This is a genomic window from Streptomyces sp. NPDC053673 (genome assembly GCF_055585225.1).
In genome coordinates this window covers 1-55582 of sequence record NZ_JBVJKN010000013.1, presented here as the reverse complement: position 1 = coordinate 55582, position 55582 = coordinate 1, and the positions used below count along the sequence as shown (strand labels likewise).

Sequence of the window (55582 nt, the reverse complement as noted above, 5' to 3'; positions counted from 1 at the left end):
AGCCCCGTGTGGTGATGGGCCACGGCGGTGGCGGTGCCATGTCCGCCGAACTGGTCGAGCACATCTTCGCCCCGGCCTTCGGCGGGACCGTGCTCGCCGGTCTCGGCGACTCCGCGGCGCTCGAACTCGGCGGCGCGCGGCTGGCGTTCTCGACCGACTCCTTCGTGGTGCGGCCGCTGTTCTTCCCCGGCGGCAGCATCGGCGACCTCGCCGTCAACGGCACGGTCAACGACCTCGCCATGAGCGGTGCCAGGCCCGCGTATCTCTCCTGCGGATTCATCCTCGAAGAAGGCGTCGAGCTCGCGGTCGTCGCCCGCGTGGCCGATGCCCTCGGCGCCGCCGCCCGCGCGGCCGGAGTCGAAGTGGCCACGGGCGACACCAAGGTCGTGGAAGCGGGCCACGGCGACGGCATCTTCATCAACACCTCGGGCATCGGCCTCATCCCGCCCGGTGTCGATCTGCGTCCGCAACGCGTCGCCCCCGGCGATGTCGTGATCGTCAGCGGTGCGATCGGCGTCCACGGTGTGGCCATCATGAGCGTGCGTGAGGGCCTCGAGTTCGGCGTGGAGATCGAGAGCGACTGCGCCGCACTCGGCGGCCTGGTCGAGGCGATGCTCGCGGTCACCCACGACCTGCACGTCCTGCGCGACCCGACGCGCGGCGGACTCGCCGCGGCCCTCAACGAGATCGCGGTGGCCTCCGGCACGGGCGTCGTCGTCCAGGAGCGCGCCGTCCCGGTCCCGCCCGCCGTCGCCAACGCCTGCGCCGTGCTGGGCCTGGACCCGATGTACGTCGCGAACGAGGGCAAGCTGGTGGCGTTCGTCCCGCGCGAGCACGCCGACGCGGTCCTGGCGGCCATGTGCGCGCACCCCCTGGGCAGGGAGGCCGCGGTGATCGGCGAGGTGGTCGAGGCACACCCCGGGATGGTGGTGGCCCGCACCGGACTCGGCGGCACGCGTGTCGTCGACCTTCCGCTCGGCGAGCAGTTGCCGCGCATCTGCTGAACCCTCGGATCGATTCCTTCGCATCGAGACCTTTCGCATCCATGACCTTCTGGATCCAGCCTGAGGTGGGCGAGGCGTCGCCGTTCGAGGTGACCGTGCGCTGAGGCGGCTCCGTACCGCGCTCGCGGGCCGGTGAGGGTTCACGGTCGTCGTTCCTCGCGAGTAACCGCCGCCGCGGCTTGCCCGCCCAGCCGGGACCGGAGTTCTCGGCCGCCCGTCCCGGTGGTGCACGGGAGGCCGTCCTGGCTACGTACGGAACGTCGCTTTTCCGGCCGGGGGTTGTCCACGGCGGAGCAGGACCCGGTACGGCCGCGCCCCTAGCCTCACCGGAACAACGTGATCAGCGCGGTCAGCACGCACCGCGCGAACCGCGGTCAGCACGAACGACGAGGGGCGGCGCCGGTGAACTGGCTCATCCGTGACTACCGCGAGAGCGATCTCGCGGGAGTGGTCCATCTGATCGACACGACGGCCGAGCTCGGGCAGGAGTCGGTCTTCTCGCTCGCCGAATGCATCGGCGCCCTCACCTCCCGGCAGCCCGCCGTCGTCGCCGTCCACCAGGGCGTGCCCATCGGCGCGGCCCTCGCCACCGTGGCGGGGGAGCGCGCCTGGGTGATGCGTATCGCGATCTCCTCGGCCTGGCGTGGCCGGGGTCTGGCCAGCGCCCTGCTCGTGGAGCTGGAGCGGCGGCTCGTCGCCGCACGGGTGGGCCGGATCGCGTACGTCCTGCCCGAGGAGGAGCTGCTGGGCGAGGGGCTGCTCAACGCCGGCTACACACGCCGGCCTGCGGTCGCGTACTTCGAGAAGAGTGAGCCGGTCCACGGCCCCGCGGCCAGTCTGCTGGAGGACCTCGGCGGACGGTTCCTGGCAGGGGACCTGTGGGCCAAGGTGGCCGGCATGGAAGCGGAGAAGGACCTCATCGAGCGGCGGGTGGTCCTGCCGCTCGCGCAGCCTGAACGGGCCGCCCGGCACGGGGTCAGACCGCCGCGGGCCATCGCCCTGTTCGGTCCGCCCGGGACCGGGAAGACCACCTTCGCCCGGGGAATCGCGTCCAGGCTCGGCTGGCCGTTCGTCGAGCTGCTGCCGTCCCGGCTGGCCGACGAGGGCAATCTCGCGGCCGCGCTGCGCAGCGCGTTCGCCCGGATCGCGGAGCTCGAACGCGTTCTGGTCTTCATCGACGAGGTCGAGGAGATCGCCCCGGTCCGTACCGAGCCCGCCCAGCCCGGCGGGATGCACGGCGTCACCAACGAACTGCTCAAGCTCATACCCGGCTTCCGGGAGGGCGACGAGCGTCTGCTCGTGTGCGCCACCAACTCCGTACGGTCGCTCGACCCGGCGTTCCTGCGCCCGGGGCGGTTCGACTATCTGATCCCGATCGGTACGCCGGACAAGGCGGCGCGCACGGCGATCTGGTCCCGGTACACGGACGGCCGGTCCGACGTGGATGTGACGGCGCTGGTCGCAGCCAGCGAGCAGTTCACACCGGCGGACATCGAGCATGCGGCCCGGATCGCCGCCCAGACCGCTTTCGAGCGGGATCTGCACGCGATCGCGGGCGGTGCGGCGGAGCGCCGGGCGCCGGGCGCGAGTACCGAGGACCATCTCGCGGCCATCGCCCAGTGCCGGCCGACGGTGACACCCGCGATGATCGAGCAGTTCGACGAGGACATCACCGCCCACGCGCGCCTCTGAACGCCGGTGCCACTCGGTCGTCGTACCGGCACACAGCGATCGAAATAGTGCTAAAAGTCGGATAATGGCCATTCAGGTAGTGGTCATTCAGGCTGATGCCGGACACGGCGTGCGGCTTCACGGCAGAGGAGAGCGACATGGGCCGGGACGATGTGTTTGAGCTGGTCTTCGCCGGCGCGGGGGCCGAGCGGGCGCGGGGGAGCGAGGACGCGGTGGTGGTGCACCGCACGGATCGCAAGGGGGCCGGCGGCCATCCGATCTACACCGACGACACCGGCATCGTGCAGGCGGAGATCAGTGACCGCGGTGAGGTGCGGATGATCGCGAGCGGCGCTCATCAGCAGCCTCCTTCCGGCGTGGAGGCCCGGCCCGTCGTCCAGCCCTAGGGCTGGCCGGGACCGGCCCGCCCGCCCCCTTCGTACAGTCCCTTCGTGCGGCCCCGGCCCGCTCCGGTCCGTCGGGGTGCAGCCTCACCACGCCAGTTCTTCGTCGAACGCCATCACCGGTTCCTCCGGCAGCGCCCCGCCCGGTGCCAGTTCCGCCCAGATGATCTTGCCGGGGCTCACGTAGCGCGTTCCCCAGCGCTGTGAGAACTGCGCCACCAGGAACAGGCCACGGCCACCCTCGTCCGTCGTGGCGGCGCGGCGCAGATGCGGAGAGGTGTTGCTGCCGTCGGAGACCTCGCAGATGAGCGTGTGGCCGTACAGCAGGCGGGCCGTGACCGGCTCGGTGCCGTAACGGAGGGCGTTGGTGAGCAGCTCGCTGAGGACGAGTTCGGTGGCGAAGGTTGACTCCTCGAGACCCCACTCGGCGAGCTGCCGCCCGGCCTCGGCACGCACCCGGGACACGGCCGACGCGTCGAACGGCACCTCCCAGACGACGGACCTGTCCGAGGCCAGCAGACGCGTGCGGGCGACGAGGAGTGCGATGTCGTCGCTCGGCTGGTCGGGAAGGATCGCGTCCGTCACGGCACGGCAGGTCTCCTCGGGCGTCAGTCCCGGCGGGGCGATCGCGGTGCGCAGCAGCTCCAGTCCCTCGTCGATGTCCCGGCTGCGGTCCTCGACGAGGCCGTCGGTGAAGAGTACGAGCCGGCTGCCTTCCGCCAGGTCCAGCTCGGTCTCCTCGAACGGGTGCCCGCCGATGCCGAGCGGCGGTGACACCTGCAGCTCCGGATACGTCACCCCACTGCGTGGATCGACCAGGGCCGGCCCGGGGTGCCCGGCGTGCGCGAGGGTGCAGCGGCCGCTGACCGGGTCGTAGATCGCGTACAGGCAGGTCGCACCGGTCACCGGAGCCCGGTCCTCCTCGGTCGGCTGGTCCGCGTCGATGCGCATCACCAGATCGTCGAGGTGGGCCAGGAGATCGGCCGGCGGCAGGTCCAGGGACGAGAAGTTGAGTACGGCCGTGCGCAGCCGGCCCATCGTGGCCGCCGCGTGCATGCCGTGCCCGACCACATCGCCGACCACGAGAGCGACCCGCAGACCCGGCAGGGGGATCACGTCGAACCAGTCACCCCCCACCCCGGCCTGGGCCGGCAGATAGCGCCAGGCCACCTCCAGGGCATCCTGCTGCGGCAGATCGCGGGGCAGCAGGCTGCGCTGCAGGGTCACCGCCATCGCGTGCTCACGGGTGAACCGGCGCGCGTTGTCGATCGCCACCGCCGCCCGGGCCGCGAGCTCCTCGGCGAACGAGGTGTCGTCCTCGTCGAACCGCGGCACGTCGCCCGACCGCCAGAAGTTGACCAGGCCGAGCACGACGCCGCGGGCCTGGAGCGGCACCGTGATCAGCGAGCGGATCCCGTACTCCAGCGCCTGCCGTGCCCCCTCCGGGTCCTCGCTCCCCCAGGTCTCGGACGCGCTGAGATCCGGTTCGAGCAGCGCCCGGCCGTTGTCGAGCGCCGTGGTCATCGGGGTCACACTGATCAGGATCAGATCGTCGACCGGCTGGAGCGGATGGTCCTCACGGATGCCGCTGAGAGCCGCCCGCCGCATTTCACCCAGTGCGCCCGTCGGCTCATCGCCGCGCAGGACGGGATCGAGCAGCTCCACCGTGACGAAGTCGGCGAACCGGGGAACGGCCACGTCCGCGAGTTCCCTCGCCGTCCGGCGCACGTCCAGTGTGGTGCCGATCCGTACGCCTGCCTCGTACAGCAACGTCAGACGCTCCCGGGCCACCTCCGCCCGTCCCGACAGAGCCCGCAGTTCGGTGGTGTCACGGAGGCTCGCGACCACTCCCGGCACCCCGCCGTACGGGGCCGTGGGCCGGGTGTTGACGGCCAGCAGCCGGTCTCCGGAGAGGAACACCTCGTCGGAGGCCTCCTCACCCGCCTCCAGCAGCCGGGTCATTCCCGGGCCCAGGTTCAGCTCGGTGACATGCCGACGGTCCGCGTCGGCGGGCAGATCGAGCAGCCGGCGCGCCTCGTCGTTGGCGAGGACGAGCCGCCCGTCGCCACCGATGATCATGACGCCCTCGCGCACCGCGTGGAGAACCGCGTCATGGTGTTCGTACATCCGGGTCATCTCGGCCGGGCCCAGGCCATGGGTCTGGCGCCGCAGCCGCCTGCTGACCAGCGCCGCGCCTCCGGTGGCGAGCGCCAGCGCGCCCGCGGCGGACGCGAGCACGAGCGGCAGCTGCCGGTCCAGCAGATCGCGGACGTTCGCGATCTGGATGCCCGCGCTGACCATGCCGACGACGCGTCTGCTGGGGTCCATGACGGGGACGACGGCCCGTACCGCGTCGTGCGGCCGGCCCTCGAACGACTCGGTGAACGCTTCTCCCGCGGCCGCCCGCGCGAAGTCGCCCTCCGCGCGCTTTCCGATCAGTTGCGGTTCCGAGTCCGTGTAGCGGATCCCGTCCTTGCTCAGCACGCTGATGAAGTCGACCCCCGAGCCCCGCTGGGCTTTGTCGGCGGCGGGCTGCAGGATGGCTGTCGGGTCGGGGGACTGCAGCGCGGCTGCCGTGCCCGGTGCGTGCGCGAAACTCTCCGCCGCGGCCAGCGAACGGTTGTGGGCGTCCTGCTGGCTGTCGTAACGCGCCTGCAGGACCAGGGCGACCGTCGCGCCGACCACGAGCAGGATGATCACGAGCGCCTGCAGCAGAAAGACCTGTGTGGCGAGGCTGTGCATGCTCAGCCCGGTTCGCAGACTCCGCCGCCACCCCGGGCGGGCACGCTGATCACGTGACCGCGGGCGGCTGGACGGCATGACCGCCGTCAGCCAGGACCGGCGGGGACGTCCGATCATGTCCCAGTTCTAACACCGCGCCACCGTCCCGGGCGACCGGTCGTGGCCCGCCCCGCCGTACGAGGACCGGTGCGTTCCGGTACGGGCGGGTTCCGCGCGTGGGTCGAAACGGAAGACACCCGTTCGGGGGTATGCCGGACTGCCCGGGCCACGCTTGCGGGTAGTCGACGGCACATGCCCTTCAGATTCGGTGTGCCGGAAGATGACGAGGCGCACCCCGGTCGCTGGTTCACGCGGCTCCACCAGCGCGTGCAGACCTCGGTGGTCGGGCTCGCCTGGAACCGCGGCCGTGAGATGGAGCTGATGCACCGTGCCATGGGTTTCGCGGCGCTGAGTTTCCTCACTCTCGTGCCGCTGCTGGTCGTCGTCGCGGCGGCCGACCTGGCGAGCGGTCAGGGCTTCGCCAAGTGGCTGGTGCAGGGGCTCGGAGTGTCGCAGGTGTCGCAGGAGGAGGTCGAGCAGCTCTTCGGCAAGCCGGGGCAGGCCCTGCAACGGACCACGGCGCTCGGTCTCGCCGCCCTCGCCGCGTTCGGCGTGACCTTCGGATCCGCCGTGCAGACCGGGTACGAGCGGGCGTGGGACCTGCCGACGGCTCGCTGGCACACCATGTGGCGCCATGTCGTCTGGCTGGCCGTACTGATCTGCGCACTGCTGCTGTTCGTCTCGACATCCACGCGCGAGGCGGCGTCCGCCCCGGAGACCGCCCTGGTCGCCACGGGGGACGTGTTCGGTGCGTTCCTCTTCTTCTGGTGGTCGCAGTGGCTGCTGCTCTGCGGCCGTATCCGCTGGCGGGCGCTGGCGCCCGGAGCCGTGGCGACGGCGCTGGGGCTGCTCGGGCTGCGGGTCTTCTCACAGTTCGTGTTCTCCCCGCTGATCGCGTCGAACGCGGTGACGTACGGCCCGTTCGGAACCGTGCTGGTTCTTCAGTCCTGGCTCGTCGGAGTGGGATTCGTCGTCTACGGAGCGGCGCTGGTGGGGCGGCTCTTCCACGAGCAGCGGGTACGGAGCAGGCTCACGGCGGAAGCACGCACACAGCCACCGGAGTACTGAAACCGAACGGTGATCCCGCCCAGGCCGATACCGGGCCCGTCGTGCCCGGCAGGCCGGTGCCGGTCCCGCCGCCCCCACCGAGGCGTACGTGCCCAGGGGGAGCGGGCGGAACCGGAGGGACGCCGAACACGACGCGCGGTTTCACCCCGTGACGAGACCGTCCGCCACCAGCCCTTCGAGGACCGCCTCGCCCAGCGCGTGCACCGCCGACTGCGGGCGGACCATCACCGTGAACTCCTTGACCTTGCCCGCCTCGTCGAACTGCAGCAGGTCGATGCCATGGATCTCCCGGCCCTTCACCGTCGCCCGGAACACGAGGATCTCCGACGGTGCCTCGGTGCCGTCCGTGCTGGTCCGGGCCGTGCCGGCGAACTGTCCGACGTAGCGGAAGTCTTCGAAGGTCCGCAGCAGCACGCCGAACAGACCGATGACCATCGGCTTGCCCTCGAACGGCGTGAACTTGACGGGGCTGTAGAGGCGGATGTCCTCGGTGAACAGGTCGTCCAGCGCTCCGAGGTCGCGCTGCTCGACGGCGGCACGGAAGCGTTCAGCGGTCTCCATGGTGTGTCCCCTCGTCCCGGCGGCGTGTCGTCGCGCGTTCATCGCCGCACCCGGTTCGGCCCATACCTACTTACTCTTACTCAAGAAACTGACTAGTCAGATCCTTGAGTATGATGGGGCATGCGGACGACGAAAGGGAAGGGGTGGCGACGATGGCCCTGCGACACGCCGTACTGGCGGCGCTGCTCGACGGTGAGTACAGCGGGTACCAGCTGGCCAAGGCATTCGACGTCGGCGTCGCCAATTTCTGGCACGCACTGCCTCAGCAGCTGTACGCCGAGCTCACCCGCCTGGAGAAGGAAGGCCTGGTCGCCGGACGCCAGGTGATCCAGGAGAACCGCCCCAACAAACGTCTGTTCCGGGTCACGGACGCAGGCCACGAGGAGCTGGAGCGGTTCGCCGCCGCCGTGTCGAAGCCGTCCTTCATCCGTGACGACCTGCTCGTCAAGGTCCAGGCCGCCGACCGGATCGACACCGGACCCGTGATCGATCAGCTCGAGGAGCGAGCGACCGCGTCCGAGGCCAGGATCGAGCTGTTCGGCACGATGCTGCGGAAGATGCGCGGAGCTGCCGACGAGGAGGAGTTCCTCGCCCGGGGCGAGCGCGTCGGACCGTATCTGACCTGTCTGCGCGGCCTGGCGTTCGAGCGCGAGAACAGGGACTGGTGCCGTCGCATCGCCGCCGTACTCCGGGCGCGGGAGGCGGCGGGCCGCGCCGCACAGTGAGCGAGTGGCGAGCGCCGCGCCCATGACGTCACCAGGCGGCCGTCGCGCCCCGGAAGTAAAATGAAAGACGGTTTCCGCAGGGCGCTGGAACTGTCGTAAATCCGGAGAGGTCCATGACGCGGCGTCGTCCCCCGCGGTCGGCGAGCGCCGACGACCTGCTGACCGCGCTCGGGTTGCTGACCGCACAGGCGCGGGAGGGCGCAGAGGCGCATCGCGCCCGGGTGGACCTCGCCGAGGCCCTGCAGCGCGACATGCTTCCGCGCACGTTGCCGTCCCTGCCCGGTCTGCGGACGGCCGCCCGGTACGCGCCCGCCCGCGACGGTCTGGACATCGGCGGCGACTGGTACGACGGTTTCCTGATGCCCGACGGGTCGCTCGGGTTCTCCATCGGCGACGTCCAGGGGCACGACGTCGAAGCCGCCGCCTTCATGGGACAGGTCCGTATCGGACTGCGTGCCGTGGCCACGGCGTGCACCGACCCGGGCGAAGTGCTGGGCCGGGCCAATGACCTGCTGGTGTCCGTGGCTCGCGAACTCTTCGCGACCTGCAGCTTTCTCCGCTTCGACCCGAGGACGTGGGTCCTCGAGAGCGCCAGGGCCGGGCATGTACCGGCGGTCTGGGCCACGGCCGACGGCTGCAGCGGCACAGCTTCGGACACCGGTGGGCTGCCGCTCGGTATCGAACCGGGCGAGGTGTACCCGGTGACCCGGCGCCCGCTGACCCAGTCCGGAGCCTTCGTGCTGCTGACCGACGGCGTGATCGAGGGGCCGACCGTGCCGATCGAGACCGGACTGAGCCGGGTGACCCGGCTGGTCGGGGCAGGGGTCGAGGCCGATGTCGATGCCGATCTGCTGGCCGCCGAGGTGATGAAGGCGGCTGAGTTCACCGACCACTGCGACGACGCCGCCGTGCTCGTCCTGCGTCATGACGCGGGACCGCGCCGCCGGTCCGGGTGAGGCGGCGAACCCGCCGACGCGTGTCCCGGATGGCGTCGGACAGGGTGAGGTTGTGTGATGACTGGTGTGGTCCGTACCCAGGAGATCCGTCGTTTCGGCACCGTCGTGCTGCTGATGCTCGCCGTCGCCGCCGCCTACTACGCGGCAGGACGCGTCGGGCTCACGTTGCAGGTGGTAATCGAGGGCGCGATCGTCACGCCGCTGTGGCCACCCACGGGCATCGCGCTGAGCTGTCTGCTCTGGTTCGGGCTCCGGATCTGGCCGGGGATCGCCCTCGGCACTCTCCTCGTCATCCTGGCCATCAGTCCGTTCCGGCCGTTCTCCCTCGGGATCCTCGCCGGTAACAGCCTCGCGCCGGTCTGCGCGTACCTGATGCTGCGGCGGGTCGGCTTCCGTACCGAGCTGGACCGGTTGCGTGACGGGCTGGCGCTCGTCTTCCTGGGGGCCCTGGCCGGGATGCTGATCAGCGCGACCGTCGGGGCCGGCGTGCTGGTGCTCGCCGGCGTGCTGGCGCCCGACAGTTTCTGGCCGATCTGGTCGGCGTGGTGGGCGGGCGACGCCATGGGAGTCCTGGTGGTGACCCCGCTGCTGCTCGTCTGCCGCAGGGCCCGGATGCCCGTGGGCGTCAGCCCCGCCAGGTGGGCCGAGGCAGCGTGTCTCGCCGTCAGCGTCGCCGCCGTCGCCGCCGTCGTCACGCGAAGCTCCGCCCCCCTGCTGTTCCTCGTCTTTCCGCTGCTGATGTGGGCGGCGTTGCGCTTCCAGTTGCCGGGTGCCGCACCGTGCGTCCTGGTCGTGTCCGTCCTGGCGATTTCGGCGGCGACCGATGAGGCGGGGCCGTTCGCCGGCCACAGCCTCTTCGCGACCATGGGCACCCTGCAGGCCCTCAACGGATCGGCGGCACTGACCGGTCTGCTGCTCGCCGCGATCGTCACCGAGCAGATCACCATCCGCCGCAAGATCGAGCAGGCGTGCGGCGAACTGGCCGAAGTGGTCGACCGCCTCGTCCCGGGCAGCGGCGCGGCCCGGCGCTGGCCGCTGTCCGAGGACAAGGACTCCTGACCGGCCGTACGGACAGCCGCCCGCCATGCACGGTCAGGCTTGGTCAGGCCCCGCCGTGCACGGTCAGGCGCGGCTTTCGGGGCCGGGCTCATGCCCAGGGTGTGAAGCCCACCGCCCTGCCGGTCTCGTCGCGCTGGATCTCCAGCATCCCGTCGACCGCCGTCCGGTCGATCGGCCCGTAGACGTGCGGGAAGAGGGTGCCGGGGGCGACACCCGGTGGCGGGGCCGTGCCCGCGGGCTCCAGGCGGACCGGGGCGAGGAGCTTGCGCTCATCGATGAGCAGCGCCATCAACGGGCCGCGGACGTCACGGTAGTAGGCGCTGGCGACCGCGAGCGTCGTGGCCTCGTCGGGGGAGCAGTGGACGAAGCCCTCCACCAGGAGGGACTTGGGCGCGTACGCCCGTTCCGGGATGGCGAGCCAGTCGTCCAGCGCGACCACGTGCATGATCATGGTCCAGTTATAGCTCCTACCGGGGCGGTCACGCCCGGATGACCGTCACGCCCGCCTCCGTGAACCCGGCGGCGGTCTCGTCGGGCACGGCGCCGTCGGTGACCAGCGTGTCCACCTGGTCCGTGGCGCAGATACGGGCGAACGCGCGCGCGGCCAGCTTGCTGGAGTCGGCGGCGACGACGACCCGCTGTGCGCGCTCGCAGAGCAGCCGGTTGATCGCGGCTTCGTCCTCGTCGTGCGCCGAGGCGCCGTTGACCACGTCGAAGGCGTCCACGCCCAGCACCGCGACATCCATGGTGATCTGGCTGAGCACGCCGTCGGCGAGCGGGCCGATGAGCTCGTACGACTGCGGGCGGGCCACGCCGCCGGTCACGACGATCTTGAACTGGGGCCGGATCGCCAGCTCGTTGGCGATGTTGAGGGCGTTGGTGACGATCGTCAGCGCGGGGGAGCCCGAAGCCAGGTCGGGGCGCGCCGCCAGCGCACGGGCGACCTCGGTCGTCGTGGTGCCACCGGTGAAGCCGACCGCCTCGCCGGGCGAGATCAGCCCGGCGACCGCCGCGCTGATGCGCTGCTTCTCCGCCGCGCGCCGGGACGTCTTGTAGCGCAGCGGCAGCTCGTACGAGACGCCGTGCACGACCGCACCGCCGCGGGTGCGTACGAGCATCTGCTGCTCGGCGAGCTGGTCGAAATCGCGCCGGATGGTCGCGGCCGAGACGTCCAGTGCCGCCGCGGCCTCCTCGACGTCCAGCCGGCCCTGCTCGACCAGCAGCTCAAGCAGCGCCTTCCAGCGGGCGTCGCGGGACATCCGCAGCTCCCTTCCTCGAATGTTCGAAGGCGACCTTAGCGCACGCCGCGCCCCCGCGATGCTTGAAGATGATTGAAACCTAGCGCTATCTTGCAGAAACACGCATCAGTCGAAGGGTGAGGACGGACATGAGCCATGTCGCGAACGAGCTGGTGAGCCAGCCGGAGTGTTGGGGAAGGGCCGCGGAACTCGCCACGGACCAGGGCGGAGTGCTTCCGGCGGCGGGCGAGCGGGTGGCGTTCGTCGGCTGCGGGACCTCCTTCTTCATGAGCCAGGCGGCGGCCGCGCTGCGCGAAGGCGCGGGGCAGGGCGAGTCGGACGCGTTCGCGGCCTCCGAGTTCCCGGACGGCCGCCGCTACGACCGGGTCGTCGCGCTCACCCGCTCCGGCACCACCACCGAGGTGCTCGAACTCCTCGCGCGGCTGCGCGGCCGCACCCGTACCACCGCCGTCACCGCCGACCCCGCCACGCCCGTGATGACCGCCGCCGACGAGGTCGTCGTCCTCGACTTCGCCGACGAACGGTCCGTGGTCCAGACGCGGTTCGCCACCTCCGCCCTCACCCTGCTGCGCGCCCACCTCGGACTGCACACCGACGCCGTCGTGGACGACGCCCGCGACGCGCTGGCCGAGCCGCTCCCCGAATGGCTGACGGGCTGCTCGCAGTTCACCTTCCTCGGCCGCGGCTGGACGGTGGGACTCGCCAACGAGGCGGCACTCAAGATGCGGGAGGCGTCCACGTCCTGGACCGAGGCGTACCCCGCGATGGAGTACCGGCACGGACCGATCAGCATCACGACACGGGGCACGGCCACCTGGATGATCGGTGACGCACCGTCGGGCCTGGCCGACGAGGTGCACGCCACCGGCGGGATGTGGGTGGCGGGCGGCCTCGATCCGCTGGCCGAGCTGGTGCGGGCGCAGCGCCTCGCCGTCGCCGTCGCCGAGGCACGCGGCATGGACCCGGACCGCCCGCGTCACCTCGCCCGGTCCGTCATCCTCGCCGGAGCCTGACCGATGCCGCTCACCGACACCGCGACCCTGGTCGCCGAGGCCGCCGCGGAACGCCGCGCCGTGGCCGCGTTCAACATCATCACGCTGGAGCACGCCGAAGCCGTCGTCGCAGGGGCGGAGGCCGCCGGCTCCCCGGTCCTCCTGCAGATCAGTGAGAACGCGGTGAAGTTCCGCTACGGGCGGGTCCGCCCGCTGGCACGGGCCGCCGCCGAGGCGGCCGAAGGGGCCGCCGTACCCGTCGCGCTCCACCTCGACCACGTCAAGAGCGGGCAGCTGCTGCGGCAGGCCGCCGACGCCGGGTTCAGCTCCGTGATGTACGACGCGGCACACCTGCCCTACGAGGAGAATCTCGCCGCGACCCGCACTGCGGCCGACTGGGCACATGCCAACGGCCTCTGGATCGAGGCCGAACTGGGCGAGGTCGGCGGCAAGGACGGCGCACCGCCGCTGGACGCCCACACTCCGGGCGCCCGCACCGACCCGGACGAGGCACGGGAGTTCGTGGCGGCGTCCGGTGTGGACGCCCTCGCCGTCGCGATCGGCAGTTCCCACGCCATGACGTCCCGCACGGCCGCGCTCGACCACGAGCTGCTGGCACGGCTGTCCGGGACCCTGGAAGTACCGCTGGTGCTGCACGGTTCCTCGGGTGTGCCCGACGGAGAGCTGACCGCGGCCGTGACGGGAGGGATCGCGAAGGTCAACATCGGGACGGCACTGAACCTCGCGATGACCGGCGCCATCCGTGAGTACCTGGCCGCCAACGCCGACGCGGTGGACTCCCGCAGCTACCTCTCGGTCGGGCGGCGGGCGATGGCCGAGACGGTCACCCGGATGATCGGCGTCCTGCGGGCGGGAGAGCCGGTGGTCCCGGTGGGATAGCCCGAATTCGGTTGCGTGCGCGGCGGGCTCTCTGCTGGAGTGCCGGGACAACAGCCGATCTGCCGAGGAGCGGGAAATGCGCACTGCGTACATGTCCATCACGAAGGGAATCTCCGCCAATTCAGAGGACATGACACGTAGTGCGCACACTCAACCTGGGAATCCTGGCGCATGTCGACGCCGGTAAGACAAGCCTGACCGAGCGGCTCCTGCACGCCGCCGGTGTCATCGACGAAATCGGCAGCGTCGACGACGGAAGTACTCGCACGGACTCACTGGCGCTGGAACGGCAACGCGGTATCACGATCAAATCCGCCGTCGTCTCCTTCGCCATCGACGACATCACGGTCAACCTGATCGACACGCCCGGTCACCCGGATTTCATCGCCGAGGTGGAACGCGTCCTGAGCGTGCTCGACGGCGCCGTACTGGTCGTCTCCGCCGTGGAAGGCGTGCAGGCGCAGACCCGCGTGCTGATGCGCACGCTCCGGCGTCTGCGCATCCCGACGCTCATCTTCGTGAACAAGATCGACCGCGGTGGCGCGCACGACGCGGACGTACTGCGGAGCATCTCCGCGCGACTGTCCCCGGCGATCGTCCCGATGGGATCGACCGACGGACTCGGCACCGCGCGCGCCCGGTTCACACGGTTCGGCGACGCGGACACCGCGTTCACCTCCCGGCTGATCGACGTGCTGTCCGAGCACGACGACGCGTTCCTGGCCGCGTACGTGGACGACGCATCGGCCGTCTCGTACCGCAGACTCCGCGACGAGCTCGCCGCACAGACCGGACAGGCGCTGGTGCATCCCGTGTTCTTCGGCTCGGCGATGACCGGGGCCGGGGTGGACGCGCTGATCGGCGGAATCAGCGAACTGCTGCCCGCCGCCGAGGGCGAACCCGACGGTCCGGTCTCCGGCACCGCCTTCAAGGTCGAGCGTGGTCCGGCCGGGGAGAAGATCGCCTATGTGCGGATGTTCTCGGGCACCGTACGGACGCGCGACCGGCTGCGGCTCCGCCGGCACGACGAGGGCAAGGTCACCGCGATCAGTGTCTTCGACCGCGGCTCGGACGACCGGCGCGCGTCGGTCACCGCGGGGCAGATCGGGAAGCTCTGGGGCCTCGGCGACATCCGGACCGGCGACCCGATCGGCGTGGCTCGACTCGCGGACACGGAGCGACAGTTCGCCCCGCCGACACTGGAAACGGTCGTGGTGCCGGTCCGCCCGTCCGACAGAGGGGCGCTGCACACCGCGCTCACCCAGCTGGCCGAGCAGGACCCGCTGATCGATCTGCGGCAGGACGACATCCGGCAGGAAGTGTCCGTCTCGCTCTACGGCGAAGTGCAGAAGGAAGTCATCCAGGCAACGCTGTCCGACGACTTCGGTGTCGACGTCACCTTCCGCGAGACGACGACCGTCTGCGTCGAACGCCTGAAGGGCATCGGCTCGGCCGTCGAATTCAAGGAACACAAGGAGACCAATCCCTTTCTCGCGACGGTCGGGCTGCGTGTCGAGCCGGCCCCGGCCGGTGCCGGTGTGGAATTCCGGCTGGAGGTCGAACTCGGCTCGATGCCGTACTCGTTCATCAAGGCCGTCGAGGACTCGGCGAGGGAAACACTGCTGCAGGGAATCCACGGATGGCGCATCCCCGACTGCACGGTCACCATGACGCATTCCGGCTACTGCCCGCGGCAGAGCCACGCGCATGCCGTCTTCGACAAAAGCATGTCCAGCACGGCCGGTGACTTCCGCGGTCTGACACCGCTGGTCCTGATGAGCGCACTGCGGCAGGCCGGCACCAGCGTGCTCGAGCCGCTGCACCGCTTCCACCTCGAGATTCCCACGGACGCGCTCGGACCGGTCCTGTCCGTACTGGCACGCCACCGCGCCGTACCCCGGACCAACGTGACGCGCGGTTCGTCGTGCGCACTGGAAGGTGAGATTCCGGCGGACCGGGTGCACGCCCTGGAACAGCAGCTGCCGGGGCTGACGCGCGGTGAGGGTGTCCTCGACTGCGTGTTCGGGCGGTACGCGCCGGTCAGCGGCACGATCCCGGTCAGACCGCGTACGGACCACAACCCGCTGGACCGCAAGGAGTACCTGCTGCGCGTGGTGAGACGGGTCCGGTGAACCCTGTGCGCCCCCCCGTGCAACCCCCCGGGCAGGCCTGTCCCGACACGGCCGGACCGCGCAGGGCCCTTCCCGGCGACACGCCGTGATCCGCGACACACTTTCCACGCCACCCGTGATCCGCGGGCGGCTGGGTGCGCTTGATGGTACGGACGCCTGTGACACCGGGAGCCGCGAGCCGCCCGCCGCCGTACCGAACCGACAGGATTCCCATGCCACTCATGACTCTTCCGGCCCTCCGGCGCAGCGGCGCGCTCGCGCTCGCCGGCGCCGTGGCCGCCGCATTCCTGACCGGCTGCACCAGTTCTCCCGAGAAACCGGGCTCTCCGGGGCCTTCCGGTGCCTCGGGCCTGCCCGCTCCCGATGGGCACAAGGGCGGCGCCGGCTCGGTCGTCCTGCGGGCCGACGCGCTGCGGACGGCATTGGTCACCCAGGCCGAAGTCCCGTCGTACCAGGCGCAGGAGAACAGCCCGCCGAGCCGGCGTCCCAAGGCCGACCGCGAAGACTGCCGAGCCCTCGCCGACATGACCGCGGCCGGTACCGCCCGTACCCCCGAGGCCGTCGACTGGGCGAACCGTTCCTTCCTGTCGAGCGGCACACCGGGCCTCACCGTGACCGTGAGTCTCTTCTCCTACGAGGGGGACGGCGCCCAGCAGACGCTCGCCGGCGTCCGCAAGGCCCTCGGCGCATGCGGCGGCGGCTTCTCGACGTCGGGGAACGCCGACGGGTCCACCATCAAGTACGTCGACGTGAAGAGCGAGGAGGCACCGGAGGGCGGCGACGAGTCGGTCGCCTGGGCGATGACCGGCACGGCCCAGGGGACGCGGATGCCCGTGCACCTCACGGCGGTGAGGGAGGGCAGGAACGTGGCCGTGTTCTTCACGCTCAATCTGCTCGAGCCGGAGAAGTCGCAGCTGCCGGAGGACCTGCACGGCCGGCAGATGGCCAAACTCGAGCAGGCGATCGCGACGGCCGCGGCGTCCTGACGGCCACCGTTTCAGGACCGCGGACCGGGCCATGGCGCGGCACCGGGCCGATTCCGTACCGCGGGCGCGGAATCGGCCCGGCGGGCAGGCCCCGGGTCAGACCCGCGCCCCGTTGTCCCTCGGGTCCCGGCGCGTCACCGGCCGACGACCTCGCCCGCCTGCCGTCGCCGCCGGGGCGCCCCACCGGCCCTCGAGGACGAGAGCCGCCGGCACGGCCGTGAGGACCGACGAATACGTGCCCACGCAGACCCCGATGAGCAGCGCCAGGGCGAAGTCGGCGAGGGAGTCGCCGCCGAGGACGGCCAGGGCACAGAGGATGAACAGGGCACCCATCCCGGTGTTGACCGTACGTGGCACCGTCTGGAGGACGGCCGTGTCCGCGAGCACCGGCAGCGGAGTGCCGCGGTTCTTCCCCCACAGCTCCCGGACCCGGTCGAACACCACCACCGAGTCGTTGACGGAGTATCCGACGACGGTCAGCAGGGCCGCCAGGAAGATGCCGTCCACGGACCGGCCGAGCCAGGCGAACGCGCCGATCAGGATGGTGACGTCGTGCACCAGGGCGATGACGCACCCCACCGCGAACGTCCAGCGAAAGCGCGACGCCAGATAGACCAGCTGGACGATCACGGCGACGGCCAGGGCGATCACGGCGTCGCGCCGCAGTTCGCCGCCGAGGCTGGGGCCGATCAGTTCGTCGCGCACCTTCGTCGCCGTACCGCCGTGCTGGGCGAGCGCGCCCCTGATGGCCGCCTCGCCGTCATTGCCGATGTCCGCGCCGCGCACGGACAGGTCCCGGCCGTCCGCCGTGGTGACCTCCACATCGGCGAAACCGGCCTTCGCGAGGGCGGAGCGTGCCGTCTCCGCGTCCACCGGCCGGGCCGTCGAGTACTCCACGAGGCGTCCGCCGGTGAACTCCACGCCGAGGTTCACCCCGCGCAGTGCGATGCCCGCCACGGCCACGGCCACCAGCACCGCCGAGACGGTGAGCCAGCGCCGGGGAGCGCGGAACAGCCGGGGACCGCGGCGGGTCAGGAACGTCCGTACCCGGCCGGGCATGCCGATGCCGTTGACCTCCCGGTAGTCACCGACGAAGCGGGAACGCGCGGCGAGTTCGGTGAGCGCCCTGGCGATCACGAGGGCGGAGAACATCGAGGCGAGCACGCCGATCGCCAGGGTGACGCCGAAGCCCTTCACCGGACCCGAGCCGAGGAAGAAGAGCAGCCCGGCCGCGAGCAGAGTGGTCGCGCCGGAATCGGCCACCGCACTCCAGGCGTTGCGGAAGCCGGCCGTCACAGCACGGCGCAGCGAGCGCCGTGAACCGGTCGCGTACTCCTCCCGGGCCCGTTCGAAGACGAGCACATTGGCATCCACGGCCATGCCGATCGCCAGGACGAAACCCGCCAGCCCCGGCAGGGTCAGGGTGACGCCCAGCGCCACGAGCGCGGCGTACGAGATCACCGCGTACGCGACGAGGGCGACGGCGGCCAGGGCTCCGAAGAGCCGGTAGACGGCCGTGACGAAGAGCGCCGTGAGCACCGCTCCGATCACCGCGGCCTGCGCGCTCGCACTGATCGCGGCGGCGCCGAGCGTGGGCCCGACGGTCCGCTGCTCGACGGTCTCGACGGGTACGGGCAGCGCCCCGCCCTTGATCAGCAGGGCGAGTTCCCTGGCCTCGTCGGCGGTGAACGAGCCGGTGATCTGTGTGGAGCCGGAGACGATGCCCGACCCGCAGGTCACCGAGGGATCCACCTGCGGTGAGGAGATCACCTGGTCGTCCAGCACGATCGCCACCCGGCGGCGGTCGTCCTGGACCGGATGGCACGCCGCCTGCCCGGTCAGGCGCGCCCAGTCGCGGGCCTCGCCCGAGCGGAACTCGACGGCGACGTACCAGCCCGCTCCGCGCTGGGCGTCGAACTGCGCCACGGCGTCCTTCACGCCCGCGCCGGACAGCCCCGCCGCGCCGAGATGCACGGGCCGCCCCCGCTCGTCGGGCAGCACCCACTGCCTGTCCGTGCCCTCGGGGGCGGGTTCCTCGACGGCGTGGAAGCTCAACTGGGCGGTGCGGCCCAGGACCTCCGCCGCCTTCCTCGGGTCCTGGACGTCCGGCAGTTCGACGACGATGCGGTTCTCGCCCGACCGGGTCAGTGTCGGTTCGGCGACGCCGAGCGCGTCGATGCGCTGTCTCAGCACCTCCATGGTGCGGTCGGTGGTGTCGCGGTCCGCCTCGGCGGCCTGGGAGTCACGGGCCTGGAGCACCATTCGGGTGCCGCCCTGAAGATCCAGGCCGAGCCTGGGGGACTGGGTGAGTGCGATGAAGACGGATACGAGCAGCACGAGCGCAGCCAGAACTGCCCGCACCGCGGTGGCGCGAGTCATGGGTTTCCTCCGTGAGGGCGCCGGGCGCCCTCAGCGAGGACGTACCGGCGGTGATGCGGGACGGGACCGGTGACCGGCCGTCCCCGGAGGTCCGCGCACTGCCGGAAGCTCCGCACGGGATACCGGCCGTACGAAGTCGCTCGTGGGAACGGCCCGTTCCGCGCTGCGGAGCGGAACGGGCGGCCGGGAACGGTGCGGTGGCAGCGCGCCGGATCCCGGCGGGGGAGAGAACTGACTGCCGGCGTGGACGTGTCCGACCGTCGTACGCCGTGGACCGTCGGGCCGGGTCGGTACGCCGTCGGTGCGCGAGAGACGCTCGGTGTGACGGGACGACGGGGCCCCGGCGGCCGGTGCGGGCAGCGACGCCGAGGGCGCCGGGCCGGTGACGAGCGCGGTCGCGGCGGCAGGCCGGACGCCGAGGAAGGCGAGCACGGCGAGCAGAGCGGCGGCCAGCGCGGCTGACGTACGCTCCGAACGCATGGACCCGCACCCTTGCTTGCCGTGACCCTCGCACCCGCGCAGGGCGAGGCGAGGCCGAACCCACACTATGCAGCATCCCGGCACCGGTAGCCATCGGTCTCTGTGACAGCGTTGGCAGAAGGTGACGGGAGTTGCGCAACTGGCGTTCGATAACGTCTGGTTGATCGTAGGATCTGGATGCTCCCGATCGCCCGGGGAGCCACAGTGTGGTCTGGAAGGGGCACTCTCTCCGTGGTCGCGTTATCCCGAAGCGTCGTGTCATGACCGTACTGCTGAGCGCGGGCGGCGCCGTCGTCGCGTTGTCGCTCCTCGGCTGGGCGCTGTGGCTCCGGCGCGAGCGCAATGCCGAACGCGCAGGACGTGAGCTGCACCAGCGACTGGCAGCCGCCCGCGGTGCCGAGATCGAGCATCTGGCGAACGTCCGGGTCCCCGCCATCGCCGAACGGATACGCACCGGCCGGCGACTGGACGGCGTACCCGGGCCGGTCGGCTCCGAAGCCGACACCGGAAAGGAGTTCGCGCACGCACTGGCCGCCGTGGTCACGGCGCTCGGCTCCGACGAAGCCGTCCGCAGGGAGCGGGCGCTGCGGGACTCCGTGCAGTCCGCCTTCGAATCCGTCGCCCGCACCATGCACGCCATGGCCACGGTGCAGCAGCAGGTGCTGGACCAGGTCGAGCGTTCCATCGACGACGCCGTCCTGATGGCCGAGGTCATGAAGGCCGACCACGCGGCTGCGCAGATGACCCGCAAGGCCCAGACACTGCTCGTGATGTGCGGTATCTGGCCTGCCAGGCGCGAAACCCGGCCGGTGTCGCTCTACGACTGTGTACGCGGCGCCCAGTCACGCATCGTGGAGTTCGGCCGGGTCGAGGTGCACGGCGGGCAGTCGCTCCATGTGGTGCCGCCCGCCGTCGAGGGCCTCATGCATGCGATCGCCGAACTCCTCGAGAACGCGACCGTGTTCTCCCCGTCCAGCACCCACGTCGTCGTCACCATCCGGGAAGTGGGGGCCGGGGCCGTCGTCGAGATCGACGACGCGGGCCTGGGAATGCCGCCCGACGTCCTGCACCAGGCGACGGCTCAGCTCCGCGACGACCTGGACCTGGCCCGGCTCGGCGCGGTGCCGCGCCTCGGCCTTGCCTGTGTCGGCCGCTGGACCCGCGAGCTGGGCTTCAACGTGGAGCTGACGGGAGCGTCGGCGTACGGCGGAACCCGCGCCGTCACGTTCGTTCCGCACCGGTTGCTCACCGAGCCGCTCTCCCACTTCGCGGCGCCGCGCCAGGCCCCGGCCACGGCGGCGCTGCCGAAACCGCTGCACGAGACGCCGCAGCCGGCGCAGGGCGCGACGGAGCGGCCGCAGGAGCCGCCGTACGCCGACGCGCCGCGCGCCGGCGACGGCCCCCAGCCCGTTCCGGGCGGCCTGCCCCGGCGCCGCAGCCGGCGCGGTGCCCGTGAAGCGGCCGTCCAGCAGACTCTGCACACCCCGCAGCCCGAACCGGCCGACAGCACCTGGACCCCGGAGGCCGCGCGTGCGTCGATCGCCAGCGTGCTCTCCGGATCACGGCGGGGTCGCGCCGCCGTGGAGGACACCCCCATGCCAGACGAGACCGATCACGAGGGAGGCCGGCAGTGACCGGAGCGATAACGAGGCTGCCCGACCTGGGGTGGATGCTTCGCCCGCTGACCGAGATCCCGGGGGTCCGGCACGCCGTGGTGGTCTCCGAGGACGGTCTGCGGCTGGGCCATGCCTCGGCGGAGGACCTCACCGGGCCGGTCGCCCGGCTCAGTGTCCCGGAGGCCGAATCGCTCTCCGCGGCGTGCGCGGCGATGACGATGACCGGACGGTCCACCGCCGCGCTGCTGTTCGGCGGCGGCGCCGGAGTGCGCCAGCTGATGCTGGAGTCGGAGCACGGCTTCGTCCTGTTCACCCACGCGGGCATCGGGGCCCATCTCGGCGTCGCCACGGACACCGAGGCCGATGTGGGCCTGGTCGCCCAGCAGATGCAGCTCCTCGTGGCGAAGATCGGCGCGCATCTGAGCACGCAGCCCCGGGAACCGGTGAGCCCGTCCTCATGACGGACCGTTCGGAAGGACGGACCACCACGCGCGCGGTACGTCCGTACGTGATCACCGGCGGCCGGGCGGGCACCGGCGGTGTGCCGCTGTCCTGGGAGACCCTGGTGATGGCCGCGGATATCGCCGTGCCGGAGTCCCTCCAGCCCGAGCACCGGATGATCCTGGCGCACTGTCAGGGCCTGCTGTCGGTGGCCGAGGTGGCCGCGCACCTGGGCCAGCCGCCGTCGGTGGTCCAGGTGCTGCTCGCCGATCTCATCGACTGGGGGCTGATCCTGGCCCGTCCGCCCATTCCGCCGGCCGAACGCGCCGATGTGACCATGCTGAGAAAGGTCCTCCATGGCCTCGAAAGCCGTCTCTGACGCTCCGGTGTCGTCGTCCGCGCAGACGCCGTCCGGCAAGTACCTCACGTCGAGTGTCGCGGGCGCGGCCAAGATCCTCGTCGTCGGCCCGCTGGGGGTCGGGAAGACCACGCTCATCGGGACCGTGTCGGAGATCCCGCCGCTGTTCACCGAAGCGGTGATGACCCAGGCCGGCGCCCGGGTCGACACCGGCGGCGAGCGTGCCAAGACGACCACCACCGTGGCCCTCGACTTCGGCCGGATCACCATCGACGGGGAGCTGGTGCTGTATCTGTTCGGCACGCCCGGCCAGCAGCGCTTCCTGCCTGCCTGGCGGGATCTGGCCAAGGGCGCGCTCGGCGCACTCGCGCTGATCGACACCCGTGACCTGGCTGCCTCGTTCGGCGCCCTCGGGAATCTCGAGGACCTCGATCTGCCGTTCGCCGTCGCCGTCAATGTGTTCCCCGGCAGCCCCCAGCACGCCGAGGACGACCTCCGCACGGCCCTCGACCTGCTCCCGAACACTCCGCTGGTGGCCTGCGACGCCCGCGACGCCGCCTCCTCCGTCCGGGCCCTCATCGCTCTCGTACGCCATCTCATCGACGCCGCCACGGAGTCCTCATGACCACCCCGCACGGCTTTTCGCCGCACTCACCGGTCCACGGACACCCGGGCACCGGCCGCGGCGGCCGGTGCCCGGCCGCCACCGCGCTGTACGGGCCCCATCTCGACGGCGACGCGATGCCCGCTCTGTACGAGGAACTCCGCGGCAGGTACGGCCCGGTGGCCCCCGTCACCGTTGCGCCCGGCATCGAGGCCTGGCTGGTCCTCGGCCACCGCGAGCTGCTCCGGCTCACCCGCGAGGAGCAGGACTTCTCACACGATCCGCGCCACTGGAGCCTGCTGCGGGAGGGCCGGGTGCCCGCGGACTCGCCGATCCTGCCGCTCGTCGGCTGGCGGCCCGCGCTGCTGTTCGCCGACGGCCAGCAGCACCGCCGGATGCGGGCCGCCGTCTCGGACGCCCTCGCCGGGATCAACGGACACGAGCTGCGCCGCAGTGTCCGGGCCGCGGCCGAGCAGCTGATCGCCTCTTTCGCCGAACGCCGCGAGGCGGACCTCGTACCGCACTACGCGCGCAAGCTCCCCATGCAGGTCATCACCGGCCTGCTCGGCCTGGACGACCGGACAGGGCAGCAGCTCGTCCAGGCCATCGCGGGAATGGCCGTCGCCAACGCGGACTCGGCCAACGCGAGCAAGCGGATGGGCGCGATCCTGCTCGAGCTGATCGAGGAGAAGCGGCGCAGGCCCGGCAACGACATCACCTCGGCGCTGCTGCACCACCCGGCACGTCTCACCGACGAGGAGGTGCTGCACAACCTGGTGGTGATGTTCGTCGCGGGCAATCAGACCACCGTGAACTGGATCGCCACGACCCTGCGCATCCTGCTCTGCGACCCCGCGTTCCGGTCCTCTCTGACGGGCGGTCATCTCAGCGTCGACGACGCGCTCGACCTGGTGCTGTGGCGCTTCCCGCCGACGCAGAACTTCCCCGCCCGGTACGCGACGCGGGATCTGAGCTTCGGCGGCCAGGACATCAGGGCCGGCGACATGCTGGTCCTCGGACTGGCCGCGGCCAACGCCGACCCCGCGGTGCTGCCCCCCGACGGCAGCCCGGTCGTCGGCAACCGCTCCCATCTCGCCTTCGGGGCGGGACCGCACACGTGCCCGGCGCAGGACCCGGCCCGGCTGATCACTCGAACCGCGGTGGACACCATCCGGCACCGGCTGCCCGATCTGGAGCTGGCCGTCGTGGAGTCGGAACTGGCCTGGATCTCCTCCCCCTGGAGCAAGGGTCTTGCCGCGCTCCCGGTCCGGTTCACCGACCCTCAGCTGCCCCTCGCCCCACGAACACCGACCCCGTCACAAGCGCCGCGAGCGCCGCACGTACGGCAGTCAGTGCACACACCGCACGCACCGCACACCGCACCGCACACCGCGCCACAGACAGGAGAGCCTCGTTGAACACCTCATCCACGGACGCGCACCGGATGGACCCGGCCGGCGGCTGCCCGCACGCGGACAACGCACGGCTGCTCGCCCGGGGCGCAGTGGCCCCGGTCGTACTTCCCGGTGATGTGGCGGGCATGGCGGTGCTCGGGCACGACGCGCTCAAGGAGTTTCTCGCCCACCCCGATGTGGCCAAGGGAGCCGAGCACTTCACCGCGCTGCGCGAGGGCGGGATAGCAGACGGCTGGCCGCTGAAGACCTTCGCGACCGTGCAGGGCATGACGACGGCCGACGGCGCCGATCACCGGCGGCTGCGGTCCCTGGTGAGCAAGGCGTTCACCGCGCGCCGTGTGGAAGAGCTTCGGCCGCGCATCGAGACGGTGACCGCCGAGCTGCTGGACGGCCTCGGCCGGGCGGCGGCCGAGGGCGGCGGCACCGCCGATCTGCGCCGCCACTTCGCGATGCCGCTGCCGATGGGCGTCATCTGCGAACTGCTCGGCGTGGACGCCGAGTACCAGGACCGGCTGCACCATCTGTCGAACCAGGTCGTCGCGACCGACATCGGCCCCCAGGAGGCGATGGCCGCCAACAAGGAGCTCGTGGAGGTGCTGAGCACGGTCGCCGCCGCCCGGATGAAGGAGCCCGGCGACGATCTCACCAGCGCGCTCATCGCCGCCCGCGAGGAGGACGGCGACCGGCTCAGCCAGTACGAGCTGATCGGCACCCTGCTGCTGATGATCATCGCCGGGCACGAGACCACGCTGAACCTGATCAGCAACGCCGTCCGTGCGCTGTGCGCCCACCGCGACCAGCTCGCCCTGGTCCGGTCGGCAGAGGCGAGCTGGGCGGATGTGGTCGAGGAGACCCTGCGCTGGGACAGCCCGGTCAGCTACTTCCCGTTCCGCTACCCGACGCGGGATCTCACTCTCGACGGGACCGTGATCCCCAAGGGGACGCCCGTGCTGGCCGGATACTCGGCCGCCGGACGCGACAAGGCCGCGCACGGTCCCGACGCGGACCGCTTCGACGTGACCCGGAACGCGGCCTCGCGGCATCTCTCGCTCGGCCACGGACCGCACTACTGCCTCGGTGCGCCGCTGGCCCGGATGGAGGCGACCATCGCCCTGGAGCAGTTGTTCACCCGCTTCCCCGAGCTGGACCTGGCCGTCACGGAGCCGGAACTGCCGCGCCACGCGAGCTTTGTGGGCAACAGCGTGCAGGAGCTGCCGGTGCGGCCGGTTCCGTAGTCACCCGTACGGACCAGGCAGACCGCCCGGATCCCCATGATCCGCCGCAGGCTGTAGGGCGTACCCGAGACCTTCGGCGTGAGCGAAGTGCTGAGAGCGCAGTGCGCAGTGCGAACAAGGAACAGGGAGCCGGCATGGCAGGAAAGTTCGAGGCGACGGTCGTGATCGACCGGCCTGTCGAAGAGGTCTTCGCCTTTCTCGCCGACGGCGAGAACGACCCGAAGTTCAGCCCCAGAGTGCTGGAGATGAGGAAGACCACGGACGGCCCGACGGCCGTCGGCACCGTCTACCGCAGCAGGGTCAAGGACGCCGGGATGACGACCGGCCGTGAGTTCCGGATCAGTGAGTTCGAGCCGTCCCGCAGGATCCGCTGGACGGAGCTGTCCAAGAACATCGTGACCGTCCCGGAAGGCGGCTACGACCTGGAGCCCGTCGACGCCGGCCGCACCCGGCTGAGGGTGTTCAACACCCTGGAGGGGCACGGTCTGGGCAAGCTGCTCGTGGGGTTCGCGCTGAGCGCGGCCCGCAAGGACGCGGACGCCTTCGGCCGGCGCATCAAGGCCGCCGTCGAAGCGTCCTAGGGTCTGTCCGGTGGATCGGGCTGGATCAGCGAGCGCCCGCCGCGAAGCGGCTGATGTCACTGATGCGGCTTCGGATCCAAGGCGGAGGATGGGGGGTCCCCCCGCCGAAGGCAGGGGGAGAGTCGTGGCGGAGCCATGCCGACTGACGACAACGCAGGAGACGGAGTCGCAGGGCGTCGCGAGCCCAGCAAGATCCACCGGGCATGTCCTCGGCGACGTAGGCGTCGTAGTACGGCTGCCACGGCTCGGCGGACTCGCTGTGCGGGCCTGCGGCACGGGATCCGGCGAGGTGGCTGTCCAGTTCGGTGAGGCAGACGCTCCAGCCCGCGGCGTTGCGAGCCGCGGTGTTACGCGCCTCCAGCACGTTCGTCAGCGTAAGCCGGCAGCCTTCGCCCTCCGCCGCCAGTTCCAGATGGATCTCGTCGCCGCCCCAGGTGAAGGCGAGGCGGCGCGGCGCGTCGAAGGCCAGCACCGTTCCTGTCGTCGGGGGCAGGTCGGGGTCGTCGGAGAACTCGATCTTCCCGCCGGCGTGCGGCTCCAGCCGGACTGTCGACGGGAACCAGTGGGCGAGCCCTTCCGGCTCGGAGACGGCCGCCCAGACCCGTTCGACCGCATGCGGATACGAGCGCTGGAACCGGACGGCCGGGCGGCCCTCGAAGTCGATGAAGGTTCCGCGGTTCATGATGGCTCCTCTGTACGGTCACCGCTGCCGCCGTCGTCGAGGTAGCGGCCCAGTGCGTCAAGACTCTGGTTCCACAGCCGCCGGTACGGCGCGAGCCACGCGTCGAGCTCCGCGATCGGGCCGGGCTCGATCGCGTAGATGCGCTGCTGCGCCTGTTTTCTCACCCGGACGAGCCCGGCTTCCCGCAGCACCCGCAGATGCTTGGACACATTCGGCTGGGACTGACCGAGCACCTCGACCAGCTCGCTGACCGCGCGGTCGCGTTCACGCAGCAGATCGAGCACGGCCCGCCGGTGCGGGTCCACCAGGGCCGACCAGATGGCGTCTGTCACTCATCGAATATGCGCCGCCGGTTATATGCCCGTCAAGGCATATAAGATCCCTGGCAGTAACGCCGCTCCTACCCGGTCGGGCCGTCGTACTGCCGTACTGCCGTTCCGTCGTGCCCGCCCGGTCAGACGCTCTTGGCCGGCGAGTCCAGCAGCAGTCGCAGCTGCTTCTCCCCGTCTCCCGACACCGCGTGCTCCACCTCGACCGCGAAGCCCGAGGTGAGAGCCTTGGCCATCCGGTCCACCGCCGGATACGAGCCGGACAGCTCCGCCGCAACGGGCGCGTGGAGCGTCGTTGCGGCCACCGGTCCGGCGGTGTCGGCGGGCGTCACGTCATAGGTGGCCATCCAGATCGTGGGGTGGCCGCCCCGGCCCAGCCTGTGCGGGTGCTCTTCGGCGTCCCGGTCGCAGGGGTACGCCGCGAGCAGCGCGCCGAAGACGGCGTCCGCGTCCTCCGGTGCACCGCTGAGCTGCACCGATACTTCCTCGCCGTGCTTGTCCGTCGCGGTCACGGTGATCCCCGTCCTCTCTCGCGCTGGGTCTCCCTCTCCAAGGTCCCACCTCGCGCCCCGCACAGCACGGGCAGAGCATCTTCCGGGGGGTCGGCCCTCCGGACGCCCGTCAGGGCTCCTGCGGCTGCTCACCGGTCCGGGTCCAGTGCAGCAGCTCGTCCGCACCCCACGTGTTGATCACCCGCTCCTGAGGCACCCCGCACTCCTCCGCCCGCACACAGCCGTTGATCTGCCAGTCCAGCTGCCCTGGAGCATGTGCGTCGGTGTCGATCGCGAACAGCGTCCCCGCCTCGACCGCCCGCCGCAGCAGCCGCCGCGGCGGATCCAGCCGCTCCGGACGGCTGTTGATCTCCACGGCCGTCCCGTACTCCGCACACGCCGCGAACACCTGCTCCGCGTCGAACTCCGACTCCGGACGGCCCCGTCCCCCGTCACGGCCCCGTCCCCCGTCACGGCTCCGTCCCCGGTCACGGCCGGTCAGCAGCCGCCCGGTGCAGTGCCCCAGCACATCCACCAGCGGATTGCGGACCGCGGCGACCATGCGCCGGGTCATCGGCCGCGCCTCCATACGGAGTTTGGAGTGGACGGACGCGACCACCAGGTCCAGCCGGTCGAGCAGCTCCGGTTCCTGGTCGAGCGAGCCGTCCTGCAGGATGTCGCACTCGATACCGGTGAGCAGCCGGAACGGAGCCCAGGTCCGGTTCAGTTCCGCCACGAGGTCCAGCTGCTCGCGCAGCCGCTCCGCCGACAGGCCGCGCGCGACCGTCAGCCTGGGCGAATGATCGGTGAGTACGGCCCACTCATGGCCGAGATCGGCCGCGGCCCTGCCCATCGCCTCGATCGGGCTGCCGCCGTCCGACCAGTCCGAGTGCAGATGGCAGTCGCCGCGCAGCGCCGCGCGCAGCCGCGTCCCGGCATCGCCGTGGACGGGCTGCGCGCCCGACTCCTCCTCCAGCCGGCGCAGATACGCGGGTACCTCCCCGGCCAGAGCCTCCCGCACCACCTGCGCGGTCTTCGGCCCGAGACCCCGCACCGCCTCCAGGGATCCGGCCGCGGCGCGCTCACCGATCTCGCGCTCACCCAGTGCGGTGACAGCTGCCGACGCCGTATGGAAGGCCCGCACCCGGTACGTCGGAGCCCCGGACCGCTCCAGCAGGAACGCGATCCGGTCGAGTGCCTCCTCCGGTTTCATGGCCGGGCGGTGTCGTCTTCGCGCTACTCCTTGAGCACCGACAGGATGTTTCCCGCCGGGTCCTTGAACCAGGCGATGTCCGGGCCGTCGCCGCGGTGGATCCCCTTCTCGTCCTGGGCGAAGCCCTCATAGCGCTCGAACTTCACCCCGCGTGCGACCAGTTCGTCGACGGTCTTGTCGATGTCGTCCACGGGGAAGTTGAGAATGGTGAAGGCTGCGGGCCTGTGATCGCCCTTCGGGTACGCCAGCACGTTCGTGTCCCCGGCGAGGTGCAGCGTGAGCAGCCCGTTCTTCTCCGAGACCCGCAGCCCGAGCGTACCGCCGTAGAACTGCTTCGCCCTTGCGATGTCGTCGACCGAGAAGCCGCTGAATGCTCTGCTCTCTCCCAGCATGGCCCTTCCCTTCCTCCTGGTTGCGGCCCGGCTCTCTCATGGTCCTCCCGCGCACGTTCACCGGCGACCGACGAACCTTCGCGCGAGCTCATCACCCAACCTGACCGCTGCCCGGTGGGACTCGACGGGGGAGACCCTCGAATCGCGGAACAGTATGTACGTGACATCGGAATTGACGCCGCCGGTCAGTGGGTCGGGGTCGATGCCCAGAGCGTCGGCCGTGGCGTACGAGGCCTCGCCGATGATCTCCTCGGGTCCGACGTCCCCCACGACCGCGTACACCACCCTGTTGCGGTAGACGACGGCGGCGACGCTGCCGGGCCGAATGCCGGAGTCGCTGTAGTCCCAGCGTGAGCTGGGCGCCGGGACGACGATGAACGGGATGAATTCGGAGCTGAGCGGGTCCCCCGCGGAGTCGACGACGGCCGTCGAGTCCTGGAAGTACAGGTCCGTGTCACTGTTGCAAGCGTCCGTGGGCCAGCCGTCGCAGTCGATGTCCATGTCCGCCTTCCAGTACACGGCATCGCTCGTGCCGCATACCGGGACGTCCGCGGGCTCGTCCGCGTCTATTCGGAACCTGCCGTCCGATATTCGGTTGCACTTCCTGACCTCGGCAAGGAGTGCGGCCGCACTGACCGAACCCTCGTAGTACGAACGGGCGGAGGCTGAGGCGGAGGCGGGGAGAGCGGTGGCGGCGAACACCGCCGCGCAGGCGGTGGCGACCGCCCTGGAACGATGGGGCACGGGGATTCCTTAGGTTCGGGCGGCGGCCGCGGTCAGCGGCCGTCACGTATGTGGTGGCCGAGCCTGTCCAGGAAGATCCGCTGCCCCGGGACGAGCAGCCGCGCCGCCCGCTCCAGGGAGAACCACCCCACCCGGTCGATCTCCGGGAACTCGCTCAGCACGCCGGACCGGGGCGGCCACTCCATGGTGAATGTGCCGGGCACCACGCCGCCCGGGTCGAGGTCACCCTCGACCGCCCAGATCGACACGGTCTTGCCGCCCGTCTGGCGGCTCTCACCCAGCGACACCCGGTCTCCGTCGGGCACCGGCAGGCCGAGTTCCTCCTCGAACTCCCGGCCTGCGGCGGCTTCCGGCTCCTCCTCGGGGCCGTACTCGCCCTTGGGAATCGACCAGGCGCCCTCGTCCTTGGCGGCCCAGTACGGGCCGCCCATGTGACCGATCAGCACCTCGACGCCCGGATCCGCGACCCGGAAGAGCAGGAGACCTGCGCTTCGTTTGCCCGACATGCCGTCGAGTCTGCTGTCCGGCGTCCGGTGCCGCCAGACAACCGCGGCCCTCCGTGAACCGGGTGCGAAACGGTTTCCGGATCAGCTCAGCTGCTCCATCAGGGTGGACAGGTCGACCGTGTCAGCGGCCGGCGGAGTCGCGGTGGGGACCGGCTTGTCGTAGTCGGAGAAATCGACGCTCGCCTTGGCCGCCCCGGCGCTGGTCACGTTCAGCCGTACCGGGTAGGGCGTACCCTCGGTCGCCACGTACATCGTGATGGTCCGGCCCGCGCGCTGTCCCGTCACGGGGATGACGTCAGTTCCGTCGATCTTCGTCTTCTTGCCCTTGGTGAACGCGAGCCCGCTGTCCGGGGCTCCGGCGAGCGTGTCCAGGAACTCGTCGAGGTCGCACACGTCGGTGAGGTCCTCCAGCAGGCCGTCGTCCGTGGTGCCGTGCAGATACTTGTCCCCGAACAGCTCTTCGGCCGTCTCGCCGACGCCGGGCACCTGGCTCTTCCAGAACGCCGCGTCCGGCTTGAGCCACACGGTCTCTCCCCGCTTGATGATCTTTACGGACCCCTCGGCGCCCATGCTCACCGAACCCGCGCAGTTCCCTTCGCGGTCCAGCGTGAGATCCAGCTTGCTCGGTGAGTCCGGCTCACGGAGGTCGCCCTCGCTCATGATGTGCACCGACGAGGCGTCCAGAAGTGCGGACCTGGCCTTCTCGGCGATCTGCCGGGCCGAGAGCGACTCGATGTCGTCGTCGGCGACCGCGGTGCCGCCGACCGCGAGCGCCGCCGCGACGAGGGCCGCCAGACAGGCCGGCACCCGTCCACTGCACCGATGACCGGTCACGTCGCCTCCCTGGAGAAACCTGCCAAGGCGTCGGTCCGTACCTCACGAGCGTACGTCGCACGGTCACCACCTGCCCGTTCGGGTGAATCGCCCAGGACCCGGCATCCGGTGCCCGGGGCCGCCGCGTTGCGCCGTCGTACGGGGCGCGGCAGGGTCGTAGATGCGCGGCCGAAGGAGGACACAGCCATGCCCATCGCCACGGTGAACCCCGCGACCGGCGAGACGCTCAAGACCTTCGAAGCACTCGGACCCGAGGCGATCGAGAGCCGCCTGGCCGCTGCCGACGAGGCGTTCCGTACGTACCGCACCACCGGATTCGGCGAACGCTCCCGGCTGCTCAAGCGGGCAGCCGCGCTGCTGGAGGAGGACCAGGACGACATCGCCCGCACCATGACCACCGAGATGGGCAAACCCCTCGCGGCGGCCAGGGCAGAGGCGGCCAAGTGCGTGAAGGCGATGCGCTGGTACGCCGACCACGCCGAGGAACTGCTCGCCGACGAGTATCCCGCGGACGCCGATGTGAAGGACTCGGGCGCCGCCAGTGCCCGGGTCCACTACCGCCCGCTGGGCGTGATCCTCGCCGTGATGCCGTGGAACTTCCCGCTCTGGCAGGTTGTACGGTTCGCGGCACCCGCCCTGATGGCCGGCAACACGGGGTTGCTCAAGCACGCGTCGAACGTCCCGCAGACCGCCCTCTACCTGGGTGATCTCTTCCACCGGGCGGGCTTCCCCGATGGCTGCTTCCAGACCCTGCTGATCGGCTCGGGCGCGGTCGAGAGCGTCCTGCGCGACCCCCGGGTCGCCGCAGCGACGCTCACCGGCAGCGAGCCCGCCGGCCGGTCGGTCGCGTCGATCGCCGGGGACGAGGTGAAGAAGACCGTCCTGGAGCTGGGCGGCAGCGACCCCTACGTCGTCATGCCGTCGGCGGACGTCGACAAGGCCGCGCGGACCGCGGTCACCGCGCGCGTGCAGAACAACGGGCAGTCCTGCATCGCGGCCAAACGCTTCATCGTCCACGAGGACGTCTACGACGCCTTCACCGAGCGGTTCGCCGCCCGGATGGAGGCACTGACCGTCGGTGACCCGCTGGAGGAGTCCACCGAGGTCGGTCCGCTCGCCACCGAGCAGGGACGCGCCGACCTGGAGGAGCTGGTCGACGACGCCGTACGGCTCGGCGCGCACGCGCTGTGCGGGGCGGGCCGGCCGGGGGACCAGCCGCACGGCTGGTTCTACCTCCCGACCGTCCTCACCGGGATCACCGAAGAGATGCGCATCCACCGCGAGGAGACCTTCGGACCCGTGGCGACCGTCTACCGCGTGGCGGACCTCGACGAGGCGGTCTCCCTCGCCAACGACAGTCCCTTCGGGCTCAGTTCGAACGTCTGGACCCGTGACGACGCCGAGGTGGACCGGTTCGTACGCGACCTCGAAGCAGGCGGTGTCTTCTTCAACGGCATGACGGCCTCGCATCCGGCGATGCCGTTCGGCGGCGTCAAGCGATCCGGCTACGGGCGCGAACTGTCCGGGCACGGCATCAAGGAGTTCTGCAACACCACCACCGTCTGGAGCGCGCCCTGAGCCTGCGCCGGACGGCTCCCGCGCAGGGCCCAGGAGCCGGCTGGGCGTACCGCCGGGCGCGAACTCGTGATCGAAAGCCTGGTCAAGGGCACTGACCGCCGGGCCGGTTGAGGGTCCGGTACCGGGCCGGTTCAGTCCCGGCCGAGGCCGATCCGCACCGGACCTCCTCCGCCGTCCACCCCGCCCGCCCAGTGCGCCGAAACCGCCACCGAGCGCTCCGGATCCGCCGTACGCAGCAGACGGCCACGATGCAGCAGCCGCCCGTCCTGGCTGACCGTCACCACCGGACGGACCAGCCGCTGCGAGGCACGCAGCAGCAGCCGTGCGCCCGCGTCGCCAGGACCGATGAGGTTCGGCGCCGCCCAGCGCAGCGGGGCGTCCCCGACCACCGGCACTCGGGACTCCGGCCAGCGCCCGTCGGCGAGGAAGCGCCGTACGTGTCCCGCCGCGCGGCGGCCCTCGAGCGCCGCGGTACCGGCCCGTTCGATCCCGTGCAGGACGTTCCCCACGGCGAAGACGCCCGGACGGACGGTACGGAACGCGGAGTCGACGGCCGGGCCGCGGGTACCCGCGTCGAGCGCGATCCCGGCGCTCCTGACCAGCTCGTGGTCGGGAATCCAGTCGCCGGTGAAGACAACCGTGTCGCACGCGACGAACGTGGTGCGGCCGTCGTGGCGGCGCAGCCCCACGCCCTTGAGCCGTCCCCGCCCGATCAGTCCGGTCACGACCGTGCCGGTGATCTGCGGCACGGGACGCCGCAGATCCGGACGCGGCGGCCGCCCCGGCCCCTCGGTCACCAGAGCGACCGGGTCGGCGCCGGCGCGCCGCAGCGTGGCGACGGCCGCGCGGGCCACGGGCCCCGCACCGACGATCACCGCGCGCTCTCCGACCGACTGCCCGTACAGATGCACGGCCTGCTGAAGCTCACCTGTCGTGTACACCCCTGCGGGCCGGTCACCCGGCACCAGCCGGGCGCTGCGCGGCCGTTCGCGCGCGCCGGTGGCCAGCACGATCGCCCGGGCCGGCAGCTCCGCCGGACCGGCCGGGCTCGTTGCCTCCAGGGTGAGCGGACCCGACCACCCCGTGACCGTGACACCCGTACGCACCCGCGCCCCGGCCCGTTCCGCCGCATCCGTCCAGTGCCGGGCATACGCGGGGCCGGTCATCGGCCGTCGCAGATCCCGCAGCCCGAAGCCGCCGTGGTGACAGTGGCGCGGCACGCCGCCCGCCTGCTGCTCCCGGTCGACGACCTCGACCAGTCCCGCCCCGGCCGCGGCCAGCGCGCCGGCCACGGCGAGACCGGCCGGACCCGCCCCGACGACCAGCACGTCGGCTCTCCGCCCGCTCACCGCGCGGCCTCGAACAGCTCGCGCACCGCGGCTCCGCAGGAGAAGCCCTGGCAGCGGCCGCCGCGGGCCCGCGTGCGCCGCCGCAGTCCGTCGAGTGAGGACGGCGGAATGTCACTGGCCAGGGCGTCCCTGATCTCCCCGCGCGTCACCCGCTCGCACGGGCACACGATCGCCCCGTACTCCGGATCGGCGGCGATCAGTCCGGCGCTCCGGTACGGCCGGGGGAACGCCTCACCGATGTTCGGCATACGCACGGGCGTGAGCGCGGCCGGCGTCCCGAGAGCGAGTCCCGCGTCGGCGAGCAGGTCCACCACATGCGCCGCGATGGCCATGGACGCCGTCAGCCCGGTCGAGCGGATTCCGCCGACCGTGACGTACCGCTGCTCCGGTCGGCCGGTGATGCGGTAGTCCTCCTGGCCGGTCGCGGCACGCAGTCCCGCGTAGACCGCGGTGACCTCCTCGTCCAGCAGTTCCGGCACGATCCGGCGGCCCTTCTCCCGCAGCAGCGCGAGCCCTTCGGCCGTCGATCCCGTCGCGGTCTTGTCGTCCAGGTCCTCGGCGGTGGGCCCCAGCAACACGTTCCCGTACACGGTCGGCGCCACCAGCACACCCTTGCCCAGTGCCGTCGGGACCGGGAGCAGAATGTGACGGACCAGACCGCGGGCGAACTTGTCGAAGACGATCAGCTGGCCGCGCCGCGGGGTGACCGTGAACGTCCCGTGGCCCAGCAGCCGGTCGATCTCGTCCGCGTACAGGCCCGCGGCGTTCACCAGATGGCGGGCGCGCACCGGTCCCCGGCTCGTGCTGACGAGATGATGGCCGTCGGCGGCGATGACGTCGTCCACGCGGCAGTTCAGATGCAGGGCGACCCCCGAGCGTACGGCCTGGGTCGCGTAGGCCAGTGTCGTCGTCCACGGGCAGACGATGCTCTCGCCCGGGACGTCGAGCGCGCCGAGCGCTCCCGGGCCCAGATGCGGTTCACGGGCGCGTACTTCGGCGGCGCCGATGATCCGGGCGTCGCGGCAGCCGTTGCGTTCCGCCTTGTCGGCGAGGCCCGGCAGGGCGGCGAGCTGCTCCTCGTCCCAGGCGACGAGGAGCGCGCCGAGCGGCTCCACGGGAATGCCGGACTCCTGCGCGTACGCGGCGAGCCGCCGGCTGCCGTCCCGTACGAGACCGGACTCCAGTGAGCCCGGGACCGCGTCGAATCCCGTGTGCAGAATCGCCGTGTTGGCCTTCGACGTTCCCTCGCCGACATCGCCCGACGCCTCGACGAGGGCGGTCCGCAGCCGGTAGCGGGCGAGCTCACGGGCGATGGCCGCCCCGACGACACCGGCCCCGACGACCACGACGTCGAGCACGCCGTCGTCCACCGGACCGGCACTCGTCACGGTCACGATTCGTCCGGTGAAGCCTGGGCGGTGAGGGCGTCCACCGCCGCGCGGAACGCCGCAAGCCGCTCCTCCGCCTGCCCGGCCGGGATGCGGGGCTCGTACACCGCGGCCGGTTTCCACGCCGGCACCGCCGCCTCGACGGTGAGTCCGGGGTCCAGGCCCAGGCGTGCGACCGTGCCCACTCCCAGGGCCGTGGCATCGGGCAACGCCGATACCTCGACAGGTCGTTGCAGCAGATCCGCCTGCGTCTGCATCAGCAGCGCGGACCGGGTCAGCCCGCCGTCCACGCGCAGCGAGGACAGCGGAGCACCCAGATCCGCGGCGACGGCGTCGGCGAGGGCCACGACCTGCGCGGCGATCCCCTCGCAGAGCGCACGCACCAGATGCCCGGCCGTGGTGTCGAGGCCGAGACCCGTCAGCGATCCGCGCAGATCGCCCCGCCACCACGGTGCCGCCAGACCCGCCAGCGCCGGTACGAACGTGACGCCACCGCTGTCCGGCACGGACGAGCCGACCGGGTCGAGGTCCGCCGCACCGGAGATCACACCGAGGTCGGTGAGCCAGCGGACCGCGGACGCGGCCGTGTACACCTGCCCGTCGAGGCAGTAGCTGGTACGTCCGGCCAGTCGCCACGCCACACAGCTGACCAGCCCCGAACCTCCGCGTCTGGGCGTCGCGCCGGTCTGCGCCAGCAGGAACGCGCCCGTGCCGTAGGTGCACTTGGCGGTGCCCGGCTCGGTGACCCGCTGGGCGAGCAGGGCGGCCTGCTGGTCGACGAGCAGTCCCGTCAGGGGCAGTGCCGGCCCGAAGGCGGTCGTGGTCCCGACGGGCCCCGCCGCGTCCACGATGCGCGGCAGCCGCTCCCCGGACAGACCGAAGATCTCCAGCGCCCGTGGCGACCACTCGACCCGGTCGAGATCCAGCAGTTGGGTGCGTCCCGCGGTCGCCGCATCCGTGACGAACTCACCGGTCAACTGCCTTGTCAGCCATACGTCGCTGGTGGTCACGGTGCCTTCGCGCGTCAGCTCCCGGCGGATCCAGGCCATCTTCGGTGCCGCGAAATACGGATCGAGCGGCAGCCCCGTGAGGCCGCGCAGCTCCTCGGCCTCTTCCGCGGCGAGCCCGGCGCACACCGACTCCGCCCGCCGGTCCTGCCACACGATCGCGTCGGTCAGCGGCGCACCCGTGTCCGGGTCCCAGGCCAGCACGGTCTCACCCTGATTGGCCAGCCCCACCGCCGCGACCGGCTCCCCGGCCTCGGCGAGCGCTCGACCGCCCGCGTCGACGACCGACGACAACAGCTCGGCCGGGTCGGCCTCGACGGCCCCTCCCGCACCGTAGCGGGGGCGCACCGCCGCCCAACCGGCCCCGATCACGCCCCGCTCGGGGCAGATGACGAGCGCTTTCGTCCCCGACGTGCCCTGGTCGACGGCGAGCACAGGGGCGGTGGGGCGAGAATCGGCGGCCAGCATGTCCTGTCTCTTCGCTATGTCCCGGTCTCTTCGGCCGGTGATCCGGTCACACGAGGTCACACGAGGTCACACGAGGTCACGTGAGGCGCGAAGCCGTGGGAGTCGCGGGGAGTCGCGCGGTGATCACCGACGGCAAGCCTGGCTCAGCCCGTGCGCCCCGTCAAGGTCCGCAAGCCATGCGCCGAACTGGTCTGACGCACGGTCAATTTCATGTACAGAGCGAATAGTTGTGCAAGATCCGCAAACATGTCCAACAGAGCGCGACCGCCCCTACACTGATCGTCGACCAACAGCAGGACGCACATGCGGCGAGTAACGCCCGCCTTTGCCCCCACCGTCCTGGAGGACCCATGACGACCCACGTCCGTTCCCGGTTACGCACGGAACGCAGCTCCGCCATGGACGTCACCACCCGCGCCGGGGAGGGCTGATGGCCCATGACCACTTCCGTCCCGTCTACCACCCCGCCGGCCATGACAACGCGCTGCGCGCGGCCCTGCAGGACGTGCGCACCGGACGATGGGTGTCGATGCGGGACCTCCTCACCGGGACGGCCGACCGGTCGCTGTGGACCCAGCGGACCCAGGTCCTTGCCGCCGTCGCGGCCGGCTCCGACGTCGTCAACGCCTGGCGGGCGGAGGAGCCGCAGAGCATCGCCGCGGCCGTGATGCAGACCCGGGTCGCCGTCGAGCGGACCGTCCGCGCACACCGTGACGGGCACCGCCACACCCGGGACCTCTGGCACGAGGCCTGGGACGCGTGCGTGGACACGGCCCGCGCCGCGCCCGACGACCCCGTCCCATGGGTGTGCCTGCTGGCTCTCGCGCAGCTCGACGACCAGCAGCGCATGGCGGAGCACCGGGTCCCGCCGCCCGGTCCGATGCTGCCGCCCGGCCCCTGGGGGCTGCTGGCCGAGGCGGACAAGCGCGACCCCGGCAACCGTGAGGCGTACCACCGGATGCTGCAGTTCCTGTACGTACGACGGGCGGGCGCCCTGTCGGAAGCCGTGAACTTCGTGCAGTGGGCGGCCTCCGCCGCGCCCCCGGGCTCACCGCTGCACGTGCTGCCGCTCTACGCCCGGGTCGAGCGCTACCGCAGGGAGCAGGGCCACCGCCGGGCGCTGGACCTGCACTGGGTCGCGGAAGACGCCATCCGGGACTCCGTCCGCGCCCTGCACGGCTGGTTCGACCACGCCGTGCCCGCCACCAGCTCGCTCCTCGACCTCAGCCATCTCGCCCACGCCCTGTGGGGAGCACTGCACTTCGAGGAGGCCGGCCGGGTCTTCGAGGTGCTGGGGCCGTACTACACCACACTGCCCTGGGCGTACCGCACCCCGGATCAGCACGACCAGGCGCTCACCGAGGAGCTGTACCTGCGCGCCCGTGGCCGCTGTCTCGCCGCCGCCCGTGACGTTCCCGGCGACTGACCCGCCCGTTCACGCCCGTTCCCTCCGTTCCTCCACTCCTCCATGCCCCCCGTTCCCGTCCATCTCCACCGTCCCCCCGATCCATCCAACTCACTTCCCCCGGAGGTCCTTCCATGTCCCGTACAGCGTGGTCCGTCGAGGACCAGGCGCCGCCCAGGGATGAGGAGCAGCGGCTGCGTGAGCTCGGCTACCAGCCGGTCCTCGCCCGCCGGATGGGAGGCTTCGGCAACTTCGCCATCAGCTTCTCCGTCATATCCGTCCTGTCCGGCTGCATGACCCTCTACGGCTTCGGGCTGAACACCGGCGGCCCGGCCGTGATGATGTGGGGCTGGGCGGGCGTCGGACTGTTCGTCCTCTGCGTGGGGCTGGCCCTCGCCGAGGTCACCAGCGCCTACCCCACCTCCGGAGCCCTCTACTACATGGCCGACCGGCTCGGCGGCCGCCGCTGGGGCTGGTACACCGGCTGGCTCAATCTTCTCGGACTGCTGGGCGCGATCGCCGGAATCGACTACGGCGCCGCCCTGTTCACCGGCGCGTTCCTCAATCTCCAGTGGGGCGTCGACCCGACCCCCGGATCGACGTTCGCCATCTTCATCTGCATCCTGCTGCTGCACGCCGTGCTCAACCTGTTCGGCGTCCGCCTCGTCAGCGTCCTCAACTCGGTCAGCGTCTGGTGGCATCTGGCCGGTGTCGCCGTGATCGTCGGCGCCCTGGCGATCGTGCCCGACCACCACCAGTCGCCGTCCTTCGTCTTCACCGAATTCGTCAACGACACCGGCTGGGCCAATCCGTTCTACGTGGCGGCGATCGGCCTGCTGCTCGCCCAGTACACGTTCTCCGGCTACGACGCCTCCGCCCATCTGTCGGAGGAGACCTCCAACGCCTCCGTGTCGGCCTCCCGCGGCATCGTCCGCGCCATCTGGGTCTCCTGGATCGCCGGATTCGTCCTGCTCGCCGGACTGACCTTCGCGATCCAGGACTACGCGGGCACCCAGGGCACGGAAACCGGTGTGCCGCCCGCCCAGATCCTGCTCGACGCGCTCGGCTCGGCAGGAGCCTCGGCGCTGCTGCTCGTCGTGATCGTCGCCCAGCTGTTCTGCGGCAACGCCGAGGTGGCGGCCGCCAGCCGTATGGTGTTCGCCTTCAGCCGGGACAACGCGCTGCCGGGCTCCGCGCTGTGGCGGAAGGTCAGCAGCCGGACGCAGACCCCCGTCCCGGCGGTCTGGCTCTCCGTCGGCGTGGCCTGTCTGCTGGCCCTGCCCTCCCTGTACTCCGTGACCGCGTACGGAGCGGTCACCGCCATCAACGTCATCGGGATCACGCCCGCCTACGCGATCCCCATCTATCTGCGGCTGCGTGCCGGGAACCGCTTCCAGCCGGGCCCCTGGCAACTCGGCCGCTGGAGCAGGCCGATCGGCTGGACCGCCGTGAGCTGGGTCGCCGTCGTCACCGTGCTCTTCTGCCTTCCGCAGTCCTCGCCGGTCACCGTGAACTCCATGAACTACGCCTCGATCGCGCTGGCCGTCGTCCTTCTCCTGGCCACCGTGTGGTGGTTCGTCGCCCGCCGCTCGTACAGCACACCATCCGCGTACGGAAACGCGCGCGAGCAGGCGGCGATCGCCGAAGGAATCGTCTGACCGGTCCTGCGGCGGGCCCGGGCGGCGCGGTGACGCGCGTGCCCGGTCCCGCCGTTCGTTGCGTGCGAACCGTGGCCAGTGGGCAGGAAGACAGCGCAGCCACCCCCCAGCAGGCGACGGCGGGAGCACAGCGATCATGGAGCGGCAGACGGACTGGCAATTCCTCGACGACCGCGGCCACTTGGCGACGGCGGACCGGCGGCCGGCGAGGGTCGTCACCTACATTCAGGCCGGAGCGACCCTCTGGGAGCACGGGATACGTCCCACGGGGCTCTTCGGATCGAACCACGACGGGGACGGGCCGGACCCCGTCAAGGCGGGATCCCTGCCGCTCGACGGCACCGAGTACCTCGGCTCCGGTGCCGCCCTCGATGCCGACGTACTGCTGGGCGGCGCGCCCGATCTCGTCGTCGCCGTCACCTACGGCGGCGCGCAGGTGTACGGCCTCGATCCCGAAGCCGCCAAGCATGTCGAGGAGCGGGTTCCGCTGGTGGTGCTCGACGTCGGCCAGGGCCAGTCCCTCGCGGACGTACGAGCCCGCTTCACCGCACTGGCCCGGGCCCTCGGCGCCGGCCAGGACACCTCGGGCGCTGTCGCCCTCGCCCGCGCCGAGCAGCGCCTGCGGACACTGGCCCGCGGATCCGCCGCCCGGGCGACGCTGCTGGCGCTCTCGCCCGCGTCCGCCGACAGCGCGTATCTGGCCAAGCCGTCGTCCTGGCCGGACCTGCGGGAACTGGCCGGGTTCGGCCTCGATCTGGCGGCCCCGGAAGGCGGGCCGAGCACCAACTGGTTCACCGCCGACTGGTCCGACGTCGCCCGACTCTCCGCCCAGGTCCTCCTCGTCGACGTACGCTCCAACGCCTTCCCGCTCGATGCCCTGCGCGAGAACGCGGCATGGCGGGCCGCCGCGTCAGGGGCCCGCGTCGTCCCCTGGAACCCGGAAGCGCCGAGCAGCGACGGCGCCCACGCCCGGTTCTTCGACGAGGTCGCCGCCGCGCTCGACGCCGTGTCGGACCGGACCTAGGCCCTGTCCGGGCGATCTTGTCGGGCCCGCGACGCCAGCTACGGCACCTCACTGCGTTGTCGGAGTCGCCCAAGTACACCCAGTACGAGGGCGATCCTCCGCCTTGCGATGCGTCCCCTCGGCCCTCCGGGCCTGGGGAGACCCCATGCATCCGACGCTGCGGCCTGTTCCTCGAAGATCGCCCGGACCGGACCTAGTTCCGCGTCCGGCAAGCTTTGCCCTGTCGGGCAAACGGCAAGCTTTGCCCTGTCGGGCAAACGGCAAGCTTTGCCCTGTCGCGCAAACATTGCCGGTCGCGGCACTACCTACCCACGAGCTCCAGGGGCGGGACCGCGCGGACCCAGGGTTCGCCCGACGGCGTGCCCATGGGGCGTTCCCGCCCCCACCGGGCGGCCCGCGATCCGTCACATCTGCCGCGTCTCACCCACCCCAGAGCGTGACGTACACCGGGGGCCGGAACTGGGAGGGCGGGACGCCCGCGCCGGGCGCGCGCATGATGCGGGTCGCCGCGGGGGTGTGCAGGAAGTGCAGGAACGCGTCGGTGGCCGGGGAGCGGTGCTCGGGCTGCAGGACGGTGGCGTGCCACGTGGCGTCCGACGGTGTGGCCGAAGTGTCCAGCATGCGCAGCTCGTCGCGCCGGATGCGGGGCGACACCAGATGGTCCAAGGCCGGAGCCACCCCCGCGCCCTCGGCGGCGGCAGCCCAGGTCGCGGCCTGGTTCGGGAACACCCACACATGCCGTTCGGGCACGTCCAGCCGACGCAGCAGCCGCCCGGAGTCCGCCTCCGGATCGGTGCCGGAGGAGTCGACAAGCCACGACCACTGCGGTGGCGGACCGGGAGGCCGCGGCGCCCTGGCGCCGGTCACCACGACCAGCTGGGTGCGGAACAGTGGCTCGCTGACCAGTTCGCCCCCGCGGACGGCACCGAGATCCGGCCCGAGCGCGACATCGGCCAGCCGGTTCTCCACCAGCACGCGCATCTCGTTGCCGACGGCCACCCCGAAGGAGGTCTCGGTCCTGCGCCCCGCACGGACGGCGAAGGCCTCCATGAGCGACGGAAGTACGAACTCGGCCAGCGTGCTCGTGGCGACGACGCGCAGTTCGTCGGGCGCACCCCGCGCCGCGCGTACCGCGACCTCGGCATCCGCGCTCAGCGCGACCATGCGCGACGCGACCGGCAGGAGCCGCGCCCCCGCGGGCGTCAGCCGCATGCCACCGCCGCTGGTGCGCCGGATGAGCGGATCGCCGAAGTGGGTGCGCAGCGCGCCGATCGCCTGCGACACGGCGGACTCGCTCACGCCCAGGGTTCGCGCCGCAGCCGCCACCGACCCGAGCCGGGCAACCAGCACGAAGGTGCTGAGCTGCGTGACGGTCACCATCTGATTTTCCGGCATTTACCGTGATAAGTGAATGCTTAATATCCCCTTGCACGGCTGGTGCCGGCGAGCGCAGCATCGCGGCAGGGCGGGGGCAGCGTCCCGGGAGGCCCGATGCAGGTTCCAGCCGCGTTCCAGTACGAGAGGGCGACCAGCCTCGATCACGCGATCGAGCTGCTCACCCAGTACGGCCCCGAGGCCCGGGTGGTGGCGGGCGGCCACAGCCTGCTGCCGATGATGAAGCTGCGGCTGGCCCAGCCCGAGGCACTGATCGACATCAACGGCCTCGACGAGCTGGCGCTGATCCGGGTGGACGGCCACGAACTGGCCGTCGGGGCGATGGTCCGCCACGCGGAGCTGCTGGCCTCGCCGGTCGTCGGCGAGCACTTCCCCATCCTGCGGGACGCGGAGCGGGTCATCGCCGACCCCCTCGTGCGCAACCGCGGCACCGTGGGCGGCTCGCTGTGCCAGGCCGATCCGTCGGAGGACCTGTCCGCGGCGTTCTCGGCACTGCGCGCAACCCTTGTCGCCCAGGGCCCCGGAGGCAGACGCTCCATCGCGATCAGGGAGTTCTTCCTCGGCCCGTACGAGACCGCGCTGGACGACGCCGAGCTTCTGGTGGAGATCCGGGTACCCATCCGTTCGCACGCCAGCGCCTACCGCAAGGTCGAGCGCCGGGCCGGCGACTGGGCGGTCGTCGCGGCAGGAGCGGTGCTGGAGATCTCCGGCGGGGTGATCAGTGAGGCCGGCATCGGGCTGACCGCGGTGGGTGCCCCGCGGTTCGTGGCCGAGCGGGCCGAGGACTTCCTGCGCGGCGGACGGCCGGACGACGAGGGCTTCGCCGAAGCGGGCCGGATCGCCTCCGAGGAGTGCCGGCCGGCAGCCGACCAGCGCGGCCCTGCCGACTACAAGAGGCATCTGGCCGGGGAGCTCACCACGCGGGCGCTGCGTGCCGCCGCCGCCCGCGCCCAGGGGCAGGAGGCATGACATGCGGATCACCGTGACCGTGAACGGCGAGCAGCACACGAGGGACGTGGAGCCCAGGCTGCTGCTGGTGCACTTCCTGCGTGACGAACTGGGGCTCACCGGCACCCACTGGGGCTGCGACACCTCCAACTGCGGGGTGTGCACCGTGTGGCTGGACGGCACGCCGGTGAAGTCCTGCACCGTGCTCGCCGTGATGGCCGACGGCCATGAGGTGTCGACCGTCGAGGGTCTGGCGCGCGGCGGTGAACTCGACCCGGTACAGCAGGGATTCGTCGCCTGCCACGGGCTGCAGTGCGGCTTCTGCACGCCGGGGATGATGATGACGGCCCGCTGGCTGCTGGACCACAACGCCGACCCGTCCGAGGAGGACATCCGAGAGGCCATCTCCGGACAGGTGTGCCGCTGCACCGGTTACGAGAACATCGTGCGCTCCGTCCGCTGGGCCGCCGAGCACGGCGGCGGGGCGCGGACCGCCGACGCGGAACAGGCGCCCGGCCGCGAGGAGGTGCGGACATGACGACCACCGGGGAACGGCCGGTCGGCTTCGGCCGGATGCCCCGCAAGGAGGACGCGCGGTTTGTCCGCGGCCACGGAACCTACGTCGACGACGTCCGGCTGCCCGGGATGCTGTACGGAGCCGTCCTGCGCAGCCCGCTCGCGCACGCCCGGATCCTGTCCGTCGACACCAGCGCCGCCGAGGCGCACCCCAAGGTCAAGGCCGTGATCACCGGGGAGATCCTCGCCGGTCTCGGGCTGGCCTGGATGCCCACGATCTCGTACGACACCCAGGCCGTGCTCGCCACCGACAAGGTCCGCTTCCAGGGCCAGGAGGTCGCCTTCGTCGTCGCCGAGGACCGCTACGCCGCCCGGGACGCCCTCGAACTGATCGACGTGGAGTACGAACCGCTCCCGCCGGTCGTCGACGCCCGCAGGGCGCTCGACCCGGACGCGCCGGTCATCCGCGACGACAAGGAACAGCAGACCGGCAACCACATCTTCGACTGGTCGGCGGGCGACAAGGAGCGCACCGACGAGGTCTTCGCGGCCGCCGACGTCGTGGTGGAGCAGGACATGCTCTACCCACGGGTGCACCCGGCGCCACTGGAGACCTGCGGCACCGTCGCGGACATGGACGCCATCACCGGGAAGCTGACGGTGTGGTCGACCACCCAGGCCCCGCACGCCCACCGCACGCTCTACGCAATGGTGGCCGGCATCCCGGAGCACAAGATCCGGATCATCTCCCCCGACATCGGCGGCGGCTTCGGCAACAAGGTCGGCATCTACCCCGGCTACGTGTGCGCGGTCGTCGGCTCGATCGTCACCGGCAAGCCGGTCAAGTGGGTGGAGGACCGCTCGGAGAACCTGATGAGCACCTCCTTCGCCCGCGACTACCACATGCACGGCGAGATCGCGGCGACGAAGGACGGGAAGATCCAGGCCCTGCGCGTCCATGTGACCGCCGACCACGGCGCCTTCAACGCCACCGCGCAGCCGACGCAGTTCCCCGCCGGCTTCTTCGGCGTGTTCACCGGCTCGTACGACCTGGCCGCCGCCCATTGCACCGTGACCGGCGTCTACACCAACAAGGCGCCCGGCGGTGTCGCGTACGCCTGCTCGTTCCGCGTCACCGAGGCCGTGTACCTGGTCGAGCGGATGGTCGACCTGCTCGCGGCCGAGCTCGGCGCGGACCCGGCAGAGCTGCGGATGCGCAACCTGCTGCGACCCGAACAGTTCCCGTACCGGACACAGACCGGGTGGGAGTACGACTCCGGCGACTACCCGCGGACCCTGCGGCTGGCGATGGACATGGCGCACTACGAGGACCTGCGCCGGGAGCAGGCCGAGAAGCGCGAGCGCGACGAGCTGATGGGCATCGGGGTCAGCTTCTTCACCGAGGCCGTCGGCGCGGGCCCGCGCAGGCACATGGACATCCTCGGGCTGGGCATGGCCGACGGCGCCGAGTTGCGCGTCCACCCGACCGGCAAGGCCGTCCTGCGGATCTCCGTACAGACCCAGGGCCAGGGCCATGAGACGACCTTCGCGCAGATCGTCGCCGAGGAACTCGGCATCCCGCCCGAGGACGTCGAGGTGGTGCACGGCGACACCGACCAGACCCCGTTCGGGCTCGGCACCTACGGATCCCGCTCCACGCCCGTGTCCGGCGCGGCGACCGCGATGGTCGCCCGCAAGGTGCGCGAGCGCGCGAAGATCGTCGCCTCCGCGATGCTCGAAGTGAGCCCGGACGACCTGGAATGGGAGAAGGGCCGCTGGTTCGTGACCGGCGACCCCGACCAGGGAAAGACCATGGCCGAGATCGCCCTCGCGGCGCATTCCACCCTCGAACTCCCGGAGGGCGTCGAGGGCCACCTGGACGCGACCTGCGTCTACAACCCGCCGAACCTCACCTTCCCCTTCGGCGCCTACATCTGCGTGGCCGACGTGGACGCGGGCACCGGTCAGGTCAAGGTGCGCCGGTTCGTCGCCGTGGACGACTGCGGCAACCGGATCAACCCCATGATCGTCGAGGGGCAGGTGCACGGCGGGCTCGCCGACGGCCTCGGCATGGCGCTCATGCAGGTCATCGCCTTCGACGAGGACGGCAACTGCCTCGGCGGGTCCTTCATGGACTACCTCCTGCCGACCTCGGTCGAGTGTCCGTCCTGGGAGCTCGGCGAGACCGTCACCCCCTCCCCCCACCACCCGATCGGCGCGAAGGGTGTCGGCGAGTCGGCCACCGTGGGCTCGCCTGCCGCAGTGGTCAACGCTGTGGTCGACGCACTGAAACCGCTCGGCGTACGCCACATCGACATGCCCCTGACCCCCGCCGCGGTATGGCGGGCCGCCCAGGGCCGGCCGCTGCGCAGCGACCTGGCGATCACCTGAGGTCGTGATGACGAGCACCGAACTGCTGAACCGCGCGGACGGACTCCGGCAGGGCCGGACCCCCTTCGTTCTGGCCACCGTCGTACGCGCGGAACGGCCCACGAGTGCCAAGCCCGGGGACACTGCGCTGGTGCTGCCCGACGGCACCGTCGAAGGCTTCGTGGGCGGCACATGCGCCGAGACGACGGTGCAACTGCATGGTCTGCGGCTGCTGCAGACCGGCGAGTCGCTGCTGCTGCGGATCACGGCCGCCGCAGACGCCGGGGCCGAAGGCGCCGAGGCGACGGACCAGGGCCTCGTGACGGTGGCCAATCCGTGCCTGTCGGGCGGGACGCTCGACATCTTCATGGAGGTGAACCTCCCGCCGGCACTGGTGTACGTCTACGGACACGCGCCCATCGCCCGGGCCCTGCTCGACGTCGGTCGCGTGCTCGGCCTCGACACCCGGCCCGCCTCGCCCGGGGAGCCGTTGCCGCCCGATCTGGACGTCGTCGTCGTCGCCTCGCACGGCCGCGACGAGGAGCCCGTGCTGATCGAGGCCGTGCGCGCCGCGGTCCCGTACATCGGGCTGGTGGCCAGCCGGAAGCGCGGCGCGGCGGTACTCGCCGGGCTGGGCCTCACCGAGAAGCAGCGCGCGCACGTCCGGACCCCGGCCGGGCTGGACATCGGAGCACGCACCCCGGCGGAGGTGGCGCTTTCGGTGTACGCCGAGATCATCGCGTTGCGGCCGCGACGCGCCCGGCCCGCGCGGCCCGCGGGCGCAGCCGCCGGGGCGCCCGCCGTCGCCGAGGCGGTCGATCCCGTGTGCGGCATGACCGTCGCGATCACCCCCGCGACCCTCGCGCTGGACCGGGACGGCGGCACGGCGTACTTCTGCGGGCCGGGGTGCCAGCACGCCTTCGCCGACGACCCTTCCCGTTACGCGCATGCCTGACGTCGACGCCCTCGTACCGGATGTCCCCGCCCTGCGCTCAGGGCTGGACGCCGTCGGCTACCTGGCGGACGACGCCCTGGCCACGGCGCTGCTGCTGGCCGTGCGCATGCGGCAGCCCATCCTGCTGGAGGGCGAGCCCGGCGTCGGCAAGACCGAGGCGGCCCGCGCCCTCGCCGCCGTACTCGACACCCCCCTGATCCGGCTGCAGTGCTACGAGGGGCTCTCCTCGGCCGAGGCCCTGTACGAGTGGAACTATCCGCGGCAACTGCTGGCCATCCGGCTGGCCGAGTCCCGCGGGGAGTCCCTGCGCGACACCGACCTGTTCGCCGAGGACTATCTGCTGCCGCGGCCGCTGCTCGCAGCCATCTCCCACCCGGGACCGCGGCCGGCCGTGCTGCTCATCGACGAGGTGGACCGCGCCGACGACGAATTCGAGGCCTTCCTGCTGGAGCTGCTCGCCGACGCCGCCGTCACCATCCCCGAACTGGGGACCCGCAGGGCCACGGTGCCGCCGGTGGCGGTACTGACCTCCAACCGCACCCGGGACCTGCACGACGCGCTGAAACGCCGCTGCCTCTACCACTGGATCGACTACCCGGACACCGCACGGGTGGCCGCGATCATCCGCAAACGGGTGCCGGAGTCGGCCGAGTGGCTGGCCGCGCGCGTGGCGCGCGGGGTGGCGGCGTTGCGTGCCCGGCCGGAGCTCACCAAGCCGCCCGGCATCGCCGAGGCGATCGACTGGGCAGGCGCGCTGCAGGCGCTGGGGCTGTCCGTTCTCGACGCCGATGCAGCGGACCGCACCCTGGGGGCGGTGCTCAAGTACGCCGAGGACCTGCAGGCCGTGCGCCGGTCCGGGCTGGCGGAGCTGGTCGATGCGGAGACCGGCACCGATGCCTGACCTGCCGGAACTGGCCGCCTCGTTCACCGGGGCCCTGCGCGACGCCGGGATCGCGGTGGGCCCCGGGCGCACACGCAGCTTCGCCCGGGCCGTCACCCTGCTGGCGCCGTCGACGACGCGCGAGTTGCGGCACTGCGCGCTCACCACCCTGGTGTCCGACCGCGAGCAGATCGAGCCGTTCGACGCGGTCTTCCGCGAGGTCTTCGGCGGCCCGGCCGACCGCGGAGCACGGCGCGGGCAGCCCGGCGACCCGCCTCGGTCGCACACGAGCACCGTCCCCGGCGCCGACAGGAAGACCACCGCGGACGAAGGTGGCAGGGAGGCCGCCGCACAGCCGCGGGAAGTAGCCCTGCCTCTCGCCGCCAGTCCCCTCGACCGCCTCGCCACCCGCGACTTCGCGGCCCTGTCCGCCGAGGAACTGGCGCGCCTCTCCGAGATGATGCGCACCATCGCGCTTCGCACCCCGACGCGGCCCTCCCGCCGGCGCCGGCCCGCGCCCCACGGCGAGCGGATCGACCTGCGCCGCACGCTGGCCGTCAGCAGGCGCACCGGCGGATACCCCCTGCGGCTGCGCCGCTTCGTACCGCGCACCCGTCCCCGCGATCTCGTCGTGCTCTGCGACATCTCCGGATCGATGGAGCCCTACGCCCGCGCCATGCTGCAACTGCTCTACTGCGCTTCGCGCGCAGCCCGGGCGGAGGTGTTCACCTTCGCCACCCGGCTCACCCGCCTCACGCCCGCCCTCCGCCGGGCCGGGCCGTACGACGCTCTGGCACGGGCCGGGCGGGCGGCCCCGGACTGGTCCGGTGGCACCCGGATAGCGGACTGCCTCGCGGAGTTCAACGAACGGTTCGGCCGACGGGGCATGGCGCACGGCGCCGTGGTCGTCATCGTCTCCGACGGCTGGGACACCGGCGCGCCCGCCGACCTCGCCACGCACATGGCACGGCTGTCGCGCGTCGCATACCGCGTCGTATGGGTCAACCCCCGTACGGCCAGCCCTCGTTACCGTCCGCTCGTCGGCGGCATGGCCGCCGCGTTGCCCTACTGCGACGCCGTCGTCAGCGCCCACAGCTTCGCGGCCCTGGACGACTTCACCGCCGCCTTGTCCGCCCCGGGCCGCCGACGGTGACCCGGTGCCCTCCCGTACCGGGAGGATCACCGGGGCTCGTCCGTCTCGCGCGCGAACGGCTCACGGGGTGGCTGCTCGCGAACACCACCAGCGGTGAGCGCTTCCGTGCCGGGCTCCCGGCGGACTGGACCCTGGCTGACAGGACCGGCGCAGGGAAGTACGGGACGAACAACGACGTGGGCATCGCCCGGTCCGCGGACGGGTCCCCTGTCGTACTGGCCGTCCTGACGACCAAGCAGGCCCCCGACGCCGCGGCGGACAATCCGCTGATCGCCAGGACCGCCGCGCTGCCGGCGGACGTGATCGCCTGATGCTTCGGCGAGGGGGCACCGGCCGGTCCCCCGGAGGTGGCGGCGGAGCGGCTGCACACGGAGCAGCGGACGGGCCCGTGACGGCGGCTCCAGAAGTCCGTGCGCCCACGGCACCACCTCTCACCCGTTCTCGAGTCGTGCCGCGAGCTCGACGGGGAGGAGGTCCCGGTTCGCGGCGGTGAGTACGACGACGTCGATGTCTGCGCGCCGTTTGAGTGCGTCCGTGAACGGGTCGTGCCGTGCATGGACCGTGGCGATGACGTCGGCATCGGCATCGAAGAGGGCCCGGACGACGTCGCGGAACGCGGTGCAGGCCAGCTCCATCCCGCCGAGCTCGTCGATGAGCACGAGCTGCCCCGCAGCCGGATGCGTTGCCGCCGCCGTCAGCGCCGGCAGCGCAAGCCGTTCCATGACACTCAGGTCGACGCCGTAACGGCCGATCCGAGGCGGCCCCGGGAAGTCGGCATGGGCGAGCACCGCCCGTCGGCCGGACAGGGTCTCCAGAACGAAGCCCTCCCGGGTACCCCTGTGCCGAATCTCCTCAGTGGTGAAACCCACGACGTTCCGCCTGCGCAGCAGCGTCACCAGTCGGCGGACGGCGGTGGTCTTCCCCGAGCCGGGCCGCCCTTCCATCAGGATTCTCGTCGGCATCTCGTCTCCACATCAGGTCGGCGGCCTGGACGGTCGAGGCCGCGGGAACCGACGCCGGCGGCCTTCGACCACTCGGCCGATCGGGTGCTTCGGCGCCACCGGTCGGTGCCCACCGGGCCGCCGCGGACAGAGCCGCGCGCATGACCGCAACCGAGCTGAGCAGCACGGCGTTCGACGACCATGACAGTAGGGTCCGGTGCGAGTCTTCCGGCCGCGCGACCCGCCGTGCGCGGCCCCCTGACAGTCCGTCGACGACGGCCCGTCAGCCCGTCTGCCGCCCCGCGTCGCGGATCAGCGCGCCCTCCTCCAGCCACGCACCGTGCGAGAAGTAGTGCGTGACGATCCGCACGAGCGCCAGCCGGGCCTCCGGGGCACGGCCGGAGTAGGCGTCCGGGCCGCCGTTCGGCTCCAGGGAGAGGACCGCGTCCTCCCAGGCGCACCAGTCGTTCGCGGCCTTCGACCGCACCTCGGGGTCGGGGTCGTTCATCCGGCGCGCGTACGCCGCGACCGGATCGCCGTACCGTCCCGCTTCCGGGATCCCGGCCAGGAACCGCTCCCACTCCTGCGGGAAGAAGCGCGCCACACCGCGGTACAGCCAGTCGATCTCCGTACGCCGGGTCGTGGTCACACCGTTCACGACGATCTCCGACACGCGCTCCGGGTGCCTTTGCGCGTATGCGAGCAGCAGCGTCGAACCCCATGAACCGCCGTACAGCAGCCAGCGGTCGATCCCCAGCAGCTCACGCAGCCGTTCCATGTCGGCGAGGAGATGCCCCGTCGTGTTGTGGGTCAGGTCCGTGGCGGGATCGCCGGCGTGCGGTGTGCTGCGGCCACATCCGCGCTGGTCGAACAGGACGATCCGGTACCGCTCGGGATCGAAGTAGCTGCGGACGCCGGGCGTACAGCCGGACCCCGGCCCGCCGTGCACGACGAGAGCGGGCTTGCCCTGCGGATTGCCGCAGACCTCCCAGTAGACGAGATGGCCGTCGCCGGTGTCGAGCATGCCCTGGTCGTACGGTTCGACAGGCGGATACATCTCGGGAATGACGGCTCCTCAGGTACGGGCAGAGCGGGCGGAGTTGATCACGATAGGCGCCCCGACCGGCTTCCGCAGCGGAGTTTCAAGCTCGCCCGGTGAGCCGGTTGACGCCGCGCAGCCCCGTGCGTTCGTCGTCGTCGCGCCGACGGTGGCGAGGTCCATCAGGTACTGCCACAGCCGGTCGTGGTCGACGGTGACGGGCTCGGCGGAACCGTCCGTGCTGGTGGTGACGTTGGCCGTGGTGGTCATCGTGTCGTTGCCTCGGGCTGGTGGGGGAGGGAGTGGGGGTTGGCCGTGCTGCCCTCCGTGCAGAGCAGTACGACGGTGGTGCCGGGTCCCGCGCCGAGCGCGGCCCTGCGTCCGGCGGCGCCGGGCCCGGTCAGCGCGGCGCGGACCCCGGCAAGCGACGCGGCCCCGCAGGGACCCGCGGGCACACCGAGGGCGGCCAGGTCGTGTGCGGCCAGGTCCGCGTCCGGGTCGCCGACGGCGACCGCGGCGTCGAGGCCGTCGCGGAGCACCGGCCAGGCGAGGGAGGAGGCCGTACCGCAGTTGAGACCGGCCATGGTGGTGGAACCGGTCTCAACGGTGGCCGGCCGCCCCGCGCTGAGGGAGGCCAGTACGGACGCCGCGGTGTCCGGTTCGACGGTGAGGAGTGCGGGCGAAGGTCCCGTCGCCCGGCTGCGGTAGTGGGTGACGGCCGCCTGGGCCAGGGAACCCACTCCGGCGGGCACGGACACCAGCCCGGCCGGGCCTGCTCCGGCGTCCCGCAGCTGGGCGTCGGTCTCGGTGAACAGTGTGGAGTACCCCTCGACGATCCAGCCGGGGATCTCCTCGTAACCGGGCCAGGCCATGTCCTGGACCAGGACGGAGCCCGGTTCCGCGGCGGCTTCCGCCGCGCGGGCGACGGCCGCGTCGTAACTGCCGGAGACCTGGACGACCTCCGCGCCCTCGGCCTCGATGGCGGCCGTGGCGGCCGGATGCACCCCGCCGGCGACGAACACCCGGGCGTGCTGCCCGGACTGCCGGGCCATCCGGGCGAGGGCGCGGCCGTGATTGCCGTCCGTCGCGGTGACGAGCACCAGAGGTCCGCGCTCGCGACGAAGCGCCGCGTCGTCGGTCCTCGGCTCTTCGCCATCGGGCCCTCGATGTCTGCCGAGCAGCCGGTGGACCGCCCAGGACGCGCCGAGCGCCTTGAAGGCGGCGAGCCCGAGCCGTGTCGACTCGTCCTTGGCGAACACCCTTCCCACGCCCAGTTCGCCTGCCAGATCGGGGAGTTCGGTCAACGGGGTGGGGGAGTAGCCGGGGAGCCCGGCGTGGAAGGCCGAGATCCCGTCGGGAGCAGGGTCACAGCGCCAGGTCCTGGCCTCGGGCCGTACGTACCAGCCCAGGGGGGCGGTGGAAGCGTTCTCTGTCACGTCACCACCGTGCCGGTACCAGGTCTCTTTGGTCCAGCGAATGTTTCCGAGCAATACTCATCGGGAAATCCGAACGTTCGATCCCTGGGGCGCAGGTCCGATGCTGGATCTGCACCGGCTGCGTCTGCTGCGTGAGCTGAAGCGGCCCTTCCCGCCCTGCTCGCACGCGACTTCGATCTGGTCCTCGGCGAGGAGTACCCGGGCAGCCCCGGCCCGCGGCCCGACCGCATCGAACAGGAGGAGCTGTGCACGGACACGCTCCGCCTCGCCCTGCCGGGCCCCGGTGACCCCGATGACCCCGGCGAACCACAGCAGGCGCTGCGCGGGCTCGCCGCGCATCCGTGGGTGATGGAGCCGGAAGGCACCGTCGCCCGTCAGTGGGCGCTGTCGCTGTGCCGCGACGCCGGTTTCGAGCCGGACGTACGGTACGAATCCACCGACCTGCTGCTCCATCTGCGGCTGGTCGAGGAGGGCCACGCTGCCGCGCTGCTCCCGGATCTCGTCTGGCACGGCCGCACCCCGACCGTCCCCCTGCGGGACCTGCCCAGCGGCCGCGCCTCGCGCCGAATATTCACCGCCGTTCGCAGCGGCGGCAGCCGCCACCCCGCGGTCGTGGCCTGCCGCGCGGCGCTCCGGGAGTCCGCACGCCAGGCCACAGCCCCGCCGACGTGACGGGGCCGACGGGCAGCACGGCAAACAGCCGCTGACAAGGCGTCAGCCGACTGCCGGCTCCCGCTGCATCGGCGGCTCGGCGGGCGTCCCGGGGACCGGGCCGAACAGCACCGCGCGAGCGACCTTCGGCGCGAACAGCGCGGTGAGCGGTGTGGTCAGCGTCAGTACGGAACGGAAGGCGGGGCCCACGACGTCGGGGTCGCCCGGGTACCGCTGCTGGACGCGGCTCAGGTACCAGGCGGCGGGACGGTCCACGGCCCGCGCGGTCACCGCGCTCCCCACCGCGCCCGGCATCTTCCGGTCCGCGCCCGAGGAGATGTCCCAGGCCTGGCGCGAGGCCTCGAACAGCGCCTGCTGGACCCGCCGCGTCGTCGGCGTACGACGGTGATCGCCCAGCGCGTCGCGCAGTGCCACGGCGCTCATCGCGGCGACCGACATGCCCTGCCCGTAGATCGGGTTGAAGGTGCACAGCGCGTCGCCCGTCGCCAGGAATCCGGCGGGGCGGCGGCCAGGGCGGTCGTACCGGCGCCGCATGTTCGATGTCGACCGGAAGCCGAAGGGCGCCGTCTGCGGCTCCGCCTCCAGCAGCCACTCATGGAAGTAGGGGTGCGGCAAGCGGGCCGCGAACGCGGTGAACCCGGCCTCGTCCGTGGGCGGTTCCTGGCCGCGCAGGCCCGAGAAGATGACCAGATGGGTGCCGTCCTCCAAGGGCAGCACGCCGCCTCCGTACACCTGTGACGGGTTCGGGTAGAACCAGTACGCGAGGGATTCGGTGCCCAGGTTCTTGCTCGTGTTGCGGTAGATGCGTGAGGTGTAGGCGAGACCGGTGTCGATGGTCTCCTCCTGCGGTGGCTCGGCACCGATCGCACTCAGCCACTGCGGGGCACGCGAACCGCGGCCCGACGCGTCCACGACCAGGTCGGCTTCGAGAGTGCGCGGTTCCCCGCGGCCGGCCCGCGCCCCGTCGCCGCGCTCGCGCAGCAGCACTCCCCGCACCCGCGAGGCATCGCCGACGAGCCCGACGGCGTCCGTCGACTCGGCCCTCGTGATCACCGGGTTGGCCAGCACCCGCTCGCGCACCAGATGCTCGATCTGGGCGCGGGAACCGGTGTATATGTGCGTCGTCGGCGCCGTTCGCCGGAACCAGCCGTCACTCCACTGCACCATGTCCGACGGCATGCCGACCCGGGGCGCGCCCGCCGCCCTCAGCTCGGCCATGAATCCCGGCAGCAACGAGTCCAGTGCGAGCTGTCCGCCCTCCAGCAGCACATGGGCGTGCCGGCCGTGCGGTACGCCGGCGCGCGGCTGGGGACTTTCCGGGAAGCGGTCGCGCTCGACGAGCGTCACCTTGTCGGCGTGCTCGGCGAGCACGTGCGCCGCGAGCAGCCCCGCGAGGCTGCCTCCGATGACGACGGCATGGCGCCCACCCGCGCTCCGTCTCCAACTGCCGTTCATGTGCGCATGGTTCACCATGTCCGCCCCTCGTGGTCAGCGCGTGGATCCAGGACTGACCAGTATTCCCGGCGCGGCCCGGAAGATCACGACGGCCGGGCCGGAGGCGCTCGATGTGGTATGCCGCCTCGTTCCGGTGCTGGGCGATGTGTTGGGCGCGGCAGTCGTCGAGGCTGTACTCGATCCGGCAGGATCGAAAGCAACCCCTGGGCCGGCCTGGGTCGTGCCTTCAGAGTCCCGTCTGCCGGGCGACGCTACTTCGAAGACACTCCCTGGCCGTCGGCCGCCGGCCGGCGCAGCTCCGTCAGCGCATACGTCAGCCACTCGATCCAGAACCGCTCCAGATCGATCCCGCCACGGAGTACGACATGCCGGATCCGGTCCTCGACGGAGTCCCGCTCCGGCGGGAAATGCCGCTGCTCGATATCGGTGTACTCGGCCAACTGGCGTTCGTGCAGGGCGAGATGACGGCGCAGCTCGGCCTCCAGGCCCTCCGTCCCCACTACCGCCGCCGCCCGCATCCGCAGCAGCAGCGCGTCCCGGATCGGCTTCGGGTCCTCGGTCCTGCCGACCCATGTGGTCAGCTCGGCGCGGCCCGCGGGCAGTACCTCGTACTCCTTCTTCTGGCCGCGGGTCGGCTGGGCGGACGGCAGGGCACGGATGTGCCCCGCCTCCTCCAGCTTGCCCAGCTCCCGGTAGATCTGCTGATGCGTGGCCGACCAGAAGTAGCCGATCGACTTGTCGAAGCGGCGGGTCAGCTCCAGCCCTGAGGACGGCTTCTCGAGCAGGGCGGTGAGGATCGCGTGCGGGAGTGACATGGCGTCATCCTAGGTTCGGTTGTACAGCAGCGCCTCAATCGCCGGAGGGGCTCAGCAGGGGCCCTTGGCGGGTGGCCACCGGCGAAGCTCCGGGGGAGGTCGAGGACACACCCGAAGGGCGATGCGGGGGTCCGGGGGGCTTGCCCCCGGACAAACCCCCAGGCCGTGTTTGAGAACTCCCGCCTGGCGCGCGACGCCCGGCACGCCCTCCCCCGTAGCCCTTCGGGCACGGGAGGTGCCCCCACGCTGCGTTGTCGGAGTCATCCACGTAC

At 71.6% G+C, this 55582-nt stretch carries 52 protein-coding genes and 2 pseudogenes; 30 read left to right on the top strand and 24 right to left on the bottom strand.

Annotation, left to right across the window (positions count from 1 at the left end; translation table 11 throughout):
* Window positions 1–14 precede the first annotated feature (14 nt).
* From hypE to ACZ6ZQ_RS19840, 3 genes are all read left to right on the top strand, one after another.
* Window positions 15–1004 (top strand): hydrogenase expression/formation protein HypE, encoded by a 990-nt coding sequence (gene hypE, locus ACZ6ZQ_RS19850; protein WP_469769928.1) that lies wholly within the window; start codon window positions 15–17, stop codon window positions 1002–1004.
* A 402-nt stretch (window positions 1005–1406) separates the two neighbouring features.
* A complete protein-coding gene (locus ACZ6ZQ_RS19845) occupies window positions 1407–2696 on the top strand; it encodes an ATP-binding protein (protein ID WP_469769812.1) in 1290 nt (429 codons plus the stop codon).
* Window positions 2697–2833: 137 nt separating this feature from the next.
* Window positions 2834–3082: a DUF6296 family protein gene (locus ACZ6ZQ_RS19840; RefSeq protein ID WP_469769927.1), complete on the top strand. Its 249-nt coding sequence runs from the start codon at window positions 2834–2836 to the stop codon at window positions 3080–3082.
* Window positions 3083–3166: 84 nt separating this feature from the next.
* Here the strand turns inward: ACZ6ZQ_RS19840 and ACZ6ZQ_RS19835 are convergent, their stop codons facing one another.
* Entirely contained in the window at window positions 3167–5899 is a 2733-nt protein-coding gene (locus ACZ6ZQ_RS19835; protein ID WP_469769926.1) for a SpoIIE family protein phosphatase, read from the bottom strand.
* 213 nt (window positions 5900–6112) lie between these two features.
* Here ACZ6ZQ_RS19835 and ACZ6ZQ_RS19830 point away from each other — a divergent pair, with 213 nt between their 5' ends.
* The gene (locus ACZ6ZQ_RS19830; protein WP_469769811.1) at window positions 6113–6988 is read left to right on the top strand and encodes a YhjD/YihY/BrkB family envelope integrity protein; all 876 of its coding nucleotides are present in this window, start codon (window positions 6113–6115) and stop codon (window positions 6986–6988) included.
* Window positions 6989–7129: 141 nt separating this feature from the next.
* Here the strand turns inward: ACZ6ZQ_RS19830 and ACZ6ZQ_RS19825 are convergent, their stop codons facing one another.
* Window positions 7130–7549, bottom strand: coding sequence for a nuclear transport factor 2 family protein (locus tag ACZ6ZQ_RS19825; RefSeq protein WP_469769810.1), 420 nt, complete (start codon window positions 7547–7549; stop codon window positions 7130–7132).
* A 152-nt stretch (window positions 7550–7701) separates the two neighbouring features.
* On the opposite strand from ACZ6ZQ_RS19825, the gene ACZ6ZQ_RS19820 reads away from it, so the two are divergent.
* From ACZ6ZQ_RS19820 to ACZ6ZQ_RS19810, 3 genes are all read left to right on the top strand, one after another.
* Window positions 7702–8274, top strand: a complete 573-nt coding sequence (locus ACZ6ZQ_RS19820; RefSeq protein ID WP_469769809.1) for a PadR family transcriptional regulator — start codon at window positions 7702–7704, stop codon at window positions 8272–8274.
* A gap of 113 nt (window positions 8275–8387) precedes the next feature.
* Window positions 8388–9230, top strand: a complete 843-nt coding sequence (locus tag ACZ6ZQ_RS19815) for a PP2C family protein-serine/threonine phosphatase (RefSeq protein WP_469769808.1) — start codon at window positions 8388–8390, stop codon at window positions 9228–9230.
* Between the two features lie 57 nt (window positions 9231–9287).
* Entirely contained in the window at window positions 9288–10289 is a 1002-nt protein-coding gene (locus ACZ6ZQ_RS19810; RefSeq protein WP_469769807.1) for an MASE1 domain-containing protein, read from the top strand.
* A gap of 88 nt (window positions 10290–10377) precedes the next feature.
* Here ACZ6ZQ_RS19810 and ACZ6ZQ_RS19805 read toward each other — a convergent pair whose 3' ends face one another.
* Together ACZ6ZQ_RS19805 and ACZ6ZQ_RS19800 are read right to left on the bottom strand one after the other, a co-directional pair.
* Window positions 10378–10740, bottom strand: coding sequence for a DUF952 domain-containing protein (locus ACZ6ZQ_RS19805; RefSeq protein WP_469769806.1), 363 nt, complete (start codon window positions 10738–10740; stop codon window positions 10378–10380).
* 28 nt (window positions 10741–10768) lie between these two features.
* The gene (locus ACZ6ZQ_RS19800; RefSeq protein ID WP_469769805.1) at window positions 10769–11548 is read right to left on the bottom strand and encodes a DeoR/GlpR family DNA-binding transcription regulator; all 780 of its coding nucleotides are present in this window, start codon (window positions 11546–11548) and stop codon (window positions 10769–10771) included.
* A 128-nt stretch (window positions 11549–11676) separates the two neighbouring features.
* Between ACZ6ZQ_RS19800 and ACZ6ZQ_RS19795 the strand changes: the two genes are divergently transcribed.
* From ACZ6ZQ_RS19795 to ACZ6ZQ_RS19780, 4 genes are all read left to right on the top strand, one after another.
* Window positions 11677–12561, top strand: coding sequence for an SIS domain-containing protein (locus ACZ6ZQ_RS19795; RefSeq protein WP_469769804.1), 885 nt, complete (start codon window positions 11677–11679; stop codon window positions 12559–12561).
* A gap of 3 nt (window positions 12562–12564) precedes the next feature.
* Window positions 12565–13440 (top strand): class II fructose-bisphosphate aldolase, encoded by an 876-nt coding sequence (locus ACZ6ZQ_RS19790; RefSeq protein ID WP_469769803.1) that lies wholly within the window; start codon window positions 12565–12567, stop codon window positions 13438–13440.
* Window positions 13441–13580: 140 nt separating this feature from the next.
* The gene (locus ACZ6ZQ_RS19785) at window positions 13581–15572 is read left to right on the top strand and encodes a GTP-binding protein (protein WP_469769802.1); all 1992 of its coding nucleotides are present in this window, start codon (window positions 13581–13583) and stop codon (window positions 15570–15572) included.
* A 221-nt stretch (window positions 15573–15793) separates the two neighbouring features.
* Window positions 15794–16558, top strand: a complete 765-nt coding sequence (locus ACZ6ZQ_RS19780; protein ID WP_469769801.1) for a hypothetical protein — start codon at window positions 15794–15796, stop codon at window positions 16556–16558.
* Window positions 16559–16654: 96 nt separating this feature from the next.
* On the opposite strand, the gene secD is transcribed toward ACZ6ZQ_RS19780, so the two are convergent.
* Both secD and ACZ6ZQ_RS19770 read right to left on the bottom strand, forming a co-directional pair.
* Window positions 16655–18937: a protein translocase subunit SecD gene (secD, locus tag ACZ6ZQ_RS19775; RefSeq protein WP_469769800.1), complete on the bottom strand. Its 2283-nt coding sequence runs from the start codon at window positions 18935–18937 to the stop codon at window positions 16655–16657.
* Window positions 18938–18967: 30 nt separating this feature from the next.
* Window positions 18968–19417, bottom strand: a complete 450-nt coding sequence (locus tag ACZ6ZQ_RS19770; RefSeq protein WP_469769799.1) for a hypothetical protein — start codon at window positions 19415–19417, stop codon at window positions 18968–18970.
* 260 nt (window positions 19418–19677) lie between these two features.
* On the opposite strand from ACZ6ZQ_RS19770, the gene ACZ6ZQ_RS19765 reads away from it, so the two are divergent.
* From ACZ6ZQ_RS19765 to ACZ6ZQ_RS19735, 7 genes are all read left to right on the top strand, one after another.
* Window positions 19678–21051: an ATP-binding protein gene (locus ACZ6ZQ_RS19765; RefSeq protein WP_469769798.1), complete on the top strand. Its 1374-nt coding sequence runs from the start codon at window positions 19678–19680 to the stop codon at window positions 21049–21051.
* A complete protein-coding gene (locus tag ACZ6ZQ_RS19760) occupies window positions 21048–21494 on the top strand; it encodes a roadblock/LC7 domain-containing protein (protein ID WP_469769797.1) in 447 nt (148 codons plus the stop codon). The genes ACZ6ZQ_RS19765 and ACZ6ZQ_RS19760 overlap by 4 nt, the downstream gene beginning before the upstream one ends.
* Window positions 21491–21853: a DUF742 domain-containing protein gene (locus tag ACZ6ZQ_RS19755; protein ID WP_469769796.1), complete on the top strand. Its 363-nt coding sequence runs from the start codon at window positions 21491–21493 to the stop codon at window positions 21851–21853. The genes ACZ6ZQ_RS19760 and ACZ6ZQ_RS19755 overlap by 4 nt, the downstream gene beginning before the upstream one ends.
* A complete protein-coding gene (locus tag ACZ6ZQ_RS19750; RefSeq protein ID WP_469769795.1) occupies window positions 21831–22457 on the top strand; it encodes a GTP-binding protein in 627 nt (208 codons plus the stop codon). The genes ACZ6ZQ_RS19755 and ACZ6ZQ_RS19750 overlap by 23 nt, the downstream gene beginning before the upstream one ends.
* Window positions 22454–23854, top strand: coding sequence for a cytochrome P450 (locus ACZ6ZQ_RS19745; protein WP_469769794.1), 1401 nt, complete (start codon window positions 22454–22456; stop codon window positions 23852–23854). Before ACZ6ZQ_RS19750 ends, ACZ6ZQ_RS19745 begins: the two co-directional genes overlap by 4 nt.
* Before the next feature lie 26 nt (window positions 23855–23880).
* Window positions 23881–25086: a cytochrome P450 family protein gene (locus ACZ6ZQ_RS19740; protein WP_469769925.1), complete on the top strand. Its 1206-nt coding sequence runs from the start codon at window positions 23881–23883 to the stop codon at window positions 25084–25086.
* A 134-nt stretch (window positions 25087–25220) separates the two neighbouring features.
* Entirely contained in the window at window positions 25221–25667 is a 447-nt protein-coding gene (locus ACZ6ZQ_RS19735; RefSeq protein WP_469769793.1) for an SRPBCC family protein, read from the top strand.
* Between the two features lie 25 nt (window positions 25668–25692).
* Here the strand turns inward: ACZ6ZQ_RS19735 and ACZ6ZQ_RS19730 are convergent, their stop codons facing one another.
* The 8 genes from ACZ6ZQ_RS19730 to ACZ6ZQ_RS19695 all read right to left on the bottom strand — a co-directional run bounded on the left by ACZ6ZQ_RS19730 (window position 25693) and on the right by ACZ6ZQ_RS19695 (window position 30858).
* On the bottom strand, window positions 25693–26349 hold the full coding sequence (locus tag ACZ6ZQ_RS19730; protein ID WP_469769792.1) for an SRPBCC family protein: 657 nt from the start codon (window positions 26347–26349) through the stop codon (window positions 25693–25695).
* Window positions 26346–26681: an ArsR/SmtB family transcription factor gene (locus ACZ6ZQ_RS19725; protein WP_469769791.1), complete on the bottom strand. Its 336-nt coding sequence runs from the start codon at window positions 26679–26681 to the stop codon at window positions 26346–26348. The genes ACZ6ZQ_RS19730 and ACZ6ZQ_RS19725 overlap by 4 nt, the downstream gene beginning before the upstream one ends.
* Window positions 26682–26803: 122 nt before the next feature.
* Window positions 26804–27190, bottom strand: a complete 387-nt coding sequence (locus ACZ6ZQ_RS19720; protein ID WP_469769790.1) for a hypothetical protein — start codon at window positions 27188–27190, stop codon at window positions 26804–26806.
* A gap of 109 nt (window positions 27191–27299) precedes the next feature.
* On the bottom strand, window positions 27300–28382 hold the full coding sequence (locus ACZ6ZQ_RS19715) for a PHP domain-containing protein (RefSeq protein WP_469769789.1): 1083 nt from the start codon (window positions 28380–28382) through the stop codon (window positions 27300–27302).
* A gap of 23 nt (window positions 28383–28405) precedes the next feature.
* A complete protein-coding gene (locus ACZ6ZQ_RS19710) occupies window positions 28406–28774 on the bottom strand; it encodes a VOC family protein (protein WP_469769788.1) in 369 nt (122 codons plus the stop codon).
* 57 nt (window positions 28775–28831) lie between these two features.
* Window positions 28832–29518, bottom strand: a complete 687-nt coding sequence (locus ACZ6ZQ_RS19705) for a glycoside hydrolase family 75 protein (protein WP_469769787.1) — start codon at window positions 29516–29518, stop codon at window positions 28832–28834.
* A 32-nt stretch (window positions 29519–29550) separates the two neighbouring features.
* A complete protein-coding gene (locus ACZ6ZQ_RS19700) occupies window positions 29551–30024 on the bottom strand; it encodes an NUDIX hydrolase (protein WP_469769786.1) in 474 nt (157 codons plus the stop codon).
* An 81-nt stretch (window positions 30025–30105) separates the two neighbouring features.
* Window positions 30106–30858, bottom strand: a complete 753-nt coding sequence (locus ACZ6ZQ_RS19695) for a hypothetical protein (protein WP_469769785.1) — start codon at window positions 30856–30858, stop codon at window positions 30106–30108.
* A 186-nt stretch (window positions 30859–31044) separates the two neighbouring features.
* On the opposite strand from ACZ6ZQ_RS19695, the gene ACZ6ZQ_RS19690 reads away from it, so the two are divergent.
* Complete coding sequence (locus ACZ6ZQ_RS19690) at window positions 31045–32436, top strand: NADP-dependent succinic semialdehyde dehydrogenase (protein ID WP_469769784.1); 1392 nt, start codon at window positions 31045–31047, stop codon at window positions 32434–32436.
* A gap of 131 nt (window positions 32437–32567) precedes the next feature.
* On the opposite strand, the gene ACZ6ZQ_RS19685 is transcribed toward ACZ6ZQ_RS19690, so the two are convergent.
* From ACZ6ZQ_RS19685 to ACZ6ZQ_RS19675, 3 genes are read right to left on the bottom strand one after another with little or no spacing between them, the layout of a single operon-like run.
* Entirely contained in the window at window positions 32568–33785 is a 1218-nt protein-coding gene (locus ACZ6ZQ_RS19685) for an NAD(P)/FAD-dependent oxidoreductase (protein WP_469769783.1), read from the bottom strand.
* A complete protein-coding gene (locus ACZ6ZQ_RS19680) occupies window positions 33782–35179 on the bottom strand; it encodes an FAD-dependent oxidoreductase (RefSeq protein ID WP_469769782.1) in 1398 nt (465 codons plus the stop codon). Before ACZ6ZQ_RS19680 ends, ACZ6ZQ_RS19685 begins: the two co-directional genes overlap by 4 nt.
* Window positions 35176–36648, bottom strand: a complete 1473-nt coding sequence (locus ACZ6ZQ_RS19675) for an FGGY family carbohydrate kinase (RefSeq protein ID WP_469769781.1) — start codon at window positions 36646–36648, stop codon at window positions 35176–35178. Before ACZ6ZQ_RS19675 ends, ACZ6ZQ_RS19680 begins: the two co-directional genes overlap by 4 nt.
* 430 nt (window positions 36649–37078) lie before the next feature.
* On the opposite strand from ACZ6ZQ_RS19675, the gene ACZ6ZQ_RS19670 reads away from it, so the two are divergent.
* From ACZ6ZQ_RS19670 to ACZ6ZQ_RS19660, 3 genes are all read left to right on the top strand, one after another.
* Complete coding sequence (locus ACZ6ZQ_RS19670) at window positions 37079–38074, top strand: hypothetical protein (RefSeq protein WP_469769780.1); 996 nt, start codon at window positions 37079–37081, stop codon at window positions 38072–38074.
* Between the two features lie 113 nt (window positions 38075–38187).
* Window positions 38188–39711 (top strand): amino acid permease, encoded by a 1524-nt coding sequence (locus ACZ6ZQ_RS19665; protein ID WP_469769779.1) that lies wholly within the window; start codon window positions 38188–38190, stop codon window positions 39709–39711.
* 136 nt (window positions 39712–39847) lie between these two features.
* Window positions 39848–40735, top strand: coding sequence for a substrate-binding domain-containing protein (locus tag ACZ6ZQ_RS19660; protein ID WP_469769778.1), 888 nt, complete (start codon window positions 39848–39850; stop codon window positions 40733–40735).
* 420 nt (window positions 40736–41155) lie between these two features.
* Here ACZ6ZQ_RS19660 and ACZ6ZQ_RS19655 read toward each other — a convergent pair whose 3' ends face one another.
* Window positions 41156–42115 (bottom strand): LysR family transcriptional regulator, encoded by a 960-nt coding sequence (locus ACZ6ZQ_RS19655; RefSeq protein ID WP_469769777.1) that lies wholly within the window; start codon window positions 42113–42115, stop codon window positions 41156–41158.
* 111 nt (window positions 42116–42226) lie between these two features.
* On the opposite strand from ACZ6ZQ_RS19655, the gene ACZ6ZQ_RS19650 reads away from it, so the two are divergent.
* Genes ACZ6ZQ_RS19650 through ACZ6ZQ_RS19620 form a run of 7 tightly spaced genes read left to right on the top strand, consistent with a single transcriptional unit; the run spans window position 42227 to window position 49263 of the window.
* Window positions 42227–43099, top strand: a complete 873-nt coding sequence (locus ACZ6ZQ_RS19650; RefSeq protein WP_469769776.1) for an FAD binding domain-containing protein — start codon at window positions 42227–42229, stop codon at window positions 43097–43099.
* A gap of 1 nt (window position 43100) precedes the next feature.
* Window positions 43101–43616 carry a (2Fe-2S)-binding protein gene (locus tag ACZ6ZQ_RS19645; RefSeq protein ID WP_469769775.1) on the top strand — a complete coding sequence of 172 codons (516 nt, stop codon included), beginning with the start codon at window positions 43101–43103 and terminating at the stop codon, window positions 43614–43616.
* Window positions 43613–45985: an aerobic carbon-monoxide dehydrogenase large subunit gene (locus ACZ6ZQ_RS19640; RefSeq protein ID WP_469769774.1), complete on the top strand. Its 2373-nt coding sequence runs from the start codon at window positions 43613–43615 to the stop codon at window positions 45983–45985. Before ACZ6ZQ_RS19645 ends, ACZ6ZQ_RS19640 begins: the two co-directional genes overlap by 4 nt.
* Before the next feature lie 7 nt (window positions 45986–45992).
* Complete coding sequence (locus ACZ6ZQ_RS19635; protein WP_469769924.1) at window positions 45993–46919, top strand: XdhC family protein; 927 nt, start codon at window positions 45993–45995, stop codon at window positions 46917–46919.
* Window positions 46912–47820 carry an AAA family ATPase gene (locus ACZ6ZQ_RS19630; protein WP_469769773.1) on the top strand — a complete coding sequence of 303 codons (909 nt, stop codon included), beginning with the start codon at window positions 46912–46914 and terminating at the stop codon, window positions 47818–47820. The genes ACZ6ZQ_RS19635 and ACZ6ZQ_RS19630 overlap by 8 nt, the downstream gene beginning before the upstream one ends.
* Window positions 47813–48952 (top strand): vWA domain-containing protein, encoded by a 1140-nt coding sequence (locus ACZ6ZQ_RS19625; protein WP_469769772.1) that lies wholly within the window; start codon window positions 47813–47815, stop codon window positions 48950–48952. Before ACZ6ZQ_RS19630 ends, ACZ6ZQ_RS19625 begins: the two co-directional genes overlap by 8 nt.
* Window positions 48949–49263 (top strand): serine hydrolase, encoded by a 315-nt coding sequence (locus tag ACZ6ZQ_RS19620; protein ID WP_469769771.1) that lies wholly within the window; start codon window positions 48949–48951, stop codon window positions 49261–49263. Before ACZ6ZQ_RS19625 ends, ACZ6ZQ_RS19620 begins: the two co-directional genes overlap by 4 nt.
* Before the next feature lie 120 nt (window positions 49264–49383).
* Here ACZ6ZQ_RS19620 and ACZ6ZQ_RS19615 read toward each other — a convergent pair whose 3' ends face one another.
* The 4 genes and pseudogenes from ACZ6ZQ_RS19615 to ACZ6ZQ_RS19600 all read right to left on the bottom strand — a co-directional run bounded on the left by ACZ6ZQ_RS19615 (window position 49384) and on the right by ACZ6ZQ_RS19600 (window position 52368).
* Complete coding sequence (locus ACZ6ZQ_RS19615) at window positions 49384–49914, bottom strand: nucleoside-triphosphatase (RefSeq protein ID WP_469769770.1); 531 nt, start codon at window positions 49912–49914, stop codon at window positions 49384–49386.
* 265 nt (window positions 49915–50179) lie between these two features.
* Window positions 50180–50950: pseudogene (gene pip / locus ACZ6ZQ_RS19610) on the bottom strand (prolyl aminopeptidase); the annotation flags it as partial.
* Between the two features lie 18 nt (window positions 50951–50968).
* Entirely contained in the window at window positions 50969–51202 is a 234-nt protein-coding gene (locus ACZ6ZQ_RS19605) for a hypothetical protein (protein ID WP_469769769.1), read from the bottom strand.
* On the bottom strand, window positions 51199–52368 hold the full coding sequence (locus ACZ6ZQ_RS19600) for a diaminopropionate ammonia-lyase (RefSeq protein WP_469769768.1): 1170 nt from the start codon (window positions 52366–52368) through the stop codon (window positions 51199–51201). Before ACZ6ZQ_RS19600 ends, ACZ6ZQ_RS19605 begins: the two co-directional genes overlap by 4 nt.
* 138 nt (window positions 52369–52506) lie before the next feature.
* Between ACZ6ZQ_RS19600 and ACZ6ZQ_RS19595 the strand changes: the two are divergent.
* Window positions 52507–53040: pseudogene (locus ACZ6ZQ_RS19595) on the top strand (LysR substrate-binding domain-containing protein); the annotation flags it as partial.
* Between the two features lie 42 nt (window positions 53041–53082).
* On the opposite strand, the gene ACZ6ZQ_RS19590 reads toward ACZ6ZQ_RS19595, so the two are convergent.
* Both ACZ6ZQ_RS19590 and ACZ6ZQ_RS19585 read right to left on the bottom strand, forming a co-directional pair.
* A complete protein-coding gene (locus ACZ6ZQ_RS19590) occupies window positions 53083–54513 on the bottom strand; it encodes an FAD-dependent oxidoreductase (protein ID WP_469769767.1) in 1431 nt (476 codons plus the stop codon).
* 233 nt (window positions 54514–54746) lie between these two features.
* A complete protein-coding gene (locus ACZ6ZQ_RS19585) occupies window positions 54747–55310 on the bottom strand; it encodes a PadR family transcriptional regulator (RefSeq protein WP_469769766.1) in 564 nt (187 codons plus the stop codon).
* Window positions 55311–55582 lie beyond the last annotated feature (272 nt).

Bases quoted from the DNA above. Each gene is read 5' to 3' on its own strand.
- hypE (WP_469769928.1), top strand. From the start codon at position 15: ATGGGCCACGGCGGTGGCGGTGCCATGTCCGCCGAACTGGTCGAGCAC.
- ACZ6ZQ_RS19840 (WP_469769927.1), top strand. From the start codon at position 2,834: ATGGGCCGGGACGATGTGTTTGAGCTGGTCTTCGCCGGCGCGGGGGCC.
- ACZ6ZQ_RS19835 (WP_469769926.1), bottom strand. From the start codon at position 5,899: ATGCCGTCCAGCCGCCCGCGGTCACGTGATCAGCGTGCCCGCCCGGGG.
- ACZ6ZQ_RS19830 (WP_469769811.1), top strand. From the start codon at position 6,113: ATGCCCTTCAGATTCGGTGTGCCGGAAGATGACGAGGCGCACCCCGGT.
- ACZ6ZQ_RS19825 (WP_469769810.1), bottom strand. From the start codon at position 7,549: ATGGAGACCGCTGAACGCTTCCGTGCCGCCGTCGAGCAGCGCGACCTC.
- ACZ6ZQ_RS19820 (WP_469769809.1), top strand. From the start codon at position 7,702: ATGGCCCTGCGACACGCCGTACTGGCGGCGCTGCTCGACGGTGAGTAC.
- ACZ6ZQ_RS19815 (WP_469769808.1), top strand. From the start codon at position 8,388: ATGACGCGGCGTCGTCCCCCGCGGTCGGCGAGCGCCGACGACCTGCTG.
- ACZ6ZQ_RS19810 (WP_469769807.1), top strand. From the start codon at position 9,288: ATGACTGGTGTGGTCCGTACCCAGGAGATCCGTCGTTTCGGCACCGTC.
- ACZ6ZQ_RS19805 (WP_469769806.1), bottom strand. From the start codon at position 10,740: ATGATCATGCACGTGGTCGCGCTGGACGACTGGCTCGCCATCCCGGAA.
- ACZ6ZQ_RS19800 (WP_469769805.1), bottom strand. From the start codon at position 11,548: ATGTCCCGCGACGCCCGCTGGAAGGCGCTGCTTGAGCTGCTGGTCGAG.
- ACZ6ZQ_RS19795 (WP_469769804.1), top strand. From the start codon at position 11,677: ATGAGCCATGTCGCGAACGAGCTGGTGAGCCAGCCGGAGTGTTGGGGA.
- ACZ6ZQ_RS19790 (WP_469769803.1), top strand. From the start codon at position 12,565: ATGCCGCTCACCGACACCGCGACCCTGGTCGCCGAGGCCGCCGCGGAA.
- ACZ6ZQ_RS19780 (WP_469769801.1), top strand. From the start codon at position 15,794: ATGACTCTTCCGGCCCTCCGGCGCAGCGGCGCGCTCGCGCTCGCCGGC.
- secD (WP_469769800.1), bottom strand. From the start codon at position 18,937: ATGACTCGCGCCACCGCGGTGCGGGCAGTTCTGGCTGCGCTCGTGCTG.
- ACZ6ZQ_RS19770 (WP_469769799.1), bottom strand. From the start codon at position 19,417: ATGCGTTCGGAGCGTACGTCAGCCGCGCTGGCCGCCGCTCTGCTCGCC.
- ACZ6ZQ_RS19765 (WP_469769798.1), top strand. From the start codon at position 19,678: ATGACCGTACTGCTGAGCGCGGGCGGCGCCGTCGTCGCGTTGTCGCTC.
- ACZ6ZQ_RS19755 (WP_469769796.1), top strand. From the start codon at position 21,491: ATGACGGACCGTTCGGAAGGACGGACCACCACGCGCGCGGTACGTCCG.
- ACZ6ZQ_RS19750 (WP_469769795.1), top strand. From the start codon at position 21,831: ATGGCCTCGAAAGCCGTCTCTGACGCTCCGGTGTCGTCGTCCGCGCAG.
- ACZ6ZQ_RS19745 (WP_469769794.1), top strand. From the start codon at position 22,454: ATGACCACCCCGCACGGCTTTTCGCCGCACTCACCGGTCCACGGACAC.
- ACZ6ZQ_RS19740 (WP_469769925.1), top strand. From the start codon at position 23,881: ATGGACCCGGCCGGCGGCTGCCCGCACGCGGACAACGCACGGCTGCTC.
- ACZ6ZQ_RS19735 (WP_469769793.1), top strand. From the start codon at position 25,221: ATGGCAGGAAAGTTCGAGGCGACGGTCGTGATCGACCGGCCTGTCGAA.
- ACZ6ZQ_RS19730 (WP_469769792.1), bottom strand. From the start codon at position 26,349: ATGAACCGCGGAACCTTCATCGACTTCGAGGGCCGCCCGGCCGTCCGG.
- ACZ6ZQ_RS19715 (WP_469769789.1), bottom strand. From the start codon at position 28,382: ATGAAACCGGAGGAGGCACTCGACCGGATCGCGTTCCTGCTGGAGCGG.
- ACZ6ZQ_RS19710 (WP_469769788.1), bottom strand. From the start codon at position 28,774: ATGCTGGGAGAGAGCAGAGCATTCAGCGGCTTCTCGGTCGACGACATC.
- ACZ6ZQ_RS19700 (WP_469769786.1), bottom strand. From the start codon at position 30,024: ATGTCGGGCAAACGAAGCGCAGGTCTCCTGCTCTTCCGGGTCGCGGAT.
- ACZ6ZQ_RS19690 (WP_469769784.1), top strand. From the start codon at position 31,045: ATGCCCATCGCCACGGTGAACCCCGCGACCGGCGAGACGCTCAAGACC.
- ACZ6ZQ_RS19675 (WP_469769781.1), bottom strand. From the start codon at position 36,648: ATGCTGGCCGCCGATTCTCGCCCCACCGCCCCTGTGCTCGCCGTCGAC.
- ACZ6ZQ_RS19670 (WP_469769780.1), top strand. From the start codon at position 37,079: ATGGCCCATGACCACTTCCGTCCCGTCTACCACCCCGCCGGCCATGAC.
- ACZ6ZQ_RS19665 (WP_469769779.1), top strand. From the start codon at position 38,188: ATGTCCCGTACAGCGTGGTCCGTCGAGGACCAGGCGCCGCCCAGGGAT.
- ACZ6ZQ_RS19660 (WP_469769778.1), top strand. From the start codon at position 39,848: ATGGAGCGGCAGACGGACTGGCAATTCCTCGACGACCGCGGCCACTTG.
- ACZ6ZQ_RS19655 (WP_469769777.1), bottom strand. From the start codon at position 42,115: ATGGTGACCGTCACGCAGCTCAGCACCTTCGTGCTGGTTGCCCGGCTC.
- ACZ6ZQ_RS19650 (WP_469769776.1), top strand. From the start codon at position 42,227: ATGCAGGTTCCAGCCGCGTTCCAGTACGAGAGGGCGACCAGCCTCGAT.
- ACZ6ZQ_RS19645 (WP_469769775.1), top strand. From the start codon at position 43,101: ATGCGGATCACCGTGACCGTGAACGGCGAGCAGCACACGAGGGACGTG.
- ACZ6ZQ_RS19640 (WP_469769774.1), top strand. From the start codon at position 43,613: ATGACGACCACCGGGGAACGGCCGGTCGGCTTCGGCCGGATGCCCCGC.
- ACZ6ZQ_RS19635 (WP_469769924.1), top strand. From the start codon at position 45,993: ATGACGAGCACCGAACTGCTGAACCGCGCGGACGGACTCCGGCAGGGC.
- ACZ6ZQ_RS19630 (WP_469769773.1), top strand. From the start codon at position 46,912: ATGCCTGACGTCGACGCCCTCGTACCGGATGTCCCCGCCCTGCGCTCA.
- ACZ6ZQ_RS19625 (WP_469769772.1), top strand. From the start codon at position 47,813: ATGCCTGACCTGCCGGAACTGGCCGCCTCGTTCACCGGGGCCCTGCGC.
- ACZ6ZQ_RS19615 (WP_469769770.1), bottom strand. From the start codon at position 49,914: ATGCCGACGAGAATCCTGATGGAAGGGCGGCCCGGCTCGGGGAAGACC.
- ACZ6ZQ_RS19605 (WP_469769769.1), bottom strand. From the start codon at position 51,202: ATGACCACCACGGCCAACGTCACCACCAGCACGGACGGTTCCGCCGAG.
- ACZ6ZQ_RS19590 (WP_469769767.1), bottom strand. From the start codon at position 54,513: ATGGTGAACCATGCGCACATGAACGGCAGTTGGAGACGGAGCGCGGGT.
- ACZ6ZQ_RS19585 (WP_469769766.1), bottom strand. From the start codon at position 55,310: ATGTCACTCCCGCACGCGATCCTCACCGCCCTGCTCGAGAAGCCGTCC.